This is a genomic window from Parahaliea aestuarii, assembly GCF_008064635.1.
GTDB classification, from domain to species: domain Bacteria; phylum Pseudomonadota; class Gammaproteobacteria; order Pseudomonadales; family Halieaceae; genus Parahaliea; species Parahaliea aestuarii.
This window is the reverse complement of record NZ_VRYZ01000005.1, coordinates 343,883-391,754: the sequence shown is the minus strand read 5'-3', so window position 1 is coordinate 391,754 and position 47,872 is coordinate 343,883. Positions and strand designations below refer to the sequence as shown.

General features: G+C 62.8%; 38 protein-coding genes (1 of these 38 only partly in view). 12 read left to right on the top strand and 26 right to left on the bottom strand.

Features of this window, described 5'->3' with window-relative positions:
• The first annotated feature begins 232 nt into the window (after nucleotides 1-232).
• The gene (locus FVW59_RS13395; protein ID WP_148064844.1) at nucleotides 233-1,468 is read left to right on the top strand and encodes a DegT/DnrJ/EryC1/StrS family aminotransferase; all 1,236 of its coding nucleotides are present in this window, start codon (nucleotides 233-235) and stop codon (nucleotides 1,466-1,468) included.
• A 19-nt stretch (nucleotides 1,469-1,487) separates the two neighbouring features.
• Here the strand turns inward: FVW59_RS13395 and FVW59_RS13390 are convergent, their stop codons facing one another.
• The 10 genes from FVW59_RS13390 to FVW59_RS13345 all read right to left on the bottom strand — a co-directional run bounded on the left by FVW59_RS13390 (nucleotide 1,488) and on the right by FVW59_RS13345 (nucleotide 15,370).
• On the bottom strand, nucleotides 1,488-2,621 hold the full coding sequence (locus FVW59_RS13390) for a hypothetical protein (protein WP_148064843.1): 1,134 nt from the start codon (nucleotides 2,619-2,621) through the stop codon (nucleotides 1,488-1,490).
• Nucleotides 2,618-3,958 carry a DUF1552 domain-containing protein gene (locus tag FVW59_RS13385; RefSeq protein WP_148064842.1) on the bottom strand — a complete coding sequence of 447 codons (1,341 nt, stop codon included), beginning with the start codon at nucleotides 3,956-3,958 and terminating at the stop codon, nucleotides 2,618-2,620. The genes FVW59_RS13390 and FVW59_RS13385 overlap by 4 nt, the downstream gene beginning before the upstream one ends.
• Nucleotides 3,955-5,571, bottom strand: coding sequence for a DUF1592 domain-containing protein (locus FVW59_RS13380; protein WP_148064841.1), 1,617 nt, complete (start codon nucleotides 5,569-5,571; stop codon nucleotides 3,955-3,957). The genes FVW59_RS13385 and FVW59_RS13380 overlap by 4 nt, the downstream gene beginning before the upstream one ends.
• 113 nt (nucleotides 5,572-5,684) lie before the next feature.
• Nucleotides 5,685-6,134, bottom strand: coding sequence for a MaoC family dehydratase (locus tag FVW59_RS13375; protein ID WP_148064840.1), 450 nt, complete (start codon nucleotides 6,132-6,134; stop codon nucleotides 5,685-5,687).
• Nucleotides 6,124-9,318 (bottom strand): glycosyl hydrolase, encoded by a 3,195-nt coding sequence (locus tag FVW59_RS13370; protein WP_148064839.1) that lies wholly within the window; start codon nucleotides 9,316-9,318, stop codon nucleotides 6,124-6,126. The genes FVW59_RS13375 and FVW59_RS13370 overlap by 11 nt, the downstream gene beginning before the upstream one ends.
• Nucleotides 9,319-9,469: 151 nt before the next feature.
• Complete coding sequence (locus FVW59_RS13365) at nucleotides 9,470-11,893, bottom strand: TonB-dependent receptor (RefSeq protein ID WP_148064838.1); 2,424 nt, start codon at nucleotides 11,891-11,893, stop codon at nucleotides 9,470-9,472.
• A gap of 160 nt (nucleotides 11,894-12,053) precedes the next feature.
• A complete protein-coding gene (locus tag FVW59_RS13360; RefSeq protein ID WP_148064837.1) occupies nucleotides 12,054-12,944 on the bottom strand; it encodes a crotonase/enoyl-CoA hydratase family protein in 891 nt (296 codons plus the stop codon).
• Between the two features lie 9 nt (nucleotides 12,945-12,953).
• On the bottom strand, nucleotides 12,954-13,823 hold the full coding sequence (locus tag FVW59_RS13355) for an SDR family NAD(P)-dependent oxidoreductase (RefSeq protein WP_148064836.1): 870 nt from the start codon (nucleotides 13,821-13,823) through the stop codon (nucleotides 12,954-12,956).
• A gap of 92 nt (nucleotides 13,824-13,915) precedes the next feature.
• Nucleotides 13,916-14,959: a Dabb family protein gene (locus tag FVW59_RS13350; RefSeq protein WP_148064835.1), complete on the bottom strand. Its 1,044-nt coding sequence runs from the start codon at nucleotides 14,957-14,959 to the stop codon at nucleotides 13,916-13,918.
• 9 nt (nucleotides 14,960-14,968) lie between these two features.
• Nucleotides 14,969-15,370 (bottom strand): VOC family protein, encoded by a 402-nt coding sequence (locus FVW59_RS13345; protein WP_148064834.1) that lies wholly within the window; start codon nucleotides 15,368-15,370, stop codon nucleotides 14,969-14,971.
• A gap of 388 nt (nucleotides 15,371-15,758) precedes the next feature.
• On the opposite strand from FVW59_RS13345, the gene FVW59_RS13340 reads away from it, so the two are divergent.
• The 5 genes from FVW59_RS13340 to FVW59_RS13320 are packed head-to-tail and all read left to right on the top strand — an operon-like array spanning nucleotide 15,759 to nucleotide 21,509.
• Entirely contained in the window at nucleotides 15,759-17,324 is a 1,566-nt protein-coding gene (locus tag FVW59_RS13340) for a fatty acyl-CoA synthetase (RefSeq protein ID WP_148064833.1), read from the top strand.
• Nucleotides 17,314-18,588 carry a CaiB/BaiF CoA transferase family protein gene (locus FVW59_RS13335; protein ID WP_148064832.1) on the top strand — a complete coding sequence of 425 codons (1,275 nt, stop codon included), beginning with the start codon at nucleotides 17,314-17,316 and terminating at the stop codon, nucleotides 18,586-18,588. The genes FVW59_RS13340 and FVW59_RS13335 overlap by 11 nt, the downstream gene beginning before the upstream one ends.
• Before the next feature lie 4 nt (nucleotides 18,589-18,592).
• The gene (locus FVW59_RS13330; RefSeq protein ID WP_148064831.1) at nucleotides 18,593-19,741 is read left to right on the top strand and encodes an acyl-CoA dehydrogenase family protein; all 1,149 of its coding nucleotides are present in this window, start codon (nucleotides 18,593-18,595) and stop codon (nucleotides 19,739-19,741) included.
• Nucleotides 19,738-20,697: an acyl-CoA dehydrogenase family protein gene (locus FVW59_RS13325; RefSeq protein WP_148064830.1), complete on the top strand. Its 960-nt coding sequence runs from the start codon at nucleotides 19,738-19,740 to the stop codon at nucleotides 20,695-20,697. Before FVW59_RS13330 ends, FVW59_RS13325 begins: the two co-directional genes overlap by 4 nt.
• 26 nt (nucleotides 20,698-20,723) lie before the next feature.
• On the top strand, nucleotides 20,724-21,509 hold the full coding sequence (locus FVW59_RS13320; RefSeq protein WP_148064829.1) for an enoyl-CoA hydratase-related protein: 786 nt from the start codon (nucleotides 20,724-20,726) through the stop codon (nucleotides 21,507-21,509).
• Nucleotides 21,510-21,591: 82 nt separating this feature from the next.
• Here the strand turns inward: FVW59_RS13320 and FVW59_RS13315 are convergent, their stop codons facing one another.
• The 5 genes from FVW59_RS13315 to FVW59_RS13295 all read right to left on the bottom strand — a co-directional run bounded on the left by FVW59_RS13315 (nucleotide 21,592) and on the right by FVW59_RS13295 (nucleotide 27,558).
• A complete protein-coding gene (locus FVW59_RS13315) occupies nucleotides 21,592-22,188 on the bottom strand; it encodes a TetR/AcrR family transcriptional regulator (protein ID WP_148064828.1) in 597 nt (198 codons plus the stop codon).
• 451 nt (nucleotides 22,189-22,639) lie between these two features.
• The gene (locus tag FVW59_RS13310) at nucleotides 22,640-23,500 is read right to left on the bottom strand and encodes an SDR family NAD(P)-dependent oxidoreductase (protein WP_148064827.1); all 861 of its coding nucleotides are present in this window, start codon (nucleotides 23,498-23,500) and stop codon (nucleotides 22,640-22,642) included.
• Nucleotides 23,501-23,512: 12 nt separating this feature from the next.
• The gene (locus tag FVW59_RS13305) at nucleotides 23,513-25,450 is read right to left on the bottom strand and encodes a flavin-containing monooxygenase (RefSeq protein WP_148064826.1); all 1,938 of its coding nucleotides are present in this window, start codon (nucleotides 25,448-25,450) and stop codon (nucleotides 23,513-23,515) included.
• A gap of 96 nt (nucleotides 25,451-25,546) precedes the next feature.
• On the bottom strand, nucleotides 25,547-26,533 hold the full coding sequence (locus FVW59_RS13300) for a quinone oxidoreductase family protein (RefSeq protein WP_148064825.1): 987 nt from the start codon (nucleotides 26,531-26,533) through the stop codon (nucleotides 25,547-25,549).
• Between the two features lie 32 nt (nucleotides 26,534-26,565).
• Nucleotides 26,566-27,558 carry an alpha/beta hydrolase fold domain-containing protein gene (locus tag FVW59_RS13295; protein WP_148064824.1) on the bottom strand — a complete coding sequence of 331 codons (993 nt, stop codon included), beginning with the start codon at nucleotides 27,556-27,558 and terminating at the stop codon, nucleotides 26,566-26,568.
• Between the two features lie 505 nt (nucleotides 27,559-28,063).
• On the opposite strand from FVW59_RS13295, the gene FVW59_RS13290 reads away from it, so the two are divergent.
• Nucleotides 28,064-29,680 (top strand): methyl-accepting chemotaxis protein, encoded by a 1,617-nt coding sequence (locus FVW59_RS13290; RefSeq protein ID WP_148064823.1) that lies wholly within the window; start codon nucleotides 28,064-28,066, stop codon nucleotides 29,678-29,680.
• On the opposite strand, the gene FVW59_RS13285 is transcribed toward FVW59_RS13290, so the two are convergent.
• A complete protein-coding gene (locus FVW59_RS13285) occupies nucleotides 29,652-30,542 on the bottom strand; it encodes a transporter (RefSeq protein WP_148064822.1) in 891 nt (296 codons plus the stop codon). The genes FVW59_RS13290 and FVW59_RS13285 overlap by 29 nt on opposite strands.
• Before the next feature lie 240 nt (nucleotides 30,543-30,782).
• Between FVW59_RS13285 and FVW59_RS13280 the strand changes: the two genes are divergently transcribed.
• Complete coding sequence (locus FVW59_RS13280; RefSeq protein ID WP_246139733.1) at nucleotides 30,783-32,057, top strand: cytochrome P450; 1,275 nt, start codon at nucleotides 30,783-30,785, stop codon at nucleotides 32,055-32,057.
• A gap of 25 nt (nucleotides 32,058-32,082) precedes the next feature.
• Here FVW59_RS13280 and FVW59_RS13275 read toward each other — a convergent pair whose 3' ends face one another.
• The 7 genes from FVW59_RS13275 to FVW59_RS13245 all read right to left on the bottom strand — a co-directional run bounded on the left by FVW59_RS13275 (nucleotide 32,083) and on the right by FVW59_RS13245 (nucleotide 39,415).
• A complete protein-coding gene (locus FVW59_RS13275; protein WP_187275882.1) occupies nucleotides 32,083-32,562 on the bottom strand; it encodes a DUF4124 domain-containing protein in 480 nt (159 codons plus the stop codon).
• Nucleotides 32,563-32,668: 106 nt separating this feature from the next.
• Entirely contained in the window at nucleotides 32,669-33,409 is a 741-nt protein-coding gene (locus FVW59_RS13270; RefSeq protein WP_148064820.1) for an RES family NAD+ phosphorylase, read from the bottom strand.
• The gene (locus FVW59_RS13265) at nucleotides 33,409-33,780 is read right to left on the bottom strand and encodes an antitoxin Xre/MbcA/ParS toxin-binding domain-containing protein (protein WP_148064819.1); all 372 of its coding nucleotides are present in this window, start codon (nucleotides 33,778-33,780) and stop codon (nucleotides 33,409-33,411) included. Before FVW59_RS13265 ends, FVW59_RS13270 begins: the two co-directional genes overlap by 1 nt.
• Before the next feature lie 75 nt (nucleotides 33,781-33,855).
• The gene (locus tag FVW59_RS13260; protein WP_148064818.1) at nucleotides 33,856-34,530 is read right to left on the bottom strand and encodes a DNA-3-methyladenine glycosylase I; all 675 of its coding nucleotides are present in this window, start codon (nucleotides 34,528-34,530) and stop codon (nucleotides 33,856-33,858) included.
• A gap of 13 nt (nucleotides 34,531-34,543) precedes the next feature.
• Complete coding sequence (locus FVW59_RS13255; RefSeq protein WP_148064817.1) at nucleotides 34,544-37,621, bottom strand: AAA family ATPase; 3,078 nt, start codon at nucleotides 37,619-37,621, stop codon at nucleotides 34,544-34,546.
• On the bottom strand, nucleotides 37,618-38,784 hold the full coding sequence (locus FVW59_RS13250) for an exonuclease SbcCD subunit D (protein WP_148064816.1): 1,167 nt from the start codon (nucleotides 38,782-38,784) through the stop codon (nucleotides 37,618-37,620). Before FVW59_RS13250 ends, FVW59_RS13255 begins: the two co-directional genes overlap by 4 nt.
• A 7-nt stretch (nucleotides 38,785-38,791) precedes the next feature.
• The gene (locus FVW59_RS13245; RefSeq protein ID WP_148064815.1) at nucleotides 38,792-39,415 is read right to left on the bottom strand and encodes a trimeric intracellular cation channel family protein; all 624 of its coding nucleotides are present in this window, start codon (nucleotides 39,413-39,415) and stop codon (nucleotides 38,792-38,794) included.
• Between the two features lie 96 nt (nucleotides 39,416-39,511).
• Here FVW59_RS13245 and FVW59_RS13240 point away from each other — a divergent pair, with 96 nt between their 5' ends.
• The 3 genes from FVW59_RS13240 to FVW59_RS13230 all read left to right on the top strand — a co-directional run bounded on the left by FVW59_RS13240 (nucleotide 39,512) and on the right by FVW59_RS13230 (nucleotide 43,923).
• Nucleotides 39,512-39,727, top strand: coding sequence for a hypothetical protein (locus tag FVW59_RS13240; protein ID WP_148064814.1), 216 nt, complete (start codon nucleotides 39,512-39,514; stop codon nucleotides 39,725-39,727).
• Nucleotides 39,728-39,851: 124 nt separating this feature from the next.
• Nucleotides 39,852-42,020, top strand: a complete 2,169-nt coding sequence (locus FVW59_RS13235) for a fatty acid cis/trans isomerase (protein ID WP_148064813.1) — start codon at nucleotides 39,852-39,854, stop codon at nucleotides 42,018-42,020.
• Between the two features lie 106 nt (nucleotides 42,021-42,126).
• Nucleotides 42,127-43,923, top strand: coding sequence for a monovalent cation:proton antiporter-2 (CPA2) family protein (locus FVW59_RS13230; RefSeq protein WP_148064864.1), 1,797 nt, complete (start codon nucleotides 42,127-42,129; stop codon nucleotides 43,921-43,923).
• Here the strand turns inward: FVW59_RS13230 and sohB are convergent.
• Nucleotides 43,920-44,999, bottom strand: a complete 1,080-nt coding sequence (gene sohB / locus FVW59_RS13225) for a protease SohB (protein ID WP_148064812.1) — start codon at nucleotides 44,997-44,999, stop codon at nucleotides 43,920-43,922. The genes FVW59_RS13230 and sohB overlap by 4 nt on opposite strands.
• Nucleotides 45,000-45,010: 11 nt before the next feature.
• The gene (gene nudC, locus FVW59_RS13220; protein WP_148064811.1) at nucleotides 45,011-45,823 is read right to left on the bottom strand and encodes an NAD(+) diphosphatase; all 813 of its coding nucleotides are present in this window, start codon (nucleotides 45,821-45,823) and stop codon (nucleotides 45,011-45,013) included.
• Between the two features lie 150 nt (nucleotides 45,824-45,973).
• Between nudC and nhaB the strand changes: the two genes are divergently transcribed.
• Nucleotides 45,974-47,482, top strand: a complete 1,509-nt coding sequence (nhaB, locus tag FVW59_RS13215) for a sodium/proton antiporter NhaB (RefSeq protein ID WP_148064810.1) — start codon at nucleotides 45,974-45,976, stop codon at nucleotides 47,480-47,482.
• Here the strand turns inward: nhaB and dnaQ are convergent.
• Nucleotides 47,475-47,872, bottom strand: the 3' portion of a protein-coding gene (gene dnaQ, locus FVW59_RS13210) for a DNA polymerase III subunit epsilon (protein ID WP_148064809.1). 325 nt of this gene lie beyond the right edge of the window; the window shows 398 of its 723 coding nt (coding positions 326-723); the start codon falls outside the window, past its right edge — the gene reads right to left on this strand; its stop codon occupies nucleotides 47,475-47,477. The genes nhaB and dnaQ overlap by 8 nt on opposite strands.

Sequence of the window (47,872 nt, the reverse complement as noted above, 5' to 3'; positions counted from 1 at the left end):
CGGACACCACGGCTTCCGAGTAACAATGCAAACCCCGCGTCGCTACGCTCCGATGGGTGGCAGCTTTGCTCCGGTCCGGGTGGCAGCCTTCAAATGGAATGGGTGGCAGACTTCAGCGGTATACGCAAACCACCGCGGTGGCCGCTCTATTTTTACTGAATTGATATTAAGCTTAAAGGCCCTAAGCTGTCACTGTCATTCGCAGCCAACGATTCCATAGAAGGAGATCTTTGTGACCACTCAAAAACTTGCACCCCGAGTGGTGCGCTACGGCGGCGCCATGTACGGTGAAGACGAGATCAGCCAGGTCAATGCAGTTCTGGCCGACCCCAACGGCATGATCCCCGGCGCCCGCGTCGGAGAATTCGAGGCCCGTGTCGCCGAGTTCATGGGCAAGAAGCACGGCGTTATGGTGAACTCTGGCTCATCCGCACTGATGATCGCCATGCGCCTGTTGAACCTGCCGCCTGGCTCGGAAGTCATTACCCCCGCCCTGACCTTCTCCACCGATGTCGCCACCATCTACCAGGCGGGCTACCGGCCGGTGTTCATCGACGTGGGGCTGGATGACTACCAGATGATGGCGGATCGCGTTGCAGACGTGATTACCGACAGCACCAAAGCCATGCTGGTGCCGGATCTTGTCGGCGGCATTGGCGACTGGGACAAGCTGCGGGCACTGGCCGACAAGCACGACCTGAAGCTGGTGCACGACTCCTGCGACACCCTCGGCGGCAGTCTGCGAGGAAAGAAGACCGCCACCCGCGCCGACATTTCCGTGACCAGTTTCTCCATCTTCCACATCATCACCGCCCTGGGTAACGGCGGTATGGTGTTCTTTGATGATGACGAACTGTTGGACACCGCACTGATGCTGCGCGCCTGGGGGCGCTCGTCGGAGAAGTACATGTTCGGCACCAAGGTGGCCGAGAGCGATGGTCGCTTCCTTGAGAAGCTGGATGGCCTGGATTACGACTCGCTGTTCCTGTTCGAGGATCTGGCCTACGGCTTTATCCCTAACGAGGCCGGTGCGGCCTTCGGCCTCGGCCAGATGAACCGCATCCACGAGCTGTGGAAACTGCGCAATGAGCGCTTCCAGGGCTATTACGAGTTCTTTGAACAATACGCCGATAAGTTCATCGTACCCACCACACTGCCGGAAACCGAAACCACCTGGATCTGCTTTCCGCTACAGATTCGCCCGGAAACAGGCTGGAGCCGTAAAGCCCTGCAAATACACCTGGAGGACAGCGGTGTATTCTCCCGCGTCATTTTCTCGGGCAACATCACCCGCCACCCGATGCTGAAAGGCCGCGACTACCGGGTTCACCCGGCAGGCCTCGGCAACTGTGACCAGATAATGGAGTTTGGCGTGATGCTGCCCTGCCATCCGACCATGACGGAGGAAGACCAGCGCTATGTGGAGCAGGTGCTGGAAGCCTTTATCTCTGCAGACGGTAAACCCTGAGGGGCACACAAGTGCCCCGTTATTGGGCCGGGTCCGCTTGCTCCGGCTTTGTGGATTTCCGGTCCAGCACGAAGGCCGGCACCGCCCTCAGGCTGTGCAACACCGAGATAGAAGTGCAGTTCCCGCTGGCGGGATCGGGGTGCCCATCGGCAAGGCGCTGCAGGGCGTAGTATTTCCCCGGGCAGGTATAGCCGTGGGTGTCTGCCGCCGGCTTGCCGGAGGAGCGTCCGGTTCGGTCCTGGATGCGAATGGAGGCGTGGGCCAGCCATTCGAGGTCCCAGTAGCCCGCCAGATAGCCGCTGGCCTCGCCGCTGTCCGGGTCTATCTCTAATCGCAGGCGCGCGTCCCGCAGGTAGAGTTCGCTATCCAGACGCTGGGCCGCGCGGATCAGGCGCAGGTCGAAAGGTCCGGTGGCGATCACCTTGCCTTCACGTACACCCGTAGCACTATTGTGAAATCGCTCTTGCGCCACTGTGTTAAAACTTCTCCAGGGCAGCGGCTGGCCATCGGTGCCAAGGGATACCGGCTGATCGCTGGAAGCGATGCGCAGGGCCACCGGGCCGTCCGCCCCGTTCTCGGGCATATCCACTTCCAGCAGCATGGTGGTGCTGCCGTCGAAGATGAAGGAGTTGGCAAAGGCCGCCGCCTGCCCGGTGGGTTGATAGCCGCGCACACAGCCCATCACGCGCCAGTACTGGTTATCGATGGCGCGACCCTCAGCGAGCGCAGTGAAATCATCGGTGGCCGGACACTGGGCCGGCGGCGCACTGCGCTGCGACAGGCTGCCGTCCGGTTCCATGCGCTGCAGGCTGAGCGGGCCATCGATGGTGTACATGCCCGGATCGGGAAAAGCCCCCGGGTTGGCGCAGGGGTCTTCCTCCGGGTTTTCGTAGTACCAGGGTGCCTGGGCCTGGTACAGCAGCCCCTGATTTTCTGCATAACGCTGCCGTTCGCTGGCCGGCAGGCTGTCGAGAAAGCGCTCTGAATAGCCTTTATTGAAGCCCTCGGGGCAGTCTTCAGGCCCGGCCCCCGGGGTGACCATGGTGAACGAAGACAGGACAAAACCCAGTGTTTCTGCCTGCACGGCGCCCGCGGCAAGACCCGCCAGCATCGCGCCGGCACGCAGTAGCCGAAGTGCGATACCTGTTCTCATACCAGCACCTCCGTAAGCGCGCGATCGGTTTCCATGGAGCGGGTTCCCCAGCGGCTCACCGGCACGCCCATCAGCTGCTGCAGGGTCAGGCCAACCCGGCTGACCGGATCGCCCCGGCCCTTGATGTGCTGGCCGCTGCGCAGGCGACCGCCAGCACGGCCGGCCAGCATCAGGGGCAGACCCGACACATCATGGGTTTTGGCCAGAGAGGTTTCCGAGTGAGCCAGCACCGCGCAGTTGTCCAGCAGGGTACCGTCGCCTTCCGGCACTGATTTGAGAATGTCGAGAAACTCGCCGAAGGCGAGCATGCTGCGCTCGACAAAGTAGGTCGCCTCCGGCTGGTAACCGAGTGCAGGGTCAACAGACTCTTCGTGGGTGAGCTGATGGTGATTGGCGCTGCTGCCGGCGCGACGCAGGTTGGACGCGCCGGGGGAGAACACCACATTGAACACCCGGGTTTGGTCGCAGGCCACCGCCAGCGCCATCAGCTGGGCCAGCAGGGTGTGATTGCGTGCCACCTGGTCGATTTCCGTGCCGGTGGCAACTTCCTGCGGTTGATCGGGCAGTACACAGGCCGCCAGCGGCTCCGGCTCCTGCAGCATGATATCCAACTGCTGCTCGGCCTGCCGCACTGCTGTGAAATACTGATCCAGCCGCGCGCGATCCCCGCTGCCGAGTTGTTGCATCAGACGCTGGCGGTCTTCTTTTACCGCCGACAGCACACTCTGGCGCATCATCAGCGCCGGGTCGGGCCGGAACTCGCCGGCATTGGGGTCCTGGAAACCCTCACCGAACACCCGCTGGTACAGCGCCAGCGGCGAAACCTCCGCGGCGTTGACCACACTGCTGCTGCGCCGGCTGTAACTGTGGCGGGGGTCGCCACTGGCGGCAATTTCCAGTGATCGAAAGCGCGTGCCGGTGCCGATGGCATCGGCGATCAACACATCAAGCGTCGGGGTTACATACTCATCCGGCACCATCGGGGCGTTGCCGGTCAGGGTGCCCACCACCCCGCTGCTGTGAACCTGGTTGGGGCGCCCGTCGAGATGGACGTTGAAGCCGCTGAGGATGCTCAGCTCCCGGCGGTGGCGTTCAAGGGCCGCCAGTTCCGGCGTGAGCGCCCATTTGGCGCCCTCGGCCTGGGGATTCCACCGCTCCGGGGTCATGCCGCAGCCCCAGAACCAGGTGCCAAAGCGCAGGGGCAGCGGCGCACCGGAGGCCAGCGCGGTACCGTTGCCATTGAGAAAAACATCCAGTATCGGCAGGCCCACGGAAATCGCGGAGCCCTGCAGCACACCGCGCAGCAGAGTGCGCCGGGTCAAACCTTTCACTTTCATGATGACGCTCCCTGGCTTTCGGGTACTGCGTAGAAGGTCTCGCTGGTGGCGATCTGCCACAGCAGGTCGCGGAAGCGGTAACCGGAATCGGAAAATGCCTGCTGCAGGCTGTCGAGCGCACGGCGCTGATGACGCAGGTCGGGCGCGCTCAGGGCGTAGCGGAGCAAGGTATCCACCAGGCAGGCGGGTACACCGTCGTGTTCGCTCAGGGCCTGCCCCAGCGCTTTGGCATCCCCGAGCTGGCGCCCGTCCAGCTCCCCGCGGGTATCGATAAGCGCACCATTCTCACGCGTGCGAAACATGCCCACCCCATCAAACTGCTCCAGGGTCAGGCCAATCGGATCCATCAGGTGGTGGCAGGCCGCACAGGTGCTCTCCTTGCGGTGGCGCAGCAGCCGCTCCCTTGCCGTAGGCAACTTGGCAAAGGCTTCGTCCAGGGTGAAATCAACATCCGCCGGAGGCGGCGGAATGGTCTGGCAGAGGAAGGTTTCGCGCAGGTACAGGCCGCGCAGTGTCGGGGAACTGCTGCCGGCGTGGGCGCGCAGCGACAGCAGGCTCGCCTGGCTGAGCAGGCCGGCCCTGTTGCCCTCCTCCGCAAACTCATAGGGCTCCCAGTCGTCCGAGCTTTGCACCGGCACGGCATAGACCATGCCGAGGGCGCGATTCATGGGCATGGCGCGACGCGTAAACAACTCGCGGTAACTGGCGTTCTCCTGCAGCAAGTGTTCGTTCATGGTCAGGAGGGTCTGTTCCTGCATGGCCTCTGCGACCTCTGCAGTGAAGACCGGATACAACGCGGCATCCTTGGACAGTTCATCGAAGGTATCGAAGCGCAGCATATCGGCGAAGAAGGCGCGCATGCCGGGTTCCAGACGAGGTGACTCCAGCAGGCGGTGTACCTGTGCCTCAAGCCCCTGCCTCGTGTAGAGATCACCCCGCTCCGCCGCAGCAAGCAATTCGGCATCCGGCGTGCTATTCCACAGGAAGTAACTCAGCCGCGAGGCCCGTGACCAGGCCGTAAGACGGGCTTCATCCGGGTGCTCGGGGACGGGCTCGACACGCTCAACACGAAACAGGAACTCCGGCGAGACCAGCAAGCTGGCCAGGGCATACTCCAGCGCCTGGTAGTGGTCACCGCCTTTGGCCATGACCTCTTCCGCCACCGCGACACGCTGATCCTGCTCCGCCCGGCTCAATGGACGGCGGAACAGCTGGCTGCCGTAGTGCTGTATGACTTCGTCGATACAGGCATCCGCCAGTGGATCACAGGACAGGAACTGCTCACGCCCCTCCTCCGCCACTACCTGTTTCGCAATGCCCCGGGCCATGATGTCGTACTGTTCATACCCCGAGGGCGACACGCTGGTGACCGCGCTGCCCACGGCAAGTAGCCGCGCCTGCCGATAGTCCGGCTCAAAGCGACCATACAGCTCGATGGAGTGGCCAAAAATATCGGCGACACTGTTGCGGTACTGGGATTCGGTGAGGCGCTTCATACCCACCACACGCTGGTTGTCAGCTGAGGCCTCGACACTGGACAGCGCTGTCTGCGACAGTGGCAAGCAGACCCCCAGCAGTATCAGCGATCGTTTGACTCTGTGAAGCACTGGCATTGCGGCGCCACCCCTTTGTTATTACTTATCTATAAGTATATTGAGCAAACCTGAAGCGGAAATGAACCCGGGTATGAAAGTGTGATGGCGAAACGGCCCGCGCGGCGCGGAGGTCAGGCGCCGCGAACCGGCACCCAGACCCGGGCATGACCGCAGGCGACAAGGGTTTCACCCACGTGCGCCAGGGCTTCCATATGAACAATCTGCCGCTCGGTTTCCAGCTCGGTCACGGTCATCGATGCCACAACTGTGTCGCCCACAAACACCGGTTTCAGGAACTTCAGTTCCTGCGACATATAGGCGCAGCCCGGCCCAGGTAGCCGGGTGCCGACGATGGTCGACCACAGGCTGGTAGTGACCATGCCGTGAACCACCGGCCTGCCGAAACGGGTTGCGCGGGCGAACGCCGGATTCAGGTGCAGGGGGTTCACATCGCCGGACAGCCCGGCGAAGGCCTGGACATCGGCGTCTTCGATTCGTTTGTCATATCCGGCTGTCATACCCGGCGCAATTTCATCCAGATAGTAGCCGCGCAGTTGCTGGTAGATATCATCACCTGGCATCTACTGGTTCCTCATGAAATCGCACAGCTGCGTCGCTGTCCCTGTTCGCCGGGGCTGCAAACTCGCTGAGGACCACCGGGCCGATGAGGCCGGCGGCCACCAGTTGGTCCTGGTAACCCTGCATGTGCGAGTACAGGGGATCGCCGCTCAGGCCGCGCCCGACAAAGGAATTGCGCAGGGGGGGCCTCAAGCTCACCTCGATGTGATTTTCTCCCGGTTGGAGTGCATCGGTGATGTCTACTCGGCTCGGCGGTACGCTGGCCTGCCCCAGGGTCTGGCCATTCACTGACACCGTCGCGGAACCCTGCACCAGGCCCAGATCAAGCACGTAGCGGCTGCCGGCGTTCAGCGGATCGAGGTTAAGCGTATGCCGGTAAATGCCGGGGCCGGCTGCATAACGCTGGGCATCAATCTCCCGCCAGTCCCGTAGCGGCGCCGGCGCAGCCTGATAGTCACCCAGTTCGAGGGACCATTGGTCCAGCGCATGCGTATGCTGCGCGGGGCGCGCCAGCGAAGTGACTGGCGGCTGCGGGCCAGACGATGCCGGTATCTCAACCCCGCTGATCAGGAAGCGCGACTCCCAGGCTGCGAGCTCGACAGGCAATTCGTCGCCCTGTATAGCGGCCGACCACGTCGCACCCGTGCGGGGGTCAAACCACCAGGCGTTCGCGTCGACATCGCGCAGAGCGACATCCGCTCCCGATGCCGACTGGTTGGCAAAGAAGGTAATTTCGCTACCGTCTTGCAGCACCCGACGCTGGCGGTGAATGGTGGATGGACGGGCATAGCGGGCGCTCTCCGGCGACGCCTGTACCAGCGCCTCCAACAGTGCAGCGGAACCGGTTTCGAAATGGCCTTGCACCAGGTTTGCCACGCCCTGCACCACCGCCGCGTCACCGCGTTCGGCATTGAGGAAGGAGCGCTGCTGGCTGGGGAGCTGGCCAGCAAAATATACCGGCACGCCCTGCGCCTGTTGACGCGCCAGTGCGTCCACTGTTTGCAGCGGGAGCGAGGGCACATCGGCCAGCAATATGGCACCGTAGCGACCACCGGACGCGGTTAGTTCGCCGTTCTCGACCAGCCCGCTCTGCAGGGCGTGGTCGTTCACCCAGCCCCAGGTAATGCCGCGCCGATCCAGTTCATCCAGGGTCGGCTGCAAGGCTTCCATCCAGGTAACGCGGTGATCGGTCTGCTTCGGCGGCACCGTCATCAGCTTGCCGAGCTGCTCCTTGCCCGCGGTGAGCTCGGGTGCTTCGAGCATGACGGAAGCGGGGTCAGCGTCCGGCAGGCTGCCGCTGACCAGGACTTCTTTGCCCTCGCGGTCCGCATTGGGACCGTGGAAACCAAGGAAAGGGTAGTACACCAGTACATCCAGTACCGGTGCACCCTGGCGCAGCAGGTGCTGGCTGCGGGTGATGGTCTGGTTCAGCTCCGGCAGGTCCGGCCACAGCGAGGTGTTGGCCTCGGAATACAGGCCGGAAAAGTGCGCGGGATTGCCCGGGCCGGAAAACGGTTGCCAGCCCTCCTCCCCGTACTCGCCGTTACCGCTGCCCTGCCAGGGATAGGGCGTACCGTGATAAATAATATGGTTGATCCCGGCAAGCATCAATTTATCCGCCGCCGCCTTCAAACGCCGCGCTGTGGGCTGGTAATCGCGATTGATCCACACGAAGGACTCGGCGCTGACCAGCGGGCGCCCGTACAGCGCGGCCGCGGATGAAGCAAACTTGAGGCCCACATTGGCACCGCCGGCCCACAACTGCTCGGTCTCGGGAATGGTATTGGCACCCATGGCGCGCAGCAGGTCGATGTCCATGCCGTAGCTCTGACCACGGGACACCAGCCCGCGCTGCGCCGCCCACTCGGCCGAGCCCTCCACAAAGCGCTCGACAATCAGGTCCGACAGGGTTTGCTGGTAGTCCATACGAATGCGCTCATCGAGGGGCGATATCGCGTACTCCGGTGCCGAGTGAACCCCAAGCAGCTCACGGAAATAGACATTGTCGAAGCCTTCCACATGAATCACTGGCAGGTAGGGCTCCAGGTCATAGCCCCGGCGCGCCCGGAACTCCGGCAGGATGTCCTCCACGGCCATGCGGGTGACGCGAAACTCCAGGCTGTCGTTGAAGAAACCCCGCAGGCCCTTGCCGTACTGCGCCGGCAAGCCCGTGCGTTCGCCGTAGGCGTATTCATAGTGTCCCAACACCTGGGCTGAACGCAGGTGATCCACCACAAAGCCCTGGGGCTTCTGGGCGGCGCCCATGGGTACCTCGCCGGAGGGCATCAGGTAGTGGGCAATGATCTGCCAGCTACCCTCGGGAGCGTTCCAGCGCAGCGTGGCGTCCAATCCCTTTTCGATGGACACCTTGTCGGTTAGTACTTGCAGGGATTCGCCGTCGATGAACACCGTATCGTTTACATTGAACGGACTCCAGGCGTGTTCACCTGCCTCAACCCTGGCCGCGGTGACACTGAGCAGGCGGGCGTGATCGGCGGGATAGTTGATGAAGTCCGCGCCGGCCAATTCTATGGCTGAGAATATCCGTTCGCTGGGGCCGGGTTCGGGGCGTGGCAGTTTCCGGCTAATTTCGCCGCCTCCCTCGACCCGTTCGCTCGCGGTTACCAGCGTTGTCACGCTGTCTTCCAGCAGAACTTCCGGCCCCCCGGGCGGCCAACCGCTGAAGTGGGTTAAATCCACCTGCATTCCGAGGCCTGCGGCGTGCTCAACGGTGGCATTGAGCGTGGTGTAGTAGTCCGCCGAGTCAAAACTGTAAACGCGGGACATCAGGGCTTCGTTATCCGCGACATTGATCATGCCGCTGATGAAGGGCTGGATTTCCACGCCGCCAAAGCCCGCCTGGAAGAGGCTGTCCAGTTGCGCCGTGGCTACATCGGCGCGTACATCGCCGCCCGGCCACCACCAGCGTGTCCAGGGGCGGGCCGAAGCCGGTGGCGAGGCCAGCTGCTGCCAGTCGACCGGCTCAACCAGCGCCTTCTGCTCAAGGTCAGGTGTGGCGGCTTCCTCATCCGGGGCGTAGGTGGCAATGCTGGGGAAACCCGCCGGATTTTCCGGCGGTACCAACGCCTGGTTGAGTGTGTGGTAGAACCAGCCCACTGCGACCGCTGCCAGCAACACAACTGACAGCAGTATTATCCCGAAGACTTTAGCGATTCGGCGCAGCATATGGTGCTCTCCTTACTGGGTTCAGGCATTGCGGAAGCAGGCTAGTCAGCGAGCCTGAAAGCGGCATTAAATTAGGGGTAAAAAAAAGCGCCACTCCCAAAGGGAGGTGGCGCCAAAAATGCACGTTAGCGTTTCGCCAAACGCAAAGTGCTTAACCGTTGCCGAAGGCGTAGCGCAGGGTGATGCCGACTTCGCGCTCGGGTACGTAGCGGACCTGGTAATAGCCAGCCGGGAACATGCCATAGACCGTTTGCGGTTGGCCGCGCTCCAGCAAAGTGTCCTCATCCAGCAGATTCTTGGCCCACACACTGATTTCCCAGGGTGAATTCACACCGCGGATGCCGGCGAACACGTTGAGGATACCGTAGGCATCAGCCTCGTAATCCATGCCGGTGTCCTCCTGTTCGCTGTAGTAGTTGTACAGCGCGCGCACATAGGCGTCGTTGGAGAACAGCTCGAAGGAATACTCGGTTTGCAGCATGGCCGTCCACTTGGGCGTACTGGAAATCCGGGTATCGACATCGCAGTAGAGCACGGAACTACCGCCGAAATCGTCCAGAGTCAGGTCACCAATATCGCCGGAGTCCGGGTTGCCATCGAGGTTGGTGTCGCGACATGGCACGGTAGCATCGTCATAGGTACCGTCCGCGTAAGCCGTGTTGAACTGGGCCCACCAGTTCTCAGTAAGGCTGTAGGAAACATCCAGCTCAAAACCTTCGACGGTGGCGTCGCCGGGGTACGTAAAGCCACCCGACTGGATGGTGTCGCCGGCGCCGATGTAGGGCACCTCATTAAAACGCCCGATGAAGTTGTCGAAGCTCTGGTGGAAAATCGACGCGTTCAAGCGCATGCGACGGTCAAACAGCTCCGAACGCACACCGATTTCGTAGGAATCGGACTCTTCAGGGTCGCCCTGCAGGAGGTCGGGGGTCACCGGCGCAGTAACGCCGACAGTAACACCGGCCGGACGCCAGGAGTGGCCATAGTTGAAGTAGGCCATCACATCGTCCGTGAACTGGTGCTTGAGCGCCACGTTGTACACCCAGGCTTCCTGATCCTTGGAGGCTGTCTGAGAGTAGTTTGAACTGGCAAGGACCAGGTCACAGTAACCCGGGTAGGTCTCGTCACCGTTAAAGCCCACACCCAGACCAACCAGGCCCTGGCAAAGCCCGTTCAGGGGTGCGCCAGGCGCAATGCCGATGGCAATTTCAGCTGCGCTGGTGTTGATAGTCTCAACCCGTTCTTCCTCTGACTGCAAATAACGGACGCCAAGTTGCAAGTCAGTTGCATCGGTAAGATGCAGTGTGGTGTTGCTGTAGATGGCGTACTCGGTCATCTCGATGGGAATGCCACCGCTGGCCTGAATCAGGTAGTCGCTATTCACGCCGCCGGTAGGGTCTGGATTGAGTGGGGAGCCAAACGCCCCATCCAGCACCGACGGTTGTGCGAACGTGGTTGCGGTATCGGTTTTCATATACCACAACCCGACGAGGTAGTCGGCGAAGGCATCCGGGTTATCGGATTCCAGACGCAGCTCTTGGGAATCGACTTTAAAGCTGGAGCGCGTTTTCTGCGCTTCAGTCCAGTCCAGGGCTGCATTCAGCAGGTCGAGTTCGACATCGAAATCAAAGGAGTTGTCCTGGTAGGCACCGTTGTAGTACAGCACGTGGCCTGGCAGGTCCAGAGACATGTGCAGCGTAGTGGTCTGGAACTTCTGCTTGCCGCCTGATTCGCCTTCCATCACCGATAGATCGCGATCATCGCCGATGGCCGGTCCGTTATAGCCGGCGCCAGGGCCGTTCACGGTTTCCATATTGATGCGATCGGACTCCAGCCACTGGTGAGTCAGCAACGCCTCAAACCCGTCGGTGGGCGCCCACAGGAGGCTGGCGCGCCAGCTTCTGGTTTCGCGCTCGGATTCAATACCGGAGTTTACGCTTTTAGCGCGATTGCCCTCGTCTTCATCAAACATTCCAGCTACGCGCAAACCGAGCTGGTTGTCGATCAACGGGACGTTCAATGCGCCCTGATAGTTCTGACTGCCCTGATCGCCAGCGGAAGCTGAGAGTGAGCCGCCGAAGGCGTCCAGGTCCGGACGGCGCGTGGTGACGGTAATGGCCCCACCCGGAGCCGGCCGGCCGCGCAGGGTGCCCTGGGGGCCACGCAGCACTTCTACCTGACCGATATCGTAGATACTCTGGAAAGCGTAGTTGGCATCTACCGGGGTTTCGTTGATGTACACATCCACCGCCGGGGCGGCCGAGGCGTTAGAGTCAAAGCCCACGCCACGCATCTGCGCCACCGAACCAAACCCGCCGTTGCTTTCCAGTGACAGGCCGGGCGACAGCTGTGCCAGGTCTTCAAAGCGGAACAGGTTGTAGTCGGCAATGTCCTGGGGAGTGATAGCCGTCACCGTCATCGGCACCTCTTGCAGGCTCTCGGCCCGGCGCTGGGCGGTCACAATCACTTCTTCCAGCATGCCGGATTCACCCGCCCCCTGGGCGGAGGATACCGAGGGATAAAGGGACATCAGCGCAGCCGACACGGCCACGGCCAGAGGGGGGGTCTTATACATTGTTCAAGCTCCTGGAAGATCCGTTCTAAAGATTATGTGGACGATCCGCGAGGGGTGGCGCAACTGCCAGCCCGCATCGTGTTTATGTTTATCTTATATATAAATATAATGACAGATAATTTATTAATTTCAGGTAATAGTCAATACCGATCAAAACAAATTATTTTCCGTCACGGGCGAGCCAATCTTCGTAGAAGGAAGGCATGTCGCTGGAGGCGCGGGTGGTGAACCGCGCGTCGCGTTTTTCGAGGAAGGCGCGCACACCCTCGCGGCCGTCCCCCTGGCTGGTGTAGAACACGGCCAGGGAGTCCACACGATGCGCATCCAGCGGGTGGGCGTAGGCGCTGTTGCGATACAGCATGCGCCGTGCCAGGGCGTTGGCAACCGGCGAGCGCTGCGCCAGCGGCCGTGCAATGGCATAGGCGGCTTCCAGCAGCTCATCCTGGGCGTGTACGGATTTCACCAAACCGCCCACCAGGGCCTCCTGGGCATCAAAAATATCGGCGCTGTACACCCAGTCCAGCGCTTTTGCCATACCCACAATGCGCGGTAGAAACCAGCTGGAGCAGGCCTCCAGCACAATGCCCAGCCGGCCAAACACAAAGCCCATGCGAGCTTTTTCCGATGCCAGGCGAATATCCATGGCCAGTGTCATGGTGATGCCAATGCCCACCGCGGGACCGTTGATGGCGGCAATGACCGGCTTTTTGCAGTCGTAGATGGCCAGCGTCACTCTGCCGCCGGTATCGCGTACACCGTCGATGATGGTCGGGTCGTCCAGGCGCTTATGCAGGTCTTCCAGAGTGGGCTGTTGTGATTCATCGAGCCCGAACACGTTGCCGCCCACCGACAGATCCATGCCGGCACAGAAGGCCCTGCCCTCCCCCGTCACCACCACCACGCCCACGGCGTCGTCTTCGCTGGCGCGTTCGAAGGCGTGCACCAGTTCGTTGGCCATGGTCACGGTAAAGGCATTGAGCTGCTGGGGGCGGTTCAGGGTCAGGGTCAGCACGCGATCGCTAACCGTGTACTTCAGAGTACTGTAATCCATCACCAGGCCTCAGTTCCCAAGCCCCGACGGCACAATGCCCGGGTGCGCATAGTCCGGTAGCACCGGTGCTTCTATGCGCTCTTTGCCGTCCAGTGTGTACACCGGCAGTTTGTGGTGGTGAGGGAAATGCAGGCTGTAGGCGGTCAACCCGGTGCGCTCACTGGCCGGCAGATGGCACAGGGCCAGGCAGGTTTCGGCAATGTATTCGATGCGCTCTGAAGGGTACTCCTCGGGGATCCATTCACTGGCGCCCGGCGTGCGAATGGCAGTGCTGGGGGCCAGGGTGTTGACGGCAATGTTGTCCGCCTGCAGTTCCGCCGCCAGCCCTTGGGTCATGCGGCGCACCGCGGCCTTGATGGCCGCGTACACGGTGGCGCCGCCGTGGCTGGCAAAGCCGTCGTAGGGCCGCAAGGGCGGCAGCGCCGTCACCGAGCCCAGGGTGACAATCCAGCCGCCACCGCGCTTGCGCATTTCGGGCACGGCGTGGTGGTAAAGCATAAATGGCGCGCGCAGGTAATGGCCGATGGTGTTGTCGAACATCGCCTGCGCCATATCCACTGTCGGCGCGTATTCCGCCTTGCCGCCGCTGTGCACCAGAATATCCAGGCCTCCGGCCAGTTTAACGGTGCGCCCGACCAGGCCCTGCAGGTCGTCCTCGCGCTCCAGATCGGCAACCAGCGGGTGGGCGGTGCCGCCGTTGGCCGCTATCAGGGCCACAGTTTCCTTCAGGGTACCTTCGTACTGGCCGGCGCTGTCCAGGCTGCGGGCCGTCACCACCACGGTGGCGCCCTCGGATGCCAAGCGCTGGGCGATAGCGCGGCCGATGCCGCGGCTGGCGCCGGTGACCAGGGCAATTTTGTTCTCCAGCAGTGTTCCCATGGGGCAATTCCTTGTGTGTGCTTGTTCGGGTCCGGTCTGGTATTTGTTCGGTAAGGTATTGATTGGGTGCAGGCGTGCCCGCTCGGCACTGCTTAGACGCCCTCGGGCACCAGTTCAGCCGCCAGCACGCTGTCAGCAAAGGCGCAGAAGGCGTGAGACAGGTGAAGGTCGATGGCCTGGGCCCCAGACTCCGGGTCAAACCAGCGGTCGATGTAGGCCCAGTGGTGCGAGTGCGCCATATAGGGGCCGGTCAATCCATCGAGGCTGTCGAACTCCTGCTCCCATACCCAGGTCCAGGCTGCTACGTCAGCCTGGTGCCAGTCGGTGGCCCGGGCCCGGCTCAGACGCCAGTTGCGAATCTCGCCAATGTGCAGGGGCATGGCCAGCAGGTCGCGTTCAAAACGCGCGGCTGTCTCATCGCTCTGACCCGCCAGCACGCGGAAGAAGGCCGTGCGCTTTACCCCGCCGGCCATGCCGGCATCGCGTATGCCCCCACCCACGGTCTCCATGGCCAGTGCGTGTACGGCCTCACAGTGATCGGCCAGGGCCGGGGCAATCTGATGCTGCCAAGCATCGCTTTGCCGCGCCAGGCGGGCGGCGTTTTCATCCGTGTATTGCAGGTCCCAGGTAAAATGGCCGGCAGCGTACTCGGGGGCGAAGTTACGCGACAGGGCGCTCGCCCTGAGCCCAGGCAGGGCAGCCACTGCATCCTGCAGGACGGATTCCAGCGCATCCAGGTGCCCTTCTTTTGCCAGCAACTGGGCCGTTTCGCGATAGCCATGGGTTGCCACAGGGGCCTCGGCGGACAGGGCGGGGGCCAGTGCCCGGCTGTCGCAGTCTTGCAGGTAGTGACGTTCGCGGGACTCCACCAAAGCGTCAATCTCGGCCCAGAAGGCCAGCACCTGCGGCGTGCTGGATTGGGCGCGCATGGCCCACCAGGCGCCGACATCGGCGACCTCCCACTGCAGCCAGAGGCTCACCGGGCACTCGGCAGTGAGCACTGGCGGCGATACTTGCGCGCTGCGAAACACCAGCCCGCGCGCTGCAGCCCCCTCCTGGTATTGCGCTGCAAACAGGCGCCGCACCGCATCGAGATGGGCGGCCGGCACAATGAGGTGATCCTGAACCGTAATCATAAGGCCCCCTCAACCTGCCAGCAGTTCAACGACTTCGATCAGGTGCCCCTCCGGGTCAGCCACAAAGGCCACCCGAACACCGTGTTCCGGCATCGTTTTGATTGCCGCCACCACGCTGCCACCCGCCTGTTCGGCCCGGGCGACAAAGGCGTCCAGATCCTCGGTCTGAAAGCCGGTAATCACCTCGTCGCTACCCCTCGTTTTACCGTCGGTAAACTGCAGCAGCACAAAAGTGGCCGCGCCCTCGGCGGTGGGGTTGTACATGATCTCGCTGATGGGCCGGCCGGCAATTTCGCTGTCTACCCGGGCCAGCTCAGTGAGCCCGCACACGCTGGCATAAAAAGCGGCCGCAGCCTCGAGGTCGTTAACGAGCAGTTTGCTGAAGCCAAAATGGATCTGGGTGCCTGACATAGTGTGTCCTTGTTATGCGTAACGGTGGGTTGGGTTGTCGTTTGCCGCTTGTCTGCCGTTGGCGTTTTATCGGTGACTGCTGTTGGTCGTTCTATTGGTGAAGCCCGCGTTAGACGAATCGCCGCCGGGTGAGCACCGGGCGATTGCCAGCAGCGAAACCGGCCTGCCTGGTACCAATGCGCGCCCACCTGTAGACATTTAACTTATGATTAATTTATTCTGCAAAGCTATCGCTATTCAGCGGCGGCGTCAACGCTATCCCGCCCGCCCTGCAGGTCAGTTGTTAGGTGGTACATCAATTCAACCCAGCACGATTGTGCCCAACAACCCTCACCTGCTGTAGTAGCACAACCGATAACAACAACGGCATTCAAGGAGCACTTTTGTGATGTCCACCGGTCATTTGAGGCAGCAGACACTGTTCGATGTACTGCGCCGCACCGCAGCGCGGTTCCCGGAAAAACGGGCCATTCGCCACCACGATGTCAGCTGGACCTATCGAGAATTCCATACCCTGAGCATGCGCGTAGCCGGGGGCCTCAGGGCCCAGGGCATCGGGCCCGGCGACCGGGTTGCTGTCCTGTCGCGCAACTCCAATGCCTTTGCCCTGGCACGCTTTGCCATAGCGGCCTGCGGCGCGGTGCTGGTGCCGGTGAACTTCATGCTCAATGCCGACGAGGCGGCCTACATCATCGGCCACAGCGGCGCCCGCTTGCTGCTGGTAGGCAATACCGAGCTGGAGAAAGCAAAAAGCGCCGTCAGCCGATGTCCGGCCGTGGAACAGCTGTTCTGGCTGGCGCTTAATAGCCCCGCACCGGATGGCCTGCAGCCCTTTGATGCGCTGGCAAGCGCAACGCCGCTGGCCGAGCCGCCGGTCATCGACAACACCGAACCCGCCCAGATCGTCTACACCAGCGGCACCGAATCCGCCCCCAAGGGCGCGGTGCTCAGCCACGCCGCTGTGCTGTGGCAATACAGCAGTATCCTGGCGGATGCCGAGGTCGCCGGGGAGGATGTGCTGCTTCACGCCCTGCCCCTGTTCCACTGCGCCCAGCTGGACTGTTTTTTGGGCCCGTCCATTCACTGTGGTGGCAGCAATGTCATCACCGCCGACAACAGCCCGGGCAACCTGCTGCACCTGCTGGCCAGCGAAGGCATTACCTCTTTCTTTGCCCCACCCACGGTGTGGATCTCTCTGCTGCGCCATCCGGATTTTGACAACACCGACCTGTCGGCCCTGCGCAAGGGCTACTACGGCGCCTCCATCATGCCGGTGGAGGTGCTCAAGGAAATCCAGGCGCGCCTGCCCGATCTGCAGCTGTGGAACCTCTACGGCCAGACGGAAATTGCCCCCACCGCCACCATCCTCAAGCCCGCCGACCAGCTGCGCAAGGCGGGCTCCGCCGGCAAGCCGGTGCTGCACGTAGAGACCCGAGTCGTGGACGACGCGGGCAACGATGTGCCGGTGGGCGAGATTGGCGAGGTAGTGCACCGCTCACCACAGCTACTGACGGAGTACTTCAAGAACCCGGAGAAAACCGCCGAGGCCTTTGCCGGCGGCTGGTTTCACAGCGGCGATCTGGCCACCCTCGACCACGAGGGCTACCTCACCATCGTCGATCGCAAGAAGGACATGATCAAAAGCGGCGGCGAGAACGTGTCGGGGCGCGAAGTGGAGGAAACCATTTACCAGCTGGACTGGGTGGCGGAAGTGGCCGTGATCGGCCTGCCCCACCAGCGCTGGGTGGAGGCGGTGACCGCGGTGGTGGTACCCAAGGCAGGGGCCGAGCCGGACGAGGACGCGGTGATACGCTTCTGCCAGTCGCGCCTGGCCACCTTCAAGGTACCCAAGCGCATCGTGTTTGCCGACGACCTGCCGCGGAACCCCTCCGGGAAAATCCTCAAGCGCGAGCTGCGCCTGGCCCATGAGGAGGTCTTCAGCAATGACGGATAACGCAGCGAATAGCGGCCACGAGGCCGCCAACCCAACAGCGTCGCGCCAGCAAGACACCCCGGGCGCCCTGGACGGTGTGCGGGTCCTGGATTTAAGCCGGGTGCTGGCCGGCCCCTGGTCCACCCAGATACTGGCCGACCTGGGCGCGGAAGTGATCAAGATTGAACGCCCCGGCGCGGGGGATGACACCCGCAGTTGGGGGCCGCCGTTTGTACAGCGCCAGGATGGCTCCTGCGATGCCGCCTACTACTTTGTCGCCAATCGCAACAAACGCTCGGTGGCGCTGGACATCAGCCAGCCGGAGGGCCAGGCGGCAGTGCGCCAGTTGGCGGCCAGTGCCCACGTACTGGTGGAGAACTTCAAGGTGGGCGGGCTGGCGGCCTACGGCCTGGACTACGACAGCTTAAAGGCCATCAACCCCGCCCTGGTGTACTGCTCGGTCACCGGCTTTGGCCAAAGCGGCCCCTACGCCCCCCGGGCCGGTTATGACTTTCTGATCCAGGGCATGAGCGGGCTGATGAGCATTACCGGCCAGCCCGATGGCGGCCCCGGCGCCGAGCCGGTCAAGGTGGGCGTAGCCACTGCCGATCTGTCCGCCGGGCTCTATGCCACCATCGGCATTCTGGCGGCCCTGCGCCACGCCGAGCGTACCGGCGAAGGCCAGCATCTCGATATCTCCCTGCTGGATTGCCAGGTCAGCCTGCTGGCCAACCAGGCCCAGAACTACCTGGCCAGTGGCCAGCCTCCCCGGCGCCTGGGCAACGCCCACCCCAACGTGGTGCCCTACCAGGTCTTTGCCGTGGCTGACGGCCTCCTGATTCTGGCGGTCGGCAACGACGGCCAGTTCCAGCGCTTCTGCGCCGAGGCCGGAGTACCGGAGCTGGCCCGGGACCCCCGCTACGCCAGCAACGCCGCCAGGGTGGAAAACCGCGACGCCCTTATCGCCACCCTGCGCCCGCTGCTGGCGGCGCGTACCGGCGCAGACTGGATCGCCTGCCTGGAGGCGGCGGGCGTTCCCTGCGGCCCGATCAACACGCTGGATGAGGTGTTTGCCGACCCCCACATCCGCGCTCGCAACATGGCCATTACCATGCCCCTGGATGAGGGCGGCGGCACTCTGCCACTGGTGGCGAACCCCCTGCGTCTGTCGCGCACGCCACCCAGCTACCGGATGCCACCGCCAGGCCTGGGCGAGCACACCCTTGAAGTGCTGGCGCAGATCGAGCGCAACCCGGCCCAGTACCTGACCACCGACAGTGAGTAAGCGGATGATTCCCTGGCCACAACGACAGACGCTGCCGGCCTCCGCAGAGGCCCTGCGCAGCGAAGTACGCGCGTTTCTGGTCGCCCACCCGCCGGCGGCAGCCGCCGATGTGCGCGCCCGTTCCTGGATGGGTTTTGATGCCGCTTTTTCGCAAGCCCTTGGCGAGCGCGGCTGGGTGGGCCTTACCCTGCCCACCCAATACGGCGGTGGCGGTGGCAGCGCCTTTGATCGCTACGTCATCCTTGAAGAGCTACTGGCCGCCGGCGCTCCGGTGTCGGCGCACTGGATTGCCGATCGCCAGAGTGCGCCGCTGCTACTGCGCTTTGGCAGCGACAGCCAGCGCCGTGAGCTACTGCCGCGCATCTGCGCGGGCGAGTTGTATTTCTGCATCGGCATGAGCGAGCCCGGTGCCGGCTCGGACCTGGCCAGTGTCAGCACCCGGGCGGTGCCCAACGACCAGGGCTGGCTGCTGAACGGCAGCAAGCTGTGGACCACCAACGCCGACCGCTGTCACTACATGATCGCCCTGGCGCGCACCTCGGGCCAGCATGGCGACCGGCAACAGGGCCTGTCACAGCTGCTGGTGGACCTCTCCCTGCCGGGCATCACCATTCGGCCCATTCGCGACCTGGCCGGCGACGCCCACTTTAACGAAGTGTTTTTTGACAATGTGCAATTGCCCCACGACGCCCTGATTGGCGCCGAGGGCGATGGCTGGCAGCAGGTCACCGCAGAGCTTGCCTTCGAGCGCAGCGGCCCGGAGCGTATTCTCTCGGCGATGGCCCTGCTGGAATGCTGGTGCGACTGGCTGCGACTTTGTGAGGCCGATACCGGCGACCAGCGCACCCTCGGGGAACTGGTCAGCCGGTTGGCGGTGCTGCGCTCCCTGTCACTGTCCATCACCGCCCAGTTGGCACAGGGGCAAAGCCCGGTGATTCCCGCGGCCCTGGTCAAAGACCTGGGCACCACCTTCGAACAGGACATACCCGCGATGCTGGCCGATCAGATAGGCCGGCGTGGTGGTGAACACGGCAGAGTAGAACTGATGCGCACCCTCGCATACACCAGCATAATCGCCCCCACCTACTCGCTGCGGGGTGGCACCCGGGAAATCCTGCGCGGGCTGATTGCCCGGGGGATGGGCCTGCGATGACCGATTCCGTCTTTCTGGACAGCATCCAGCCCCTGTTCCAGGACATTCACGCGCACTTTACCAGCCAGCCGGACCTCAACCCCCAGGCGGCCTGGGACGAGCTGGTGCAGTCGGGCTTTTTGCGTTTGCTACTGCCAGAGAGCGCCGAGGGCGCCGGCCTTAGCGTTGCCGAAGCACTGCCGGTGCTGATGGCCGCCGGCTACTGGGCCCTGCCCCTGCCCTATGTGGAAACCGCCCTACTCTATGCCGCCTTACCCGACGCTTTGGCAGACGCCATCGATGGCAACCTGGCCCTTGCCGTTGGTACCTGCGGCCCTGGCGAGCCGGCACAGCCCCTGCGCCTGGGCCTGCACTGCCTGGACGCACTGGTTACCGCAAAGGATGGCGGCATCACTGTAGCGCCGGTAAGCGGCGATGTTGAACAGGGCTGGCGCCTGCAGGGCGAGGTGACGCCGCTCTCGCAGGTGCTGGATATCCGCCTACTGGGCACCGCCGCCGAATGTTTGCAACTGGCCGGTGCTATGCAGCGGGTGCTGGAACTGACGGTTGACTACGCCAACACGCGCCAGCAGTTTGGCCGCCCGATTGGCAAGTACCAGGCCCTGCAACAGCAGATTAGCGTGATGACCGGGCATTGCCACAGCGCCGTGATGGCAGCCCAACTGGCAGCGGGCGGGATGCAACGCAGCAACACCGGGCTCAGTCTTGATCACCACCGTGTTGCCGCCGCCTGCGGTATGATCAAGGCGGCCTGTCAGCCAGTGGTGAGCACTGCCCACGCCGTTCACGGTGCCATTGGCGTCACCGAAGAGTATGAACTGCACCACTACACCCGGCGACTGCTTGCCGGCCGACTGGCCGGAGGATCCGAGTCCCGCTGGTTCGAACAGGTTGGCCAGGCCTGCCTGGACAGCGGTGCCAGCGTTTTTGATTTCACCCTGGCCAACCTGAGCTAGCCAGGCACCCTTTTGCGGGAGCTACCATGTCACTGATACAACTGCAGCAGCAAAACCACATCGCCAAACTCACGCTGAACGACCCCGAGCGCCATAACCCAATATCCGATGGGCCCATGGTGGACGCCCTGTGCCAGGCGCTGGAGAGCGCCGACAGTGATGACACGGTACGGGTCATCGTCCTCACCGCCGCGGGCAAGTCGTTCTCCAGCGGCGGCAACCTGAAAACCATGCTGCCAGGCGCCCCCGGCGCACTGGCCGCCGATGAGCCCGCGCAAACCCCGGGCAACTACCGGCGCGGCATCCAGCGTATCCCCCTGCTGTTCCAGCGCCTGCAAAAACCGGTGATTGCCGCCGTGAACGGTGCCGCCGTGGGTGCGGGATGCGACCTGGCCTGCATGTGCGACCTGCGCATTGCATCAACCAGAGCGCGCTTCGCCGAGAGTTTTGTGAAACTGGGGCTGATACCCGGGGACGGCGGCGCCTGGCTGCTGCAGCGCATTGTGGGCTATGCCAAAGCGGCGGAGCTGTCACTCACCGGCGACATGATTGACGCCCAGACTGCCCTGGCCATTGGCCTGGTCTCGCAGGTTGTCGAGCCCGATGCCCTGCTGGCCACGGCACTGGAACTGGCCGACAGGATAGCGGCCAATCCGCCCCACGCCGTGCAGCAAACCAAACGCCTGCTGCAGCAGGCGCGGGACAACAACCTGGCCCACCACCTGGAGCATGCCGGCGCCGTGCAGGCCCTGATGCACACGACCGCCGAGCACCGCGATGCGGTGGCGGCCTTTCTGAACAAGTCGAACTGAAGGGGGCGCGGCCCGGGCTACGCAGCGGCCGGGGGACTCACGCACCCCTGCGGCTCAGGTGAGCAAGTGCGAACGCGTTGCTTCAGGCGTTCTGAATGCGTTCCACCTCGCGTTCGAGGTTGCTGATCATCTGCTGGAAGGCGAGTCCCAACACTTCGTCGGTGGTCAGGGTCATATTGTGCTTGCGCAGCATTAGCAGGAACTCCTGCTCATCAGGCTCGAGCTTGTCGATATGGGACAGGGAAATGCCACTGCGGAAGTGACTGCCCTGCAGCTCATTGAATACCACCGCCACCGCGTAGCTGCAGAACAGCCACACGTGAAGAGCAAGGTCGTGACCGCGAAAACCCTGTTCGTAGAGAGTACGGGACACCGTCAGGGTAATGCGCAACCAGCCGGGGGAGCTGTTGCCATTAACGCCCATGACCTTGAGCACAATGGGATAGCGTTCGGCATGGGCCTTGAAGGTCCACAGCCATTGCATCAGGGTTTCCTGCCAGCGCTGGTTGCGCTTGGCCGGCGGCATTTCAAACTGCATGCAGATATGGTCGCCAATACCTTCCAGCAGGGCATCGCGGCTGGGGAAGTAGTTGTACAAGGCCATGGACACGGTATCGAGAGACTTCGCCAGCTTGGCCAGGGTGAACTGCTCCACCGGCCCCTGTTCCAGCAGTTCCATCGACGCGGCCAGGACTTTCTCCCGTGACAGCCGCGCAGGGCGCCCGGCAGTGGCACGCCGTGCGGTAACTGCGACAGTCGTAGTTTTAGCGCTTGCCGGCGTGCGTTTTGCTCTGGGCTTTTTCTGGGCCTTGGTACTCGCCTTGGTCGCTGCTTTGGCCTTGGCTGCGCTCCCGCCGGGGGCTTTCGCCGCCTTCTTCTTGGCGGCAGGTTTTTTGACGGTGGCTTTTTGTGTCGCAGGCTTTTTCGCGGTGGTCTTAGAGGCGCCACTCGACACCTGTTTAGCCCCGGTTTTACTTGTCTTACTCGGCATGGCGCGACGCTCCCCTGGCGTCTGGACTTACTGGTAATTTAAAGATGAGACTATAGCTTGCACCCACCGCGGGCGGCAAGGCTCATCCAAACCTGTCACCCCAGGTAGCGGCGCACGAACACGCCGTCAGTCATGACCTTTATTCGCCGTCGATAGACAGTCCCATGCCACGCAGTACCTCCACGGGCAGGGCGGGGTTGCCCAGTGCCGTGAGATGCGCCGCTCGCCCCGCCGCCATTTCCCGGGTAATCTCCGGGTGGGTGGATACCCAGAAGTCCCCGGCCGCGATCTGCGGCAGGATGCGCTGGGCCGCTTCATAACCACTGATGCCGTCGGCCTCCAGCATAGCGTTCATCAAGACCCGGTGCTGTTCGCTGCCGGTATCGATGGTGGTCCCGCCGTCCTGGAAAATACGCGTTGCTACCGGCCCCGGCAGAATCGCGGATACGCGGATCGGCGCCTGTTTGATCTGCATTTCCAGGTACAGGCATTCGCTGAAGGATATCAGCGCGTGCTTGCTGAGAATGTAGGAGGTCTGGATCGGCATCATGCCCAGCCCACCAATGGAGGCGGTATTGGCGATCCAGGCAGGCTTGCCAGCGGCTATCATGCGCGGCGCAAAGGCGCGCACCCCGTGAATGGCGCCATGGATATTGATATTGAGGGTTTTCTCCCACTGGGCGGTTGATAGCTCCCAGGTGAAGCCCAGGGTCTCCACGCCAGCGTTATTCACCAGCAGGGTGACATCCCCCCAGTGCTCGTGAACCGTAGCAGCCAGCGCATCAATGGAATCCGGGGTGGACACGTCCACCTTCACCGCCAGGGCTTCACCGCCCTGCTCGACTATCGCGCTGGCCACCGACTGCGCGCGGTCGACGGCGATATCCGCCACCACGACTTTCATACCGTATTCCGCGGCGACCCGGGCCAGTCCCTCGCCAATGCCGGAACCGGCACCGGTGATCACGGCCACGCCACCGCGTAACGCTTCCATACTCATTAATACTGCTCCTCAGGCCACGGCCCGCGCTTTGCCCTTGATCAGGCGGTAATCCGCCAAATCCGGCTCCCGGGTCATCCCCCAGTAATCCACCAGTTTGTAGGGGCTGGACAGGAAGACCCGGCCACTCTTGTTCTTGTAGTAGCTCTTCGCCTTGGGGTGGGACCAGATCAGTCCCTTCAGGGTTTCGTCGACATGGGCGTTGAAAGCTTCGGTCGCCTCCAGCGTGGGCTCCAACGCGGCGGCGTTATTGGCCTGCAGTGCTTCCAGGCACTCCATGATGTAGTGGACCTGGGTTTCCGAAGTGATGTTCTGGCCGCCGGCGTGATTCGGCGCGCTATTGGGACCCACCGTCAGGAAGAAATTGGGGAAACCCGGTACGGTGACCCCCAGGTAGGCTCTCGGGTCATCTTCTCCCCATTCTTCTTTGAGGTTACGGCCGTCACGACCAATGATCTGCAGTCCACCCGTCATGTCCGAAATGTCAAAGCCTGTGGCGCAGAGGATCACGTCCACCTCGATCCGGCTGCCGTCTTTCAACACAATGGCCTTCTCCTCGACGTGGTCGAGGGTATTGTCCTCCAGGCGGACATTGTCGCGGCACAAGGTGTCGAGCCAGTTGATATCCATGCAGATCCGTTTACCGAACACGGGGTAGTCCGGCACCAGCTTTTCCAGCAGGTCGGGACGGTCCTTCAGCTTGGCGTGATAGTTTTGCAGGCAGTACTGGCGCACGCCTTCGTTGTAGGCGGACACTGATGCGCCGTCCTCACATTCCCAATTGGGGTCGATACGGATGTTTTCGTACAGGCCGTCGGCGGCAAACCAGTAGGCGCGGAAGCGGAACCACTCCTTGTAGCCGGGAATGTGCTGCTGCGCCCAGCGCACGGCCTCGGGTACCGCCTGCAGGTGGTTGGGCATGACCCAGTGGCGCGAACGCTGGAACACCGTTAGTTCGCCGACCTCGGGGGCAATGGCCGCCCCAAGTTGGACGCCACTGGCCGCCGTGCCGATCATGGCCACCCGCTTGCCTTTTAAATCCACGCTGCTGTCCCAGCCGGCGGTGTGCATCACCGGGCCGGCAAAGGCATCCAGCCCCGGAATATTGGGCAGCGACCAGCGATTGACCGGGCCGTGGGCGTTGATCACAGCATTGGCGCGGACCTTGCGCTCGCCCTTGGCATCACTGAGCGTGACTTCCCACTCATTGGTCGCCTCATCCCATTCAAAACCGAGCACATGGGTTTCAAACACGACATGGCGGCGCAAGTCATACTTGTCGGCCACAGCCAGCAGGTAGCGCTGGAACTCGGGACCGTTCGGGGTGTAGTGGGACCAGTTCGGATTGAGCTCAAACGAATACGAGTAAAAATGACTCGGCGTATCCACGGCGCAGCCCGGGTAGGTGTTCTCCCACCAGGTACCACCCACTTCGGGATTCTTTTCGATCACCTGGAAGTTGTAGCCGGCTTCATCCAGCTTGATGGCGGCCAATAGCCCGGTCAGGCCGGCGCCAACCACCAGCACCTTGAAGTTATCGTCGGGTGCTTGCCGTCCTGGTCGCTCGCTGCGCTGCTCGGGAGTGTCGAAGCCCATCTGTTCCTTGAGCATCGGAACGAACTCAGCGCCGACCGGCTCACCCACTTCGACACTAAGCAGGCGTGCCAGAGTGTCATCATCCAAATCGGTCGCTTGGGGTGGCGGATCCTGGGTCAGCAGCGTGAACAACGTCTGTCGGATTTCGTCTGCAAGCGCCTCAGGCACTTTTTTCTCGGGCTCAAAGATCGATCCGATGTAGGGCGCACAGGCTGCCAGTAGCGGCGTGTCAGGCTGGTACTGTGCCAACACCATCAGCAGCGTCGCGACGTCCCCCTCGGCGAGGCCGCGTTTCAGGGCGGCCTGATCACGAATGGGCAGGGTCGGCGTGAAGTCGAGTACAGGTGGGTGCATGGGCATGTCTCAGGAATATGGGCAGTTTTTGATACAGCGAAAGCCAATTTACTTATAGATAATTTATTTGTCAAATATAGCGTCTACCAGACGACCTCAATCGAGATCCGCCACTTTGAGGACCATTTTCCCGCGATTGTGGCCCTGCTGCAGGATACGGTGGGCTTCACCCACGTCTTGCACCGCGAACTCGGTCAGCGGCGGCAGCACCACATCACCGCTCACAATGAGGCCGGCGATCTTCTCGAGCGTGGCGGCACAGTTCACGTCATTCATGGTCGAGAAAACCCGTGTCACACCCTTCTCCGCGCCGGCGGCAGCGGCGGCGGGAATGTCACCGTCGTCGACCAGGGTGGGGATGCTGACAAACGTGCCACCGGGTCGCACCAGGTCCAGGCCGTAGGGCAAGGTGCTGACGCCCACGGCATCCATCAGGTAGTCGAGTCCCTCAGGCGCCCAGGCACTGATGGCTTGGCGGATATCTTCCTGCCGGTAGTCGATAACGCGACCGACACCGAGCTCCTGCAGATAGCCCACATTGCGGGTAGAGCAGGTCGCCGCCACTTCAGCGCCGGCCCAGCGGGCAAACTGCACGGCGAAGCTGCCGAGCCCGCCTGAGCCGCCGTGAATCAGGGCTTTCTGGCCTTTCGCGAGGCCGCCGCGATCGAAGAGCCCCTGCCAGGCAGTCAAAGATGCCACCGGCAGTGCAGCCGCTTGGGCGTAATCCATGCCCTGCGGGATGCGTGCCACTCGCTCAACGTTGGCGAGGGCAAACTCGGCATAGCTGCCCTGCCCGCCCTGGCCGTGGTTGGTGGGGGTAAACACGCGGTCGCCGGGTTGGAATGCCGTCACATCCTCCCCGACACTCTCCACCACGCCTGCGGCGTCGAAGCCGATGATGTAGGGAAAGACATAGGGCCGGTACTGGGCCAGATGGCCCTCCCGGTTCTTCCAGTCCGCCGGATTGACCCCGGCGTAAGCGATGCGCACCAACACTTCGCCAGGACCGGGCACCGGGGTAGCGATCTCCGCCCAGCGAAATACGTCGGGGCCACCGGTTTGTTCGATAATCATTGCGTGCATGGGCTGTCGGTTCCTGTAATCAGTCGAGGCGCTCACAGCCCCAGGTGTTGTCGATAGAAGTCGGCCTGAAAGGCGTAGAATTCACGGCTTTCCGGCAGGTCCAGGGCGTACCAGTGGGAGTGCGGCATGCCGTCGTAGACCAGGATGTCGGCGTCCCGGCCCGCGCGGCGCAGGGCCCGGTGAAAATTGCTGGCCGCGCTGAGCAGTGCATCGCGGGTGCCCGAGGCCAGCAGGCTGGGCGGGAACTGGCTCAGGTCGGCGGTTTCTGGCGAAATGATGGGGTCGCGGGGGTCGGCGCCGCCGAGATAGGCTGTCACCTCACTGAGTTCATGCCCCAGCGGCAGGCTTTCCTGACCGTAGAAGCCACTCAAGGTGAAGATGTTGCGGGTGTCGCCAAAATCGAAGAGGTTGCCACCGGCAGAGTACATCCCGACACAGGCCGGCAGGGGGAGCGCTTCGACCTGCTGCAGTCGGATCACCGCCTGGCCACTCAGGAAACCACCCGCCGAACTGCCGAACAGACCGATATTACCGGCGCCAAATTCCTCCAGGCAGTGCCGGTAGACCGCGATCACGTCATCGAGCGCCGCCGGATAGGGGTTTTCGGGGGCCAGCCGGTAATCAACGCAAATCACCGTGATCCCGGTTAGCGCCGCGATGGGAATGCCCTCCACCAGGGCACCGGATCCGACGACAAAGCCGCCGCCGTGCATGTTCAGCAGGACCTTGCCAGCAACCCGGCGATCTTCCTCGGCCGCCTGGATGCGGTGACAGCGTACGCCGTTGATCTGCTCTTCCTGAATATCGACCGGGTACAGGGCTTGCGCGTGCTGATTCAGCCCCTCAAAAGCCGGCGCCATGGCGTCGCGAAGGGTCCACATCGGCACGGGCTCCTCCGGCAGCGGCGCATCGCCCCAGGGGTTGGACGCCAGGTAGGCCTGAGCCTCCGGGCTGACACTGCTGGGAACGGGCACCCGGCGCTCGCCAAGGTGGACGGTGCCATCGGGGTCTATGGGGTACGGCATAAGAGTGTCTCCTGTAGAACGGGCGCTGCGCGCTGGCGCAACGAATTACCTTTATTTTAGTGATAAGTTTTATTGTGCAGGAGACGCTGTTAAAGGTACAGACTCGATGGGTACTAGTATTTCAACAATCTGAACTGGCCACGCTGGTTGCGCGCATCAGCCGTCAGTGCACAGGGACGGGCGTGGTCAGTGAAAATCCACCGCGTCCAGAAAATGTCCCACATCGACGGTGAGCGCCCGTGTATAGAACTCGGTCCTGGCCACCTAGTGGTGCTCCAGAAACTGGCTGACCAATTTCGGGGAGCGCTCTTGAAGGGGCGTGTGCTATCGCCCTCCAACGCGGTCTGCACCGCAAGAGGTGCTGTTGGCCAACCCTCAAGTACAGGTGAATACAGCCGATATTGCATCCGCGGATCGACATCACCAGCGTTAACCCGACAGCGCCAACGCGCTATATCCACGCTGCTTGCGAACCGCTCCGCTGTATCCAGGAGTTTGAGAAGAAATGCGCAACAACCAGCCTATTACCGCTCGTGAGTATCCCATCGCGGAAGAGCAACTGCTGATTTCCCACACCGACCTGAAAGGCAGGATTACTTTTGCCAATAGCGATTTCGTCGAAGTTAGCGGTTTCAGCAGCGAGGAGCTGATTGGCTCCCCGCACAATATCGTTCGCCATCCGGATATGCCTGAGCAGGCCTTTGCTGACCTGTGGCGGTGTCTAAAGGCCGGCGAAATGTGGGTGGGTCTGGTAAAGAACCGGCGCAAGAACGGCGATTTCTACTGGGTGCGGGCCCAGGTGATTCCAATGCTGGAGGCCGGCCGGGCGGTCGGTTATGTCTCGGTAAGAACACGCGCCCGGCCCGCGGCCATCAAATCGGCTTCGCAGGCCTACCAGAAAATCAGCAGGGGCGAAGCGGCATACCTCACTGTGCGCAAAGGAAGAGTACAGCGCACTGGCTGGCGCGGCATTGGCAATCGGGTGATGGCGCTGGCAAGTGGATCTTCCATTTCCCTCACACCACTGATCGCCGCGCTGCTGGTTGGCCTTGCCACTGGGCTCGGCTGGTACGGTACACAGGGCGAAGCGCCCTCCCCCTGGCTGCCGACAGTACAGGCTGCGCTACTGTTTCTGGGACTGCCGCTGCTGCTAGTGCTGGCGTGGCACCAGCGCAGGAGCCTGGTACTGCCGCTGCGGGAGAGCGTGCTGTTTTCCAGCCAGATTGCCGCCGGCAACCTCGGTATCGCCGCGCCGGCGGCGCAGGGTGGCGACTTCGGGCGACTGCTGGCCAGCCTCGACCTGATGCGCAAGAGCCTCGCCGGGATCGCCGGCGAAGTCAGGCGCGGCATCGATGTGGCCAGTCCCGCTGCACGCGACATCGCCGCTGGCAACAGCGACCTGGCTTCCCGCTCCCTGCAGCAGGCGGCGTCACTGGAACAAACCGCCTCCAGTATGGAGCAGATCACCGTGACTGTGCAGCAGAATGCCGACAATGCTGAGCAGGCCAGTACGCTGGCGCGGGAGTCCGCAGCCACCGCGACGGATTGCAGCGACCTGATGGACCAGGTGGTCACCACCATGGGGGGAATCACCCATCACTCCAGCCGCATGGCGGCCATTATCGAGGTTATCGACGGGATCACTTTCCAGACCAATCTACTGGCCCTCAATGCGTCAGTCGAGGCCGCTCGCGCCGGCGTTCACGGACGCGGCTTTGCCGTGGTGGCCAGTGAGGTGCGCAGTCTGGCAGGACGCTCGGCAGATGCCGCCAGGGAAATCCGCACGCTGATTGACTCCTCCACAAGTGATACCAACACCGGTGCGGCGCTGGTGCGTCAGGCGGGGGACTCCATGCAGGAAATGGTGCAGAAGGTAACCCGGCTAAACCAGCTTATTGGTGAAATTGCCACCGCGAGCCGGGAACAGGGCTCGGGCATCGAGCAGGTGAACAGCGCCATCTCGGAGATGGACGCGGTCACTCGCCAGAATGCGGAGAGAGTGAATATCAGCGCCCGGGACACCGAGCGCCTGCTGCATCAGATAGAGGAACTGGCCCGGGCCGCCGCGGTGTTCCGATTTTCCGGCGGCGAAGTCAGAACCGATACAGCCAGACTACACTAGCCGTATCGAAGTCATTTCCAACCCGCGTGAGCACCCCGGTGCTCGCGCTGAGCTTGAGACTCTGCTTTGCGCTCAAGGGAAAGGATAGCGTCACGCCCAGGCGGGAGTTTTCAACCTGGTCATCCCTGGCATTGCCATTGATGTAGGTCTCGCCGCCGTCAAAGTAGTTGAGATTGGCGGATATCCAGGCGCCCCGACCCAGCATGTAAATCAGGTGCGATTGCAGCGAATAGATCGGATCCTGCTCCAGTAGCGTGCCGCGGAAGTTGTCGTCGTTGTCCTCGAATACGCGCACCGACCCCTGCAGGTCGATGTACCAGCGGCCTACCCGATACGACATGCCCAACCCGGGTCGCAGCATCCACCGGTTCGTGCCGGCGTTAATCAGGTGCCTTGCTGTGTAGGTGCCAAGGGGTACTGTCGCCTGCAGACTGGCGCCGACCACCAGTCCAGGTTGCCACTGTCCGAAGTCCTGCAGTTCCAGCGCTGGCGCGCCGTAAAAATTCCAGGTCAGCTTGACCGAGGGATCACCGTACTCGCAACGGTCGGCGGTGGCGAACTCGCCTTCAAAGATGGCCGACCCTTCGTAGCACACCCGCGATGCCGCGATATCAAACTTGGCGGAATCGCCGGCGAGTTCAAAAGAACGCGCGAGGGCCAGCACCCCGGCCTCGATTGTCATTTCAGCGTTCTGCAAGGGCGAACTTGGCGTCGGTGAAAGGTCGCCCTCGGAGCGCGCATAGCCCAGTGCCAGAAACGTTTGTTTCACCGGCAGGTTGGTATAGCTGCGCGGCTCCAGGTCCTGCGCCAGGCTTCCGGGGCCAGCTAGCAGGTATGCTGCGCAACAGGCTGCAAAGCGCATAGCGCCTCCTTTGGCAGCCCGGGTCCCGGCGGCGAGCCGGCAGTATGGTGCGGAATGCGGCGCACCGCGCTGGTCAAACGGGCTGTTCTCAGTAATCCGCGCTGCCAAGGCCCTGGATCCTTCATTGCCAAAGGCCAGAATTTAACCGCTTTTTGGCCATATATCACTCCCGAAATTGTCGAGCCCTGCGGCATACTGAAAACTTTCCCGTCCACCCGGCACAAGAAAAAGGAGTTAACGGTGAACACACAGGCACAGGTCAAACTAGCCGATTTTCAGGCGGCCGATGTGCTCGACCCCGTGGTCATGGGCGATGAGCGCAGTATGTATGCCCTGTTCGACCACCTGCGCAGCACCGACCCACTGTCCCGCGTGGAGCATCCTGACTACCGGCCGTTCTGGTCCCTGACCCGCTATGACGATATCCGCCATATCGGCAGCCAGAATGACAGCTTCCTCAGTGCGCCGCGCACCATTCTGATTCCCAGCGCCTTCGAAGAGGCCCTGCTCGCCCAGTTCGGCACCAGCAATGGCCTGGAAACCCTGATTCACATGGATCGCCCGAAACACCTGAAAATGCGCAAGGTCACCCGCGAATGGTTTTTGCCGCGCAGCATCGAAACGCTGCAGGCTGAAGTTGAATTGCTGGCGAAGGAATTTGTCGATCGTATGCAGGAAATGGGCGATGAGTGCGACTTTGTGAAGGACATCGCCCTCCTCTTCCCGCTGCGTATCATCCTGTCGATTCTCGGCCTGCCGCGTGAAGCCGAGGGCACCATGCTGCGCCTGACCCAGGAGATGTTCGGCGGCCAGGACCCGGAACTACAGCGTGGCGATAGCGAAACTGCCGGCCTGGAAGTGCTCAACGAGTTCGGCGCCTACTTCGCCGAGGTGATCGAGGACCGCAAACGCAATCCGCAGGATGACCTGGCCACGGTGCTTGCAAACGCCGAGGTCGACGGCGAACCGATGAACATGCTCGACCAGGCCAGTTACTTCATCATCACCGCCAGCGCCGGCCACGACACCACATCGGCGGCCATCGGCGGCGGCATGAAGGCCCTGCTGGAACACCCCGAACAGCTGGCCCTGTGGCGAGACACCCCGGCTATCGACGACCGCGCGGCGCGGGAAGTGATCCGCTGGGTCTCCCCGGTGCGCCACATGGTGCGCACTGCGACTGCAGACACCGATTTGCACGGCAAGACCATTCGCGCCGGCGACAACGTCGCCCTCTGGTATCCGGCAGCCAATCGCGACCCGGCGGTATTCGAGGCCCCCAACAGCCTCGATCTGCAGCGCGACCCGAAAACCCAGCTCGCCTTCGGCTACGGTTCTCACATGTGCCTGGGGCAGCACCTGGCGGCGCTGGAGTTACGCTGCTTCTTCCGCGAGTTGCTGCCGCGTCTGAAATCCATGGAATTCAACGGCGATCCGGAGTGGATCAAGGCGATTTTCGTCGGCGGGTTGCGCTCGATGCCGGTGCGCTACCAACTGGGCCAGCGGGCCGTGTGAGAAGCCCAGCCCACGGGGCTGGTGTTCAGTTTTTCCTGCTCAGCGCCTCAATCCTGGCGCTGACCTGGTCTATCTTCTTCTGCTCGGCATCGATGCGTTTTTGATAGCCCGCATCAAGCGCATCCAACTGCGGCTGCAGCCCCTCTTCGTAGGTCTGGCCAGGCGGCGTATTGCTATCGTAGTCGCCCCGCTCCCGCAGGCGCTGCATGTCGATATCCCGGGCCTGCTCCAGTTCGGCTATGCGATTTTCATAGCGCGTAATTTCCCGCCGCAGTTCCCTCACTTCGTTGGATTCAGCGACCCGGCGCCAGGTCGCGCGCTCCTCGTCGGTGGTTCCGGTGCTGGTGTCCGGGGGGCGTACTGTGGTTTCCACGGCATTGTCCCCACAGGGTTGCTGGCTGAACACCGTCTGCCCCTGTTCGCCAATGCACTTGAAAATGCGCGTCTCGGCCTTGGCAGGTACAACAGTCACCAGCAGCGGCACAAGGCAAAGTAATTTCAGCATCCGTCTCCAAGCCTCGGGCGGGCTCACACAAAGGCCGAGTGTAACAGGCTGGCCCGCGGGAGAAACCATCTCAAGCGGCTATCCGGTCGCGCGGTGGTCTGCCGTATCAGGCAGCCAGGGCCGGATGGGGTATACGGCCGGATGCGTCGGCGACGTCACTGTAATGGACTTCAAAGCTTTCACCACCGGGGCGCCCCCACCAGCAGGCAGTCATGTCGATCCTGAGGTTCCACTGGCTCTGTACCGGCACGGTATTGGCACCGATGGCCAGGGGATCAATCACCGCGCAATTGACCCCTGCAGGCCAGCGCGCGGAATGAAACCAGAGCAACCCGCTCCCCGCCTCCCGGTGCACACTGCCCAGTTGCTGGGAGAAATGGTAATCCGCCGGATCGGATATGCGGCTGTGCCAGGTATCCAGGGCGGCGGCGGTCAGGTCTGCGCTGCGGGAGTGACTGACGGCGAAGTGCAGTGCACTGCGCCCGTCGCTGATGACATCCAGCGGGCCGAGGTCACTCAGGCCCTGCTGGAACAGCCACAGGTACACCGCGGACTCCACCATGGCAGTCTCCCGTTCCCGGGCGCCGTAGAGAATCCCCATTTCCGTGTGCCGCCCAAAGCGCGAGCCGTGGCGCAGGGGCGGGTAGCGGAATGGCGCGCGAAGAATCCAGTGCAGGTGCAGGCTGCTGGGCGGGTAGGCAGGCTTGTGGGCGTCCAGCAATTGCTCCAGGCGATCCTGTTCCGCGGCGGAGCGGGTGATATTGCGGGTAGCGGCCTCTTCCTGGTACTCCACAATGCGCCAGATATGCCCGCTGGTTGCACTGGTGCGCAGGAGTTGCGGATCCATCAAAGGCGCCCGCGCATGCCGTCCAGGTAGTGGTTGACCAGGGCAAGGCCCTCGTAGCGACTCACCAGATCCGAGGGCGCTTCGTTGCGCAGGTGGTGATTGGGCGTGCGCATCCAGTGCTGCATTTGTGCACGGTTGCCGCCGACGATGGCGTACAGAGAGCGGTACACCCGCACCAGCCCGAGAGCCAGTTCCAGGGCCTTGGGGCTGGACAGGAGCGCGGCGCCGCGGGAGTAGTTTTTCATTGAAGCGGTGCTGACCCCGACCGCCACGGCCAGTTCTGCCAGGGTCAGGCCCAATTCACTGCCCGCTTCCAGCAGGGCGCCGGTCACAATCGCCTCGTCAGAGCGCACTGGAGCAGTTTGGTTCATATTCGGCACCTTTTTGGAGCTGATAGAGTTTACATATATACCTTTAATATATATTTGTCTAGAAATAAACCAAATCTAGCTGTCCAGCGAACAGGCGCAGATACGGCTGATATGGCACAGCGGCAGGCCGCTCTGCTGCTGCCATTCATTAAAGGCCGCCTGAATGCGGGCCAGATCCCGCTGGCTGGTGGGATTGGCGGCGACCTCGACCCCCGCCCCGCGCAGGCAGCGCAGTACATCGCCGGTGAGGACAAAAGTGTCTCGCCCCATGTTGCGCAGCACCCGCTGGCCGGTCATGCCGCCGAGACGATCTCCGCGCTGCTTCAGCAGGCGGAACAGGCCCACCAGGTCTTCGGAAGGCCAGCGGGCGACGAAGCGGCCAAAACTGCCCTCCTCTTTGGCCAGCTCCAGCACAATGCGGGCGTTGCGCTGCACGCTGATGACTTTCTGCCGGTTGCGGATTATCAGGGGGTTGGCGGCGAAACGATCAATCTGGTCCGGGCTGAGCATGACAATCTTTTCCGGCGGAAAACCGAAAAAAACCTCCTCGAAACCCTGCCACTTGTTGTCCACCACACGCCAGACAAAGCCGGCCTGGAAAATACAGCGCGCCATTTCGGCCAGCCAGCGGTGATCCTGGGTGCGCGCCAGTTGTCGGGGGCTCTTGAAGTCTGGCAGCAGGCGGGTCAGGGCTGCCTTGCCCCCTTTGCGCTCAACGGCTCGCTGGTAAATGCTGTCGAAGTGTTCCATTACGCCGTCTGCCTCACGCTCCCTGTGTTCTGGCTGCGAAGGGTGACACGACTTCCAGCCTGCTGCCACCACGGCTGCTGCGAATATCAATTCGCACGTCCATCTGTTCCCGCAATTCCGAGACGTGGGAAATCACGCCGACCGTGCGGCCGGCCTGCTGCAACTCCATCAGGGTACTGACCGCCAGCTCCAGAGCTTCGGTGTCGAGGGAACCAAAGCCCTCGTCCACAAACAGGGTATCCAGGGCGATGCCGCCGGCCTGGGCCTGCACCACGTCAGACAGCCCCAAGGCCAGGGCCAGCGCCGCCATGAAGCTCTCGCCACCGGACAGCGTGGCAACCGAGCGTGCGTTGCCGGTGTAGTCGTCGTGGACCTCAAGATCCAGTCCGGCAGCACCGGCCCCGCTACTTGCCTCGCGCCGCCGGTGTAACTGGTAGCGGCCCGCGGACATACGCGCGAGTCGCAGGCTCGCCTGGGTCAGCACATCGTCCAGCAACACCCCGAGCACATAGCGCTGCAGGCTGACGCCGCTGCCGGCCCTGCCATTGGCGACATCCGAGAGGGTGCCGACCACGGCGTACTCCCGATCCAGTGCACTGTTGCTCTGCCTCTGCTGCTCGAGCTTGTCGCTAGTGGATCGCAGCACATTGTCTCGCTGCTGCAGCGCCTGCAGGCTGGATGCGCAATCCTGCTTACCCGTTTCGGCCACAGCGACAGCCTGCTCCAGTTGCTCAATATCGAGCGCCGGCTGGTCGGCGAGCTCCCTGTCCAGGGTCTCAAGTCGCGTGCGTGTCGCCTGCAGTTCCTCGCGATAGGCCGCCAGTGACTGCTGCAGGGCCTGCAGTTCACCCTCATCCATCTGCGCCTGGCGGGCGGCCGGCTCATCGGCGAACAGGCTGACGGCCAGTGCCGCCTCAAAATCCTGCTGTGCCTGCGCGGCGGCCTGCCAGCGCTCGGCTGCGTTGTCCCTTGCCTGCTGCAGGCGCACTCCGGCAATGCGCAACTCCTGACGGGTATCGGCCTCGGCCAGCCGGGCCTGCTCGAGTTTTGCTTCCAACTCGGCCAGGGCCTCTTTTTGCGTGGTCAGGGCCGCCTGCAATATGGCTTCAGAACGGGCCACTTCGGGTAATTGTGCTTCCAGCGTCGCAAGTGCTGCAGATGCTTCCTGCTGCTGCGCCAGGGCGCTGTTCAATACCGCCTCGGCATCAGCCTCCGCCCGGGTGACGCTGTGCAGATCCTGCTCCAGCAATTGCAGAGACTTCTCCCGTTCGGGCAGGGCCTGCAACTGTCGCTGGCGTTCCCGCTGCATCTCCAACAGTTGCTGGACACGCCGGTCCCAATGGCCGGGCGTATCACCGCTCCCGGCCGGCAGCGCATCGAGCTGCAATTGCAGCGTGTCGATCCGGCCGTCGGCTCCGGCGAGTTCCGCTTCACTGGCGGCCAGCGCCTGACTGCAATCACGGCTGCGCTGTTCCTGCGCTTCAATACTCGCTTCATCGGGTACATCCCCGTCGCCACTGGCTTTTTGTGGATGTTCCAGACTGCCGCACACCGGGCAGGCCTCTCCCTCCTGCAGGGAGGCGGCCAGCAGGCGCGCCTGCCCCAGATGCCAGTCCCTCCGCAGGCGGGTCAGCACTGCCTGCGCAGCCCGGCTCTCCTCCTCCTGCTGTTTGCAGCGCTCCCGAAGCTCCGACTGCAGCTGCCGTTCGCGGGCCAGCTGGCCCTGCAATTGCTCCCGCTGGCGGGCTTCGGTCAGCGCTGCCTGCGCCTGGTGCAGTGCCAGATCAACATTCTCGCTCTCCCTCAGCGAGGCGTTCAGGGCGACGAGCTGGGCCGCGAGTTGATCCCGCTCAGCGGCTTTTGCCTGCCGGCCCTCCCTCGCCCGGTCCAGGAGGGCCTCGGCGTCGGCAACGACGTGCGCCCGCTTTGCCTGCAAGGCTCTCGCCGCCAGCAGCTGCTCCAGTTTGGGCTCCAGGCGTTGCAGTTGCTGGATCTGCTCGCGCCGGCCGCTGCGTTCGTCCTCCCTGGCAAGTTCTGCGTCCAGCGCCTGCCTGTCATGCTCCGCCTTCTGCCTGGACGCTGTCTCAGCCTCCAGTGCAACAGTAACGGCGGTGTCCGCCTGACTGGCGGCCGCGATGGCGCGCTGCCAGTGATCGAGGGGTGCCTGTAACTGCCTGGCCGCCAGTGCCCGGTCCAATTGCGCTTGCTGCCGCTGGCGATCCAGCGACTGCGCCTCCAGTTCAGCCAGTGTCGCCGCCGCTGCGGCACGGTTGCCACGCATACTCTCCACCTGTCGCGCCAAAGCGAGCTGGGTGGCGAGTCGCTGCCACTCGGCCTGGGCTTGTTGACTGCGTTCACCGGCCGCACGCAGCTCGGGCGCCAGCGTCTCCCGTTCACTTTGTAGCGTCTCTTCACTCGCTACCTCGCCCGCCGTGAGAATGCCGGCAATACGCTCCTGGCCGGCTTCATAGTCGCGGCGGATCTGGCTGGCGGCCTGCTTCAGGCGCTCCTCGATCTGTTTGTAGACTCCAGTCTGGAACAGGTCCTGGAAAATTTTCTCGCGGTCCCTGGAATCCGCCATCAACAGTTTGCGGAACTGTCCCTGGGGCAGGACCATCACCTGCCGGAACTGGTCGGCGTTGAGGCCGGTAATCTCGCGAATGGCGCTGTTGGCATCGGTGACTTTTTGTTCAACCAGCAATTTACCGCTCGCGCAGCTACCGTCCGGGCCGAGTCGATAGAGTTCCGCCCGAGTGCGGTGCTCGGTAAATCCTTCACCGCGCTGTTTGGGCCTTTGCTGGTCGGGGCTGCGCGTGATCTGGTAACGCTCTCCCGCCAGTTCAAAACGGAAGCAGACTTCTGTCAGCAAGCCGTCAGGACTCTGCTGGCAGCGCATCTCCCGCCCTTCCCGCTCGGCGCCGGTGGTAATGCCATAGAGCGCAAAGCAGATGGCGTCCAGCAACGTGGTTTTGCCGGCACCCGTGGGGCCGTTGATCAGGAACAGCGGTGACTGACCGAGTGCGGCAAAGTCGACCTCTTCGCGGCCGGCGAAGGGCCCGAAGGCCTGCAGGGAGAGGTGGAGTGGCTTCACAGGCTGCCCTCCTGTTGCAGTGCTTGCAGCAGGGATTGCAGGTAGCGCTGCTGGGCATCGCTCATTCCCTCACCCTGGACATGGCAGTAGAACTCGCGAAAGAGCTCGTACTGGCTCTGCTTCAGGACATCCCGGCCCGCACCGAACCTCGCCCCACCGCTGTCCCGGGTCAGGCGCACTGCCTGCAGGGCATTGGGGTAGACCGCGCGCAACTTGCCCATCACATCCAGCACGGCGCCGCTGCCGGTCAGCCGGGCGCAGATAAAATCGTCGGCGGCCGGGTCTGTGTGCCCCGTCGCCAGCAGCGCGTCGAGGCTGCCTTCTATGATGCGGACGTCCCGCAGGGGCTTGAGGTCGCGCTGTGCAATCGTGACGCCGCCAGCGCCATCGATATCCACCAGCGTCACCGACTTGCGCTGTCGCGCTTCGGAAAACGAATATTTCAGGATCGAACCGCTGTAGCGTATATGCTGCGCCCCCCTGTGCTGGGGGCCGTGCAGGTGGCCGAGAGCCGCGTAGGTATAGGGGGCGAAACGATCCCCGGCGACCTGGTCGGCGCCACCGAGACTCAGGGGCCGCTCGGAATCGCTGGCCTCGCCACCGGCGACAAAGCAGTGAGCCATTACCACGCAGGGGCGGCTGTGGTCACGGGCGCTTTCCACACGTTCCAGCAGTGCACCCATGGCCTCGTCGTGACTGCTGACCTCTACGCCCAGTGTCTGGCGCACCTGGGCCGGGCCGGCGTAGGGCAGTCCGAAAAAGTCCACCGCGATTGCACTGACTGTGTGCCCTCCCCTCTCCGCGGCGACCAGGGTGAGGGGACGCGGTTCTGCCGTGAGCGGGCCGACAATGTGCAGGCCGGCGTGGCCGAGCAATTCAGCGGCAAAACCCAGCCGCTCGGCGGAATCGTGATTGCCGGCGATCAGGATGACCTGTTTGCCGAGTTCCACACACAGCCTGCGCAGGGTGTTCCCCAGCAACGAGACGGCCTCGGCGGGCGGCACTGCGCGGTCGTAGACATCGCCGGCAATCAGCACGACATCGACTTCGTCCCGTTCCGCGATGTCGAGAACCTGCTCCAGCACATGGGCCTGGTCCGCCAGTAGGGAACGGCCGTGAAGTTGGCGCCCGAGATGCCAGTCGGAGGTGTGGAGTATTCGCATGGTGGATTCAGGTGTTGTCGTCGCGATACTTGGGCAGGCGCCAGTCGAACAGCAGCGCACCGGCGCGCAGCAGGAAGGCGGCAGCCATGCTGAGCGGCAGCGCCACGGTGGCGGTTTGCGGCCACTGTGCCAGCAGGGTAAAGCTGGCCGAACCCAGCAGGGCCGCCGTGACGTAAATCTCCGGCCCCAGCAGGACCGGTGGCCGGTTCAGCAGGCTGTCGCGTATCAGGGAACCGAAACTGGCGGTCATCATGCCCATGCCGATGGCGACAATGGCCGGTGCATTCCAGGCCAGCGCCTTTTGCGTGCCGAGCACACAGAACAGGGCCAGGCCGACGGCGTCCGCCCACAGCAGCACCCGGCGGCGGGAATCGAAGTGGTGGGCCAGAAACCAGGTGGCGACAGAGGCGCCGATACAGACCCAGAGATAGCTGGGATCGTGTATCCAGAACACCTGGTCGGTATTCAGCAAAAGATCCCTGAGCGTGCCGCCCCCCACCCCGGTAATGGTGCCGAACAGCACGAAGGTGAGGATGTCCATGCGACGTTCGGCAGCGGCCAGCGCGCCACTGATGGCAAACACGGCAACGCCGAGCAGGTCGAAGGTGTAGATGGCGGTGGCGAGATTCACAAACCCTGTCCTGTATTTTCAGCCCGGGCTGGCACTGGCGGCGGGCTTTGCCGTGTTATTATCGCCCGTTCCACGAGACTCCGGGTACCGTGAACCATGTCCAAACCCCTGCTGCTGTCGATTGTCACCTTTGTGGCTGTTGTCGCCGTCATTGCGACGCTCGCCATTGTGACACAGGACGAGGCGCCAGATTGCGCGTCAGGCAGGGATGTCAGCGCCGCCGTGCTGGCGGACGCCGAAGGCGATCAGGACGCCATGGTCAACCGGGCCATTATTGTAAGAGGCAAATGTGAGCAGGACGAGAAAAACTGAGTCAACCCGCTGGTACTTTTTTCCCCTCCTGCTTCTGAGCCTGCTTAGCATCACCGCGCCACTTGCGCGCGGGGCAGGTGGTGAAGCCGCACAGGCCGCCCACGGTATCCTGCAGAATCGCTGTATGGTCTGTCACGGCTGCTACGACGCCCCCTGCCAGCTCAAGCTGGAAGCACAGCAGGGGCTTGAGCGCGGCGCCAGCAAGGACCTGGTTTACGATGGCGCGCGCCTGATGTCTGCCGACCTCACCCGCCTGTTCGACGATGCACGCAGCGCCGAGGAGTGGCGCGACAAGGGCTTTTTCCCGGTCGTCGACCCTGAGCAGCCCGACGATGGTGTGCTGTACCGCATGCTGGAACTGAAGCAGGCGCATCCCCTGCCCCCCCGCGGCCCGGTGGACAAGAGTTTCGACTTCTCCCTCTATCGCGAACAGCAGTGCAGCACACAGGAAGACTTTGCCGACTACGCCGAGGACAACCCCCTGTGGGGGATGCCCTTTGGCTTGCCGGGACTACAGCCGGAAGAACACCAAACCATGATTCGCTGGCTGGAAAACGGCGCACAGCCTCCCGCGCAACCCGCGCTGACGGCAGCCCTGCGCCGCGAAGTGACCGCCTGGGAGGATTTTCTTAACGGCAACAGCAACAAGCAGCGCCTGATGTCTCGCTACCTGTACGAACACCTGTTCCTGGCCAGTCTCTTTCTCGAGGCTGACGGGGAGCCGGTGTGGTTCCGTCTGGTACGTTCCAGGACAGCACCGGGCGAGCCGCTTGCGCTGATCAGTACCCGCCGCCCCTACGATGACCCGGAGGTCGAGCGGGTGTATTACCGCCTCCAGCGCATGCCCATAACACCCCTGAGCAAGAGCCACCTGGCCTACCGTTTTGACGCCGAACGCCGCGGCTGGTACCAGCGCAACTTTCTGGACCCGGATTACACGGTGCCGGAATTGCCGGGCTACCAGCAGGAAGTTGCCGCTAATCCTTTCAAGAGCTTTGTCGCCATCCCGGTGTCATCCCGCTATCGCTTCCTGTTGGAGGAAGCCCAGTTCACCATCATGAACTTCATCAAGGGACCGGTGTGCCGCGGCCAGATCGCCCTCAACGTGATTGAGGATCGCTTCTGGGTGATGTTCCTGGATCCCGATTCAATGGACCCGGAACTGGACGGTGCCTTCCTGGCCCGGGAGAGTGACAACCTGCGCCTGCCGGTAAGCGAGACAGGTACTGCGGTGGACCTGTTCGCCTGGCGCGGCTACGCCAAATCCCACGACCGCTACCAGAAGGCGAAGGTCAAATACCTGTCGCAGCAGTTGAATCGGAGCAATCGCAAGATTGGCCTGAACAGCCTCTGGGACGGCGATGGCAACAATCCCAATGCCGCGCTGACCATCTTCCGCCATTTCGATACGGCATCGGTGGTGAAGGGTTTCGTAGGCGACACGCCCAAAACCGCCTGGGTGATTTCCTACTCGCTGCTGGAACGAATTCACTACCTGCTGGTAGCGGGCTTTGACGTCTATGGCGCCGTGGCCCATCAACTGGAAACGCGGCTCTACATGGACTTCCTGCGGATGGAGGGAGAACTGAATTTCCTTATGTATCTACCGCCAGAGCAGCGGCAGAAACTGCGCGAATACTGGTACCGCGACGCCCCCGGTTTTGCCCGGGATCACGTGTTTGCCGACAGCGAACTGATGCGCGAGCAGGCAACTGACCTGGTTTTCAGCAGCGACGACCCCAAGAAGGAATTTCTCGGCACTATGCGCCAGCGCATCCACGGCGCCACGGCCGAGCGCTTCGACTACCACCCCGCCTTCACCGTGGAAAACGACAAAGCACTGGACAGCCTGGTGGCCGGCGTCGGCGCCCACAACAGTTTCCTGCCCCAGGTGAGTATCGTCAGTGTGATTGGCGGCGAACAGCCGCAGACTCTTACCCTGCTGCGCGACTCGGGCTATTCCAACATCGCGCTGCTGTTCCTGGAGGACGAACGACGCCTGCCGGAAGAAGATCGGCTCACGGTGGTAAAGGGCTTTATCGGCGAGCACCCCAACCTGTTTTTCGAGGTGCATGAAAAGCAACTGCCACTGTTCGCAGCGGATATTGCGGCCATGCAGAGCGAGCAGGACTGGAAACTGCTGCGGGAACGCTACGGTGTGGCCCGCAACGCCCCCTGGTTCTGGCGTCTCAGCGATCAGTTTCACCAGCAGTTGCTGGACAATGATCCGTTCTACAACGGCCTGCTGGACTATAACCGCTATCTGGGGAACGAGGCCCGGGCGACGCAATAGGCGCATACCCGGGAATCCGCTGGCGCCAGTCGGCGCAAGACAATTGCCGGACCCCGTGATTCAATGGCGCCGTTTGCTACGGCGCAATGAGACGGGGTGAGTGGCAATGCTGAGCATGGCGCAGTGGATTCAACTGATACTCGCGGCGGTTATCGTAGTGCCACTCTGTGCCCGACTCGGCCTCGGCTCGGTGTTGGGATATCTGGCGGCAGGTGTTCTGGTGGGGCCGTGGGTCCTCGGCATCGTCGACGAGGTCGAGCACGTTTTGCATTTCGCCGAGTACGGGGTAGTGCTGCTGCTGTTCGTGATCGGTCTCGAGTTGCGCCCGAGTCGCCTCTGGGCCTTGCGCAAAGCCATCTTTGGCGCGGGTACCATGCAGCTACTGGGTTCCGGCGTCCTGCTTGCAGGTTTCCTGTTCCTGATGGGCGCGCCGGGCAAGACCGCCGCCGTTGCCGGCGTGGTGCTGGCACTCTCCTCCACAGCCTTTGCCCTGCAGATTCTCGCAGAGCGCAAGGAATTGACGGCGCGCTGGGGCCGGACCGCCTTCGGTGTGCTGCTGTTCCAGGATCTGGCGGTAGTGCCGCTGCTGGCCCTGCTCCCCCTGCTGGGTACGGCCGGCGAACAGACTGCGGCGCCATCGTTGAGCCAGCTGGGAATCTCCCTTGGCGCGCTGCTACTGGTGGTATTCGGCGGGCGCCATGCCCTGCGCTTTGCGCTGGGGCTGGCATCGCGCAGCCATGTGCGTGAAATACTGACCGCCACGGCACTGCTGGCAGCGTTTGGTACCGCCTATCTGCTGGAAGCCGCCGGCTTGTCCATGGCACTCGGCGCCTTTTTGGCCGGTGTATTGTTGGCCGATTCCGAGTTTCGCCACCAGCTGGAGGCGGACATCGAACCGTTCAAGGGCCTGCTGCTGGGCCTGTTCTTCATCGCCGTGGGGATGTCGCTGAATCTCGGTCTGCTGGCGTCCGGTCCGGCGCGTATCGCGCTGCTGGTGATCGGACTGGTGGGGCTCAAGTTTCTGGCACTTTACGCCCTGGGTCGCTTCTCCGGCCTGGAATCGGCGGATGCGCGCAAACTGGGCATAGCCCTGTCCCAGGGCGGTGAGTTCGCCTTCGTGCTGTTCGGGGCCGTTCAGGCGGGAGGGCTGATAAGCACAAGCGAAGTGCAGGAACTGGTCGTGGCGGTATCTCTGTCCATGGTCACAACGCCGCTGCTGTTTCTGCTACACGATGCACTGTCGGGACGCCAGGCGCCGGCACCGGATTTCGACCAGATTGATGAGCAGGAAGCCCCGGTCATCATTGTCGGTTTCGGGCGCTTCGGGCAGATTGCCGCGCGGGTGCTGGGGGCGCTGCGAGTTCCCTTCACCGCACTCGACGCCAGCCACCAGCAGGTGGATTTTGTCCGCAAGTACGGCAATGATATCTACTACGGCGATGGCTCGCGCCTGGACCTGCTGGAAGCAGCAGGCGCGCAACGCGCCCGCTTTCTGGTGCTGGCCATTGACGATCCCGACACCTCGGTGAGAGCCGCAGGGCTGATCCGCGCGCACTTCCCGAACCTGCAGGTTTTCGCCCGGGCCAGGGACAGGAACCACGCCTACCGGCTGATGGACACCGGGGTGACGCTGATTCGGCGGGAGACATTCCATTCCGCCCTGGCCCTCACCCGCGACCTGTTACTGGCTCTCGGCATGACTGGCAGCGCCGCGGACCGCACTCTGGCGATCTTTCGCGAGCACGATGAGCGGCGGCTGCAAGCGCACGCAGCGCTGCACGATGATCAGGAGCGGATGACCAGGCTGGCAAGAGATGCAGCCCGGGAGCTTGAGGAACTGTTCAAGGAGGATGCCGGGGACCTGTTGCGGCTGGCGCGCGAGCGGGACCAGACGGATCGCTAGAAATGTGGCCCATTGCTGCGCTGGAACCAGCGCAGCAGGCTGCGATCCACGGCCCCCTCGGCGGCCATGCCCAGTTTTTCCTGCCAGGCCTTGCGCTGCACGTAACGCACTTCGTAGACCTCCCAGGTCTTCAGGTGCTGCTGGATATAGGCATCGCTGGTCTGCAGTTCGTCGATCAGGCCCTCGGCCAGGGCGTTGCGGCCATACCACACTTCGCCGGTGGCCACCCTGTCGACATCCAGTTGCGGGCGCTGCTCGCGAATGAAGTCCTTGAACAGGTCGTGGGTGATTTCCAGTTCCTCCTGGAATTTTTCCCGCCCCTTGTCGGTATTTTCGCCAAACACTGTCAGGGTGCGCTTGTATTCACCGGCAGTGAGCAACTCAAAATCGACATCGTGCTTTTTCAGCAGGCGGTGGAAATTGGGCAATTGCGCCAGCACCCCGATGGAGCCGATGACGGCGAAGGGAGCGGCGATTATGCGATTGGCGACACAAGCCATCATGTAACCGCCGCTGGCAGCCACTTTGTCCACCGCCACTGTCAGCTCGATACCCGCTGCGCGGATGCGTTCCAGCTGGCTGGCGGCGAAACCGTAGCTGTGGACCATACCGCCGGGGCTCTCCAGGCACAGCAGCACCGCGTCTTTTTCCCGCGCCTGTGACAGGACGGTGGATATTTCCTCGCGCAGGTGTTCGCTGGCGCTGGCCCTGATATCGCCGTCAAAGTGGAGGCAGTACAGGCGCGGTTTATCGTCTTCGTCACCGGGCTTGGCATCCGAGGGCGCATTTTTAGCTGCTTTTTTAGCCGCTTTGCTGCGCGCTTTCTCGGCCTGCTTTTCCGCCTTTTTCCCGGCTTTCTCTTCCGCCTTCAGGGCATGCTTATCGATCACTTCATGACGCAGAGCATCCCCCATGCGGCGATAGCGCTCGTTGAGGTGGCGGATCTCGATATGCCCGTCGCGTTCGCTCCTTTGCCGCTGCCCGAGGGCCACAACCCCCACCAGCACCACCAGGATGGCGACCACAACAGTGACCGCCTGGGCCAGAAACAGCCCGTATTGGGTAAGAAATTCCAAAGTGACCTCTGTCAGTTAAGGGATTGCACGTAGTGCCGAATCAGTTGCCCCGCCACCGAACTGGGGGGAGGCACCTGGGGTAGATCCGTATAGTGGAACCAGCGGGCGTCGGCGATTTCAGCGGGGTCGCAGACAATCTCGCCGCCCGCATACTCGGCGTAGAAACCCAGCATCAGCTGGCTGGGAAAGGGCCAGGGCTGGGAGTTGAAATACTGCAGATTGTGGACATCGATTCCCACCTCTTCCTTCACTTCGCGGTGCAGAGTGTCCTCGGCGCTCTCCCCGGCTTCGATGAAGCCCGCAAGCGTACTGTACATGGCCCGGGGGAAATTCGCATTGCGGGCCAGCAGCAGTTCCTCACCGCGAGTCACCAGGGTAATGATACAGGGCGAAATACGCGGGTAATTGATGGTACGGCAGGGTCGGCAGCGCATGGCGCGTTCGGCGCTGTCCAGCTCCATCGGGCTACCGCAGCGGCCGCAGAACTGGTGATCTTTCTCCCAGTTCAGCAGTTGCGCGGCGCGACCGGCCATGGCGAAGAGCGGATCTTCCACCCGGCCGAGAATGCTGTACAGGCTACCCCGCTGGAAGCGCATGGGGTCGGGGCTGTGGCCGCTGTCGATTTCCACCGCGAAACAGGGCTGCTCGCCCCAGTAGCCGACAAACTGCTCGCGCAGGATGACCCAGCCATTGTCGTACAGTTCATCCTCCCCCAGCAGGCAGGCCTGGGGAGAGCGCAGGTCGCTCAGCAGTTCACCGTCCTGAAACACAATGTGCAGCACGCGCCCCCGGTTTACGGGGGGATGATTGTCCAGTCGGAACATGTCGGGACGCTTTCTCCGCGCTATTGGTAGCCGGCTATGGTATGCCCCCACCCCGGAGCGGGCAAGCCGGGTGCACTAAAGCGGTTCCCCTTGGCATTTGAACGTGTATAGAATGGCCCGCTAAAATTTGCCAAGGGTTCCAAGCCTGTTATGTCTGAGTCGGTAGCCTCCGCCCTGTGGAAGAATTTCCTCGGGCCCTCCCCCGCCTGGTATAAAAAAACCATCGTCGCCTTCCTGCTCCTGAACCCGGTTTTCCTCTGGGTGCTCGGGCCGTTCGTCACCGGGTGGATTCTGATCGCCGAATTCATCTTTACCCTGGCCCTGGCCCTGCGCTGCTATCCGCTGCAACCGGGCGGTCTGCTGGCACTGGAAGCGGTGATACTGGGCATGGCCTCGCCGCAGTCGGTCTACGACGAGGCGCTGGCCAACTTCGAGGTGATTCTGCTGCTGATGTTCATGGTGGCGGGTATTTACTTCATGAAAGAACTACTGCTGTGGGTATTTACCAAGATCCTGCTGCGGGTTAAATCCAAGGTCGCCCTGTCACTGATGTTCTGCTTCGTGTCGGCCTTTCTATCGGCGTTCCTCGACGCCTTGACGGTTACTGCGGTGCTGATCAGCGTCGGTGTCGGCTTCTATGCGGTGTACCACAAGGTCGCTTCCGGCAAGCAGATTGCCCATGAGGACTCACACGACCACGCCGACGACAACAGCGTCCATGAAAACCACCGCACTGACCTCGAGGATTTCCGCGCCTTCCTGCGCAGCCTGCTGATGCACGGCGCGATCGGCACGGCACTGGGCGGGGTGTGCACCCTGGTCGGCGAACCCCAGAACCTGCTGATCGCCACCGTGGCGGACTGGAGCTTCGTGAAATTCGTTACCATTATGGCGCCGGTCACCATGCCGGTACTGGTGAGTGGCCTTGTGACCTGTGCCCTGCTGGAACTCAGCGGCAAGTTCGGCTACGGCGCCAAGCTGCCGGACAATGTGCGCCGGGTACTCGAGGAGTTCCAGGAGCGCGAGGAGTCGCGCCGCAACGACCGCATGAACGCCCGCCTGCTGGTGCAGGGCTCGGTGGCCGTTCTGCTGGTGGTGGCGCTGGCTTTCCACTGGGCGGCTGTGGGCCTGATCGGGCTGATGGTGATCGTGCTGCTGACAGCATTCAACGGTGTGGTGGAGGAGCACCAGATCGGCCATGCCTTTGAAGAGGCCCTGCCCTTTACCGCCCTGCTGGTAGTGTTCTTTGCCGTGGTGGCGGTGATCCACGAGCAGCACCTGTTCACCCCGGTGATCAACGCGGTGCTGGCCATGGATTCGGATATCCGGCCGCCCATGTTCTTCCTGGCCAATGGTGTCCTGTCGATGATCAGCGACAACGTGTTTGTGGCCACGGTCTACATCAATGAGGTCAAGGATGCGCTGGATGCCGGCACCATCACCCGCGCGGAATTCGACCAGCTGGCAGTGGCAATCAACACCGGCACCAACCTGCCCAGTGTGGCGACGCCCAACGGTCAGGCAGCGTTTCTGTTCCTGCTGACCTCTGCGCTGGCGCCGCTCATTCGCCTCTCCTACGGCCGCATGGTGATCATGGCTGCGCCCTACACCCTGGTGTTGGGCGGCGTGGGCCTTGCCTGCGTGGCGGCGTTTATTTAGCGGACTCCCGCCACAAGACCCTGCCGCCGCTGCTCGCCGCAATCGCTTCCAGTTGCGCCTCGTGCGCCGCCAGTTCCCCGGCGCTGGGAGCGATCACCGGCAGCGGCCGGCGGTCGGCCGCGAGCCGGCGGATACCCTCGCCGCCCCGGCTGCCGCCTTCGCCCTCCCCGTCCTGATCAGACAGGGTGAGCATGGTCTGGCCGCCGGTCATGGCCAGGTAGACATCCGCCAGAATCTCCGAGTCCAGCAGTGCGCCGTGCAGGTCGCGCTGGGAGTTGTCCACCATGTAGCGAGTACACAGGGCGTCCAGGGTATTGCGCTGGCCGGGATGCTTCTTGCGCGCCATGGCCAGGCTGTCCACCACGCTGCACACCGCGTCCACATCCGGCA

Excerpts from the sequence above, each read along its gene's own strand:
- FVW59_RS13390 (WP_148064843.1), bottom strand. The coding sequence starts at position 2,621 with ATGAGAACAGGTATCGCACTTCGGCTACTGCGTGCCGGCGCGATGCTG.
- FVW59_RS13385 (WP_148064842.1), bottom strand. The coding sequence starts at position 3,958 with ATGAAAGTGAAAGGTTTGACCCGGCGCACTCTGCTGCGCGGTGTGCTG.
- FVW59_RS13380 (WP_148064841.1), bottom strand. The coding sequence starts at position 5,571 with ATGCCAGTGCTTCACAGAGTCAAACGATCGCTGATACTGCTGGGGGTC.
- FVW59_RS13375 (WP_148064840.1), bottom strand. The coding sequence starts at position 6,134 with ATGCCAGGTGATGATATCTACCAGCAACTGCGCGGCTACTATCTGGAT.
- FVW59_RS13370 (WP_148064839.1), bottom strand. The coding sequence starts at position 9,318 with ATGCTGCGCCGAATCGCTAAAGTCTTCGGGATAATACTGCTGTCAGTT.
- FVW59_RS13365 (WP_148064838.1), bottom strand. The coding sequence starts at position 11,893 with ATGTATAAGACCCCCCCTCTGGCCGTGGCCGTGTCGGCTGCGCTGATG.
- FVW59_RS13360 (WP_148064837.1), bottom strand. The coding sequence starts at position 12,944 with ATGGATTACAGTACTCTGAAGTACACGGTTAGCGATCGCGTGCTGACC.
- FVW59_RS13355 (WP_148064836.1), bottom strand. The coding sequence starts at position 13,823 with ATGGGAACACTGCTGGAGAACAAAATTGCCCTGGTCACCGGCGCCAGC.
- FVW59_RS13350 (WP_148064835.1), bottom strand. The coding sequence starts at position 14,959 with ATGATTACGGTTCAGGATCACCTCATTGTGCCGGCCGCCCATCTCGAT.
- FVW59_RS13345 (WP_148064834.1), bottom strand. The coding sequence starts at position 15,370 with ATGTCAGGCACCCAGATCCATTTTGGCTTCAGCAAACTGCTCGTTAAC.
- FVW59_RS13340 (WP_148064833.1), top strand. The coding sequence starts at position 15,759 with ATGTCCACCGGTCATTTGAGGCAGCAGACACTGTTCGATGTACTGCGC.
- FVW59_RS13335 (WP_148064832.1), top strand. The coding sequence starts at position 17,314 with ATGACGGATAACGCAGCGAATAGCGGCCACGAGGCCGCCAACCCAACA.
- FVW59_RS13330 (WP_148064831.1), top strand. The coding sequence starts at position 18,593 with ATGATTCCCTGGCCACAACGACAGACGCTGCCGGCCTCCGCAGAGGCC.
- FVW59_RS13325 (WP_148064830.1), top strand. The coding sequence starts at position 19,738 with ATGACCGATTCCGTCTTTCTGGACAGCATCCAGCCCCTGTTCCAGGAC.
- FVW59_RS13320 (WP_148064829.1), top strand. The coding sequence starts at position 20,724 with ATGTCACTGATACAACTGCAGCAGCAAAACCACATCGCCAAACTCACG.
- FVW59_RS13315 (WP_148064828.1), bottom strand. The coding sequence starts at position 22,188 with ATGGAACTGCTGGAACAGGGGCCGGTGGAGCAGTTCACCCTGGCCAAG.
- FVW59_RS13310 (WP_148064827.1), bottom strand. The coding sequence starts at position 23,500 with ATGAGTATGGAAGCGTTACGCGGTGGCGTGGCCGTGATCACCGGTGCC.
- FVW59_RS13305 (WP_148064826.1), bottom strand. The coding sequence starts at position 25,450 with ATGCACCCACCTGTACTCGACTTCACGCCGACCCTGCCCATTCGTGAT.
- FVW59_RS13300 (WP_148064825.1), bottom strand. The coding sequence starts at position 26,533 with ATGCACGCAATGATTATCGAACAAACCGGTGGCCCCGACGTATTTCGC.
- FVW59_RS13295 (WP_148064824.1), bottom strand. The coding sequence starts at position 27,558 with ATGCCGTACCCCATAGACCCCGATGGCACCGTCCACCTTGGCGAGCGC.
- FVW59_RS13290 (WP_148064823.1), top strand. The coding sequence starts at position 28,064 with ATGCGCAACAACCAGCCTATTACCGCTCGTGAGTATCCCATCGCGGAA.
- FVW59_RS13285 (WP_148064822.1), bottom strand. The coding sequence starts at position 30,542 with ATGCGCTTTGCAGCCTGTTGCGCAGCATACCTGCTAGCTGGCCCCGGA.
- FVW59_RS13275 (WP_187275882.1), bottom strand. The coding sequence starts at position 32,562 with ATGCTGAAATTACTTTGCCTTGTGCCGCTGCTGGTGACTGTTGTACCT.
- FVW59_RS13270 (WP_148064820.1), bottom strand. The coding sequence starts at position 33,409 with ATGGATCCGCAACTCCTGCGCACCAGTGCAACCAGCGGGCATATCTGG.
- FVW59_RS13265 (WP_148064819.1), bottom strand. The coding sequence starts at position 33,780 with ATGAACCAAACTGCTCCAGTGCGCTCTGACGAGGCGATTGTGACCGGC.
- FVW59_RS13260 (WP_148064818.1), bottom strand. The coding sequence starts at position 34,530 with ATGGAACACTTCGACAGCATTTACCAGCGAGCCGTTGAGCGCAAAGGG.
- FVW59_RS13250 (WP_148064816.1), bottom strand. The coding sequence starts at position 38,784 with ATGCGAATACTCCACACCTCCGACTGGCATCTCGGGCGCCAACTTCAC.
- FVW59_RS13240 (WP_148064814.1), top strand. The coding sequence starts at position 39,512 with ATGTCCAAACCCCTGCTGCTGTCGATTGTCACCTTTGTGGCTGTTGTC.
- FVW59_RS13235 (WP_148064813.1), top strand. The coding sequence starts at position 39,852 with ATGGTCTGTCACGGCTGCTACGACGCCCCCTGCCAGCTCAAGCTGGAA.
- FVW59_RS13230 (WP_148064864.1), top strand. The coding sequence starts at position 42,127 with ATGCTGAGCATGGCGCAGTGGATTCAACTGATACTCGCGGCGGTTATC.
- nudC (WP_148064811.1), bottom strand. The coding sequence starts at position 45,823 with ATGTTCCGACTGGACAATCATCCCCCCGTAAACCGGGGGCGCGTGCTG.
- nhaB (WP_148064810.1), top strand. The coding sequence starts at position 45,974 with ATGTCTGAGTCGGTAGCCTCCGCCCTGTGGAAGAATTTCCTCGGGCCC.